The sequence below is a fragment of the Alcanivorax sp. genome, assembly GCF_040118815.1.
In the GTDB taxonomy this organism is placed as follows: Bacteria; Pseudomonadota; Gammaproteobacteria; order Pseudomonadales; family Alcanivoracaceae; genus Alcanivorax.
The window spans coordinates 508,510-565,425 of record NZ_JBEDTC010000015.1; the positions used below are offsets into that span (position 1 = coordinate 508,510).

At 58.1% G+C, this 56,916-nt stretch carries 53 protein-coding genes (2 of these 53 cut by a window edge); 29 read left to right on the plus strand and 24 right to left on the minus strand.

The window, feature by feature from the left end:
* Positions 1–38, plus strand: the 3' portion of a protein-coding gene (locus tag ABNH18_RS11675) for a dihydrofolate reductase (protein WP_349382977.1). 475 nt of this gene lie to the left of the window's left edge; only the last 38 of its 513 coding nucleotides appear in the window; the start codon falls outside the window, past its left edge; it ends in the stop codon at positions 36–38.
* Positions 39–206: 168 nt separating this feature from the next.
* On the opposite strand, the gene ABNH18_RS11680 is transcribed toward ABNH18_RS11675, so the two are convergent.
* The 3 genes from ABNH18_RS11680 to ABNH18_RS11690 all read right to left on the minus strand — a co-directional run bounded on the left by ABNH18_RS11680 (position 207) and on the right by ABNH18_RS11690 (position 2,035).
* A complete protein-coding gene (locus tag ABNH18_RS11680; protein WP_349382978.1) occupies positions 207–629 on the minus strand; it encodes an OsmC family protein in 423 nt (140 codons plus the stop codon).
* 115 nt (positions 630–744) lie between these two features.
* A complete protein-coding gene (locus ABNH18_RS11685; protein ID WP_349382979.1) occupies positions 745–1,437 on the minus strand; it encodes a hypothetical protein in 693 nt (230 codons plus the stop codon).
* A 79-nt stretch (positions 1,438–1,516) separates the two neighbouring features.
* The gene (locus tag ABNH18_RS11690) at positions 1,517–2,035 is read right to left on the minus strand and encodes a DUF6231 family protein (RefSeq protein ID WP_349382980.1); all 519 of its coding nucleotides are present in this window, start codon (positions 2,033–2,035) and stop codon (positions 1,517–1,519) included.
* Between the two features lie 235 nt (positions 2,036–2,270).
* Here ABNH18_RS11690 and hemP point away from each other — a divergent pair, with 235 nt between their 5' ends.
* Positions 2,271–2,447 (plus strand): hemin uptake protein HemP, encoded by a 177-nt coding sequence (hemP, locus tag ABNH18_RS11695; protein WP_007149677.1) that lies wholly within the window; start codon positions 2,271–2,273, stop codon positions 2,445–2,447.
* A 387-nt stretch (positions 2,448–2,834) separates the two neighbouring features.
* Entirely contained in the window at positions 2,835–3,815 is a 981-nt protein-coding gene (locus tag ABNH18_RS11700; protein ID WP_349382981.1) for a ChuX/HutX family heme-like substrate-binding protein, read from the plus strand.
* A gap of 125 nt (positions 3,816–3,940) precedes the next feature.
* Here ABNH18_RS11700 and ABNH18_RS11705 read toward each other — a convergent pair whose 3' ends face one another.
* From ABNH18_RS11705 to dapF, 5 genes are all read right to left on the minus strand, one after another.
* The gene (locus ABNH18_RS11705; protein WP_349382982.1) at positions 3,941–4,255 is read right to left on the minus strand and encodes a YqcC family protein; all 315 of its coding nucleotides are present in this window, start codon (positions 4,253–4,255) and stop codon (positions 3,941–3,943) included.
* Positions 4,256–4,273: 18 nt separating this feature from the next.
* Complete coding sequence (locus tag ABNH18_RS11710) at positions 4,274–4,981, minus strand: HAD family hydrolase (protein ID WP_349382983.1); 708 nt, start codon at positions 4,979–4,981, stop codon at positions 4,274–4,276.
* A gap of 87 nt (positions 4,982–5,068) precedes the next feature.
* Positions 5,069–6,007, minus strand: a complete 939-nt coding sequence (gene xerC, locus ABNH18_RS11715) for a tyrosine recombinase XerC (protein ID WP_349382984.1) — start codon at positions 6,005–6,007, stop codon at positions 5,069–5,071.
* A 12-nt stretch (positions 6,008–6,019) separates the two neighbouring features.
* Positions 6,020–6,748: a DUF484 family protein gene (locus ABNH18_RS11720; protein ID WP_349382985.1), complete on the minus strand. Its 729-nt coding sequence runs from the start codon at positions 6,746–6,748 to the stop codon at positions 6,020–6,022.
* Between the two features lie 47 nt (positions 6,749–6,795).
* Complete coding sequence (gene dapF / locus ABNH18_RS11725) at positions 6,796–7,644, minus strand: diaminopimelate epimerase (RefSeq protein ID WP_349382986.1); 849 nt, start codon at positions 7,642–7,644, stop codon at positions 6,796–6,798.
* A 217-nt stretch (positions 7,645–7,861) separates the two neighbouring features.
* On the opposite strand from dapF, the gene ABNH18_RS11730 reads away from it, so the two are divergent.
* Positions 7,862–8,713 (plus strand): 23S rRNA (adenine(2030)-N(6))-methyltransferase RlmJ, encoded by an 852-nt coding sequence (locus ABNH18_RS11730; RefSeq protein WP_349382987.1) that lies wholly within the window; start codon positions 7,862–7,864, stop codon positions 8,711–8,713.
* A gap of 18 nt (positions 8,714–8,731) precedes the next feature.
* Here the strand turns inward: ABNH18_RS11730 and ABNH18_RS11735 are convergent, their stop codons facing one another.
* From ABNH18_RS11735 to lptM, 3 genes are all read right to left on the minus strand, one after another.
* Positions 8,732–9,736, minus strand: a complete 1,005-nt coding sequence (locus ABNH18_RS11735) for a Solitary outer membrane autotransporter beta-barrel domain (RefSeq protein ID WP_349382988.1) — start codon at positions 9,734–9,736, stop codon at positions 8,732–8,734.
* Positions 9,737–9,835: 99 nt separating this feature from the next.
* Positions 9,836–11,077, minus strand: coding sequence for a diaminopimelate decarboxylase (lysA, locus tag ABNH18_RS11740; protein WP_349382989.1), 1,242 nt, complete (start codon positions 11,075–11,077; stop codon positions 9,836–9,838).
* A 2-nt stretch (positions 11,078–11,079) separates the two neighbouring features.
* On the minus strand, positions 11,080–11,265 hold the full coding sequence (gene lptM, locus ABNH18_RS11745) for an LPS translocon maturation chaperone LptM (protein WP_349382990.1): 186 nt from the start codon (positions 11,263–11,265) through the stop codon (positions 11,080–11,082).
* 269 nt (positions 11,266–11,534) lie between these two features.
* Here lptM and rnk point away from each other — a divergent pair, with 269 nt between their 5' ends.
* Positions 11,535–11,930: a nucleoside diphosphate kinase regulator gene (gene rnk, locus ABNH18_RS11750; RefSeq protein WP_349382991.1), complete on the plus strand. Its 396-nt coding sequence runs from the start codon at positions 11,535–11,537 to the stop codon at positions 11,928–11,930.
* Between the two features lie 77 nt (positions 11,931–12,007).
* Here the strand turns inward: rnk and argH are convergent, their stop codons facing one another.
* Positions 12,008–13,402: an argininosuccinate lyase gene (argH, locus tag ABNH18_RS11755; RefSeq protein ID WP_349382992.1), complete on the minus strand. Its 1,395-nt coding sequence runs from the start codon at positions 13,400–13,402 to the stop codon at positions 12,008–12,010.
* Positions 13,403–13,536: 134 nt separating this feature from the next.
* Between argH and ABNH18_RS11760 the strand changes: the two genes are divergently transcribed.
* From ABNH18_RS11760 to ABNH18_RS11790, 7 genes are all read left to right on the plus strand, one after another.
* The gene (locus ABNH18_RS11760) at positions 13,537–14,565 is read left to right on the plus strand and encodes a sensor histidine kinase (protein WP_349383263.1); all 1,029 of its coding nucleotides are present in this window, start codon (positions 13,537–13,539) and stop codon (positions 14,563–14,565) included.
* Positions 14,566–14,578: 13 nt separating this feature from the next.
* On the plus strand, positions 14,579–15,319 hold the full coding sequence (locus tag ABNH18_RS11765) for a LytR/AlgR family response regulator transcription factor (RefSeq protein WP_349382993.1): 741 nt from the start codon (positions 14,579–14,581) through the stop codon (positions 15,317–15,319).
* Between the two features lie 107 nt (positions 15,320–15,426).
* The gene (locus ABNH18_RS11770) at positions 15,427–15,738 is read left to right on the plus strand and encodes a TRL-like family protein (RefSeq protein WP_349382994.1); all 312 of its coding nucleotides are present in this window, start codon (positions 15,427–15,429) and stop codon (positions 15,736–15,738) included.
* Between the two features lie 168 nt (positions 15,739–15,906).
* Positions 15,907–16,839 (plus strand): hydroxymethylbilane synthase, encoded by a 933-nt coding sequence (gene hemC / locus ABNH18_RS11775; RefSeq protein ID WP_349382995.1) that lies wholly within the window; start codon positions 15,907–15,909, stop codon positions 16,837–16,839.
* Positions 16,836–17,567, plus strand: coding sequence for a uroporphyrinogen-III synthase (locus tag ABNH18_RS11780; RefSeq protein WP_349382996.1), 732 nt, complete (start codon positions 16,836–16,838; stop codon positions 17,565–17,567). The genes hemC and ABNH18_RS11780 overlap by 4 nt, the downstream gene beginning before the upstream one ends.
* 243 nt (positions 17,568–17,810) lie before the next feature.
* Positions 17,811–18,776 (plus strand): uroporphyrinogen-III C-methyltransferase, encoded by a 966-nt coding sequence (locus ABNH18_RS11785; RefSeq protein ID WP_349382997.1) that lies wholly within the window; start codon positions 17,811–17,813, stop codon positions 18,774–18,776.
* On the plus strand, positions 18,773–20,005 hold the full coding sequence (locus ABNH18_RS11790; RefSeq protein WP_349382998.1) for a heme biosynthesis HemY N-terminal domain-containing protein: 1,233 nt from the start codon (positions 18,773–18,775) through the stop codon (positions 20,003–20,005). Before ABNH18_RS11785 ends, ABNH18_RS11790 begins: the two co-directional genes overlap by 4 nt.
* Positions 20,006–20,138: 133 nt before the next feature.
* Here ABNH18_RS11790 and ABNH18_RS11795 read toward each other — a convergent pair whose 3' ends face one another.
* The 7 genes from ABNH18_RS11795 to ilvD all read right to left on the minus strand — a co-directional run bounded on the left by ABNH18_RS11795 (position 20,139) and on the right by ilvD (position 28,759).
* Entirely contained in the window at positions 20,139–20,648 is a 510-nt protein-coding gene (locus tag ABNH18_RS11795; RefSeq protein WP_349382999.1) for a PqiC family protein, read from the minus strand.
* Positions 20,645–22,264, minus strand: coding sequence for an intermembrane transport protein PqiB (gene pqiB / locus ABNH18_RS11800; RefSeq protein ID WP_349383000.1), 1,620 nt, complete (start codon positions 22,262–22,264; stop codon positions 20,645–20,647). Before pqiB ends, ABNH18_RS11795 begins: the two co-directional genes overlap by 4 nt.
* Positions 22,261–23,586, minus strand: coding sequence for a paraquat-inducible protein A (locus ABNH18_RS11805; RefSeq protein WP_349383001.1), 1,326 nt, complete (start codon positions 23,584–23,586; stop codon positions 22,261–22,263). Before ABNH18_RS11805 ends, pqiB begins: the two co-directional genes overlap by 4 nt.
* 194 nt (positions 23,587–23,780) lie before the next feature.
* Positions 23,781–24,776 (minus strand): 2Fe-2S iron-sulfur cluster-binding protein, encoded by a 996-nt coding sequence (locus tag ABNH18_RS11810; RefSeq protein WP_349383002.1) that lies wholly within the window; start codon positions 24,774–24,776, stop codon positions 23,781–23,783.
* A 97-nt stretch (positions 24,777–24,873) separates the two neighbouring features.
* Positions 24,874–25,260: an MAPEG family protein gene (locus tag ABNH18_RS11815; protein ID WP_349383003.1), complete on the minus strand. Its 387-nt coding sequence runs from the start codon at positions 25,258–25,260 to the stop codon at positions 24,874–24,876.
* A 253-nt stretch (positions 25,261–25,513) separates the two neighbouring features.
* Positions 25,514–26,830 (minus strand): DsbA family protein, encoded by a 1,317-nt coding sequence (locus ABNH18_RS11820; RefSeq protein ID WP_349383004.1) that lies wholly within the window; start codon positions 26,828–26,830, stop codon positions 25,514–25,516.
* An 81-nt stretch (positions 26,831–26,911) separates the two neighbouring features.
* Entirely contained in the window at positions 26,912–28,759 is a 1,848-nt protein-coding gene (gene ilvD, locus ABNH18_RS11825) for a dihydroxy-acid dehydratase (RefSeq protein WP_349383005.1), read from the minus strand.
* A gap of 694 nt (positions 28,760–29,453) precedes the next feature.
* Here ilvD and ABNH18_RS11830 point away from each other — a divergent pair.
* The 4 genes from ABNH18_RS11830 (at position 29,454) to ABNH18_RS11845 (ending at position 33,550) form a co-directional block, all read left to right on the plus strand.
* Positions 29,454–30,467: a helix-turn-helix transcriptional regulator gene (locus ABNH18_RS11830; protein ID WP_349383006.1), complete on the plus strand. Its 1,014-nt coding sequence runs from the start codon at positions 29,454–29,456 to the stop codon at positions 30,465–30,467.
* Between the two features lie 133 nt (positions 30,468–30,600).
* Positions 30,601–32,400, plus strand: a complete 1,800-nt coding sequence (locus ABNH18_RS11835) for a phytoene desaturase family protein (RefSeq protein WP_349383007.1) — start codon at positions 30,601–30,603, stop codon at positions 32,398–32,400.
* Positions 32,397–33,221 carry a metal-dependent hydrolase gene (locus ABNH18_RS11840; RefSeq protein WP_349383008.1) on the plus strand — a complete coding sequence of 275 codons (825 nt, stop codon included), beginning with the start codon at positions 32,397–32,399 and terminating at the stop codon, positions 33,219–33,221. The genes ABNH18_RS11835 and ABNH18_RS11840 overlap by 4 nt, the downstream gene beginning before the upstream one ends.
* Positions 33,222–33,397: 176 nt before the next feature.
* Positions 33,398–33,550, plus strand: a complete 153-nt coding sequence (locus ABNH18_RS11845; protein WP_349383009.1) for a hypothetical protein — start codon at positions 33,398–33,400, stop codon at positions 33,548–33,550.
* Positions 33,551–34,303: 753 nt separating this feature from the next.
* On the opposite strand, the gene ABNH18_RS11850 is transcribed toward ABNH18_RS11845, so the two are convergent.
* From ABNH18_RS11850 to ABNH18_RS11865, 4 genes are all read right to left on the minus strand, one after another.
* Positions 34,304–36,550 carry a putative bifunctional diguanylate cyclase/phosphodiesterase gene (locus ABNH18_RS11850; RefSeq protein WP_349383010.1) on the minus strand — a complete coding sequence of 749 codons (2,247 nt, stop codon included), beginning with the start codon at positions 36,548–36,550 and terminating at the stop codon, positions 34,304–34,306.
* Positions 36,551–36,707: 157 nt separating this feature from the next.
* Positions 36,708–38,036, minus strand: a complete 1,329-nt coding sequence (gene argA, locus ABNH18_RS11855) for an amino-acid N-acetyltransferase (RefSeq protein ID WP_349383011.1) — start codon at positions 38,034–38,036, stop codon at positions 36,708–36,710.
* A gap of 149 nt (positions 38,037–38,185) precedes the next feature.
* The gene (locus ABNH18_RS11860) at positions 38,186–39,454 is read right to left on the minus strand and encodes an inorganic phosphate transporter (RefSeq protein WP_349383012.1); all 1,269 of its coding nucleotides are present in this window, start codon (positions 39,452–39,454) and stop codon (positions 38,186–38,188) included.
* Between the two features lie 10 nt (positions 39,455–39,464).
* Entirely contained in the window at positions 39,465–40,145 is a 681-nt protein-coding gene (locus ABNH18_RS11865; protein ID WP_349383013.1) for a TIGR00153 family protein, read from the minus strand.
* A 309-nt stretch (positions 40,146–40,454) separates the two neighbouring features.
* Between ABNH18_RS11865 and tfpB the strand changes: the two genes are divergently transcribed.
* The 11 genes from tfpB (at position 40,455) to ABNH18_RS11920 (ending at position 54,847) form a co-directional block, all read left to right on the plus strand.
* Entirely contained in the window at positions 40,455–42,266 is a 1,812-nt protein-coding gene (gene tfpB, locus ABNH18_RS11870; RefSeq protein WP_349383014.1) for a type IV pilus assembly ATPase TfpB, read from the plus strand.
* A gap of 131 nt (positions 42,267–42,397) precedes the next feature.
* Positions 42,398–45,262, plus strand: coding sequence for a bifunctional [glutamate--ammonia ligase]-adenylyl-L-tyrosine phosphorylase/[glutamate--ammonia-ligase] adenylyltransferase (glnE, locus tag ABNH18_RS11875; RefSeq protein ID WP_349383015.1), 2,865 nt, complete (start codon positions 42,398–42,400; stop codon positions 45,260–45,262).
* Between the two features lie 42 nt (positions 45,263–45,304).
* A complete protein-coding gene (locus ABNH18_RS11880) occupies positions 45,305–46,231 on the plus strand; it encodes a branched-chain amino acid transaminase (RefSeq protein WP_349383016.1) in 927 nt (308 codons plus the stop codon).
* Between the two features lie 9 nt (positions 46,232–46,240).
* A complete protein-coding gene (gene waaF / locus ABNH18_RS11885) occupies positions 46,241–47,299 on the plus strand; it encodes a lipopolysaccharide heptosyltransferase II (RefSeq protein ID WP_349383017.1) in 1,059 nt (352 codons plus the stop codon).
* A 21-nt stretch (positions 47,300–47,320) separates the two neighbouring features.
* Positions 47,321–48,346 carry a lipopolysaccharide heptosyltransferase I gene (waaC, locus tag ABNH18_RS11890; protein ID WP_349383018.1) on the plus strand — a complete coding sequence of 342 codons (1,026 nt, stop codon included), beginning with the start codon at positions 47,321–47,323 and terminating at the stop codon, positions 48,344–48,346.
* The gene (locus ABNH18_RS11895) at positions 48,343–49,470 is read left to right on the plus strand and encodes a glycosyltransferase family 4 protein (RefSeq protein WP_155132112.1); all 1,128 of its coding nucleotides are present in this window, start codon (positions 48,343–48,345) and stop codon (positions 49,468–49,470) included. Before waaC ends, ABNH18_RS11895 begins: the two co-directional genes overlap by 4 nt.
* Entirely contained in the window at positions 49,467–50,285 is an 819-nt protein-coding gene (gene rfaP, locus ABNH18_RS11900) for a lipopolysaccharide core heptose(I) kinase RfaP (RefSeq protein ID WP_349383019.1), read from the plus strand. Before ABNH18_RS11895 ends, rfaP begins: the two co-directional genes overlap by 4 nt.
* Positions 50,276–51,064: a lipopolysaccharide kinase InaA family protein gene (locus ABNH18_RS11905; protein ID WP_155132116.1), complete on the plus strand. Its 789-nt coding sequence runs from the start codon at positions 50,276–50,278 to the stop codon at positions 51,062–51,064. Before rfaP ends, ABNH18_RS11905 begins: the two co-directional genes overlap by 10 nt.
* Positions 51,064–52,989, plus strand: coding sequence for a sulfatase-like hydrolase/transferase (locus ABNH18_RS11910; RefSeq protein ID WP_349383264.1), 1,926 nt, complete (start codon positions 51,064–51,066; stop codon positions 52,987–52,989). Before ABNH18_RS11905 ends, ABNH18_RS11910 begins: the two co-directional genes overlap by 1 nt.
* 2 nt (positions 52,990–52,991) lie before the next feature.
* A complete protein-coding gene (locus ABNH18_RS11915; protein ID WP_349383020.1) occupies positions 52,992–54,131 on the plus strand; it encodes a capsular polysaccharide export protein, LipB/KpsS family in 1,140 nt (379 codons plus the stop codon).
* Complete coding sequence (locus ABNH18_RS11920) at positions 54,128–54,847, plus strand: BUD32 family EKC/KEOPS complex subunit (RefSeq protein ID WP_155132121.1); 720 nt, start codon at positions 54,128–54,130, stop codon at positions 54,845–54,847. The genes ABNH18_RS11915 and ABNH18_RS11920 overlap by 4 nt, the downstream gene beginning before the upstream one ends.
* Here the strand turns inward: ABNH18_RS11920 and ABNH18_RS11925 are convergent.
* Positions 54,832–55,680 (minus strand): lipopolysaccharide kinase InaA family protein, encoded by an 849-nt coding sequence (locus ABNH18_RS11925; RefSeq protein ID WP_349383021.1) that lies wholly within the window; start codon positions 55,678–55,680, stop codon positions 54,832–54,834. The two genes, ABNH18_RS11920 and ABNH18_RS11925, sit on opposite strands and share 16 nt — an antisense overlap.
* A 115-nt stretch (positions 55,681–55,795) precedes the next feature.
* On the opposite strand from ABNH18_RS11925, the gene ABNH18_RS11930 reads away from it, so the two are divergent.
* Both ABNH18_RS11930 and ABNH18_RS11935 read left to right on the plus strand, forming a co-directional pair.
* Positions 55,796–56,701 (plus strand): glycosyltransferase family 2 protein, encoded by a 906-nt coding sequence (locus ABNH18_RS11930; RefSeq protein WP_349383022.1) that lies wholly within the window; start codon positions 55,796–55,798, stop codon positions 56,699–56,701.
* Between the two features lie 56 nt (positions 56,702–56,757).
* Positions 56,758–56,916, plus strand: the 5' end (the start) of a protein-coding gene (locus ABNH18_RS11935; protein ID WP_349383023.1) for an O-antigen ligase family protein. It continues 1,050 nt past the right edge of the window; the window shows 159 of its 1,209 coding nt (coding positions 1–159); it begins with the start codon at positions 56,758–56,760; its stop codon lies beyond the right edge, outside the window.

Consider the following 56,916-nt stretch of genomic DNA (forward strand, 5'->3'; position numbering starts at 1 on the left):
ACGATTATTCGTTTGTGGTGTACGAGCGGAAAGAATAGCTACAAGCTTGGATAGGGACGCGGGAAAAGTTCCCCCGATTTTCCTTTTCAACTTTTCAACTTTTTCACTTTGAACTTTCAACTGATGTTTCGCAGGCAGGGCGACTATCGTGTAGTACCAGCCTAAACCGCGTTGCAGCTTGAAGCTTGTAGCTTGCCGCTCGGTTTTTACTGCCGCGGTTCGATCCGAACCTCACTTCTTACCGACTGGGCGATAAAGCATTTTTCGTGGGCGCGCTGGTGCAGGGCCTGAATTGTTGCGGTGTCTGGTTGCGCATCATTAAAGGTGACCAGCGGTTGCAGCAGCATGGTCTGCATATAAATTTTTGCCTGATCGTTTTGCCCGAGTACGCCTTGGGGGTCGTCATCGTAGCTGGCCACCGACAGCCCTTCGCGGGCCGCTTCGGTGAGAAAGGACAGCAAGTGGCAACTGGCCAGTGCGGCTAGGAAGGCTTCTTCCGGTTCCATGAATTCCTGATGGCCGTGTTGGCCATCGACCACGCGCACTTCATTGCCATCTGGAAGGTGCCAGAGATAATGCTCCTGGTCGCCGTGGGCGGTCCAGCTTAGATGCATGGTGTGTTGTGACACGAAATTTCCCCGGTTGATAGGTTATTAGCGGCTTGTTTCCGCACCTTTCAGGGCAGTATGCCATCAAAATAGCCACTTGCCATGACGACTTGGGTCAGACCTCGCTATCTCGTTGTCAGGCGGCGTCTGAGGGGGCGGCGGGCTGGCTTAACGACCAGTAGCGGAACACGGCAATATTCACCAGCGCGCTCATTAGCGATACCGGCAGGGCGGCCAGCAACGAGGCGGCTATGGTATGGCTAACCACTCCTAGGATGGCGCTGGCGACCAGGCTGCTCATCATCAGGTAGGCCAAGAATACTAACACCAGAATCAGCAACAGCGGCCACTGCTGAGATTGTGTCATCTGGAACGACTGGCGCAGGGCCTCGATGGGGTTTTGCTGCTTGAGGATTACCAGCAGGGGCGCGTAACACAGGCGGGTGTAGACCCAGACCGCCGGAAAAAACAATGCCATCCAGCCCAGCGATACGCCAATGGCCATCAGTGCATAGGTGAGCAGGAGTGGCGGGTAGACCAGTAGTGCCGGTGCGGTGCAAGCCAATAGGCCGCGTGGTTTGCTGTTGCTGCTGGCGGACAGCTGCACATAGAGCGCGCCTTCGGCCAGTGGCCGTACCAGCAGAATAATGGCCAGGCTGATGCCGCTGAATTGCAGGGCTGCCCCTTCGGTTTCCGGCAGCACGAACGATGGGCCGAAGACCCACTGGGTAGCTTCAGTAATCAGGGCAAAGGGGGCGGTGACCAGAAACAGCGGGCCAAGGTGCCGCCACCAGAAGATAAAAATTTCGCGAAAACGGTGTCCGATCATGGTGTGCCATCAATTCAGTCGACGGCGCAACCATACGACAGCGCCGCGCTCATTTCCACAATGCCACGCGGCGCAAAGGTTACCACCAGTATTTTCCCCAGTTTTCCGGGTTGGCCCAAAAGCGCGGGTTATTCCATTTGCGCTCGAAATTGTAGTTATCCAGGTCGTAGCTATAGATGTTCAGCTCGCGCCCGTCTTCAGCAAAGTGCCCTTGCTCCCGGCAACCCAGTGCCAGAAACCCGTTGGTGGGCCAGCGCAATTTCTGCGGGGCCAAAGTGGGCTGATACACCGCCACCATGGAATTGGTGTGCAGATTGCGTAGCAAGCCCATCAGTGCTTCACCGTCGTGCTGGGGCATGTATTCCAGCTGATCCGCCACGATGGCGATATCCACCCGGTTGATGTCGTCCAGTGCGGGGAAGGGGTTCTGCTCCTGAATTTCCACCAAGGTGCAGTTGTGATCTTTGCACCACTGGGCAACGACAGGGATGGGGTTGAGGCTGACAGTCAAAATGGAGGAGGGCTGGTGGCTATCGAGAATAGCGGCCAGACGTTCCTGCGGAGATTCGGTCATGGAGTGTGCCGTCGCAATATTCATGATTTCAGTCTAACGCCATTACAGGTGGCTTTCGATAGGGGGCTGGGTAGCGTTTTGCAGTTTTTGATGCACTGCAGTAATCGTTCCCTTGGCGGTCTTTGGGCGGCAGAGGAGAGAGCGGTGTAAGGGGGCGGGCGCCACTGAAATGAGATCTTCATCAGAAAATGGATAACAGGCGTTGACGACCGTCCAATCAATAATGATAATGATTCTCATATACGAAAAGGAGGTCAGCATGTCACAGGTAAAGAAAAACGTTGCCACTACCACGCGCCAGGTTGCCATTAATGCGGAAAGCAGCGTGGCCAGTGGTTTGCTGCTTAACCACCAGGGCAAGTTGTGGATAGAGCATGCCGGTGAGCGTTACCAGCTGCGTCGCACATCCAACAACAAGTTGATACTTACCAAGTGACGCGGCATGCAACACGCTCCACGCAACAACACGCAGAAAGCGCTTCTGGTTTTCAAGGTCCCAATCCCGCGTAAAAACGTGAGCGCGGGGCAAGGCGTTTAAAAACCGACAATCAACGAATCGCGTTGTTGCGTGGAGCGTGTTGCGTGCCGCGTCTCATCTTTCTCCCTGACGTGGATCGCCAGCCGCAGCCAGCTTTCCACACCTAATTTAAGGCTCTCCGGCATGCAGCATTCCGCCGGCCGCAACGCTCAGGATCTGTTGTCATTGTCTTGTCTGCCTGTCGAGCCCACTCTTTCGGCGCGGCAGCAGGCGGCAATAGTTATGACCCTGTCACCGCGTTGTGGCGTGAAGCATGTTGCCTGCTGCGCTATTTCTGGAGGCAGTATGTCTGTCATGACATGGCCCTCGGCCCCGGCAACATCCCCTCTGTTGAGGCAGTGTGGTGCCGCGCTCGGTGACCGGGTGTTGCGGTTGCAGGATGAGCCGTTGGCAATTCTCAAGGCGCTGTACCGGCTGGGCTCTCTGGTGGTGACCACCTTTTCCAGTGGGTCGCGCATTTCCCAGAACATGCATTACCCGACCCTGCAGGACGGCGAGTCCGGTGTAGCCGGCGAATGGTGGCTGGAATCAGTGGGCGATCGTTGCCGGCTGCGCCAGAGCTTGCAGGTCGGGCAGTGGCATTCGGTGCTGGCGGTGTTGGAACCCACCGGCGCCTTGCCGGCGCGAAGTCTGGTGTTTTTCGACCGCCACGGGCAGCCGCTACAGCAGATGGCGGTGGCGCCGGACAGTGGCGGCCTGGCGTTCGAGGAGCTGGTGTGCGCCATGCTTCACCCGGATCAGCAAACGCTTAGCATGCCGGCGGTGCTGCCACGCGGGGAAGCCGGTGACCTGGGGTCGCTCAGTCAGTTGGAGCGGGACTGGACCAGCAGCACGGATGAGGAAGACTTTGCCGGCTTGCTGCAGCGCTGCGATCAACAGCGCGACGTTTTGTACCGCTCGGTGCGTGACAGCTTTGCTTGTCAGGTGCGGCCGGAAACGTTGCCGGCGGTGCTGGCGGAAGCCGCTGTCCGAGACACGGTCACGACATTGTGCGTAGGGAATCAGGGGGTGCGGTTGTGCATGACCGCGCCCTGGTCGTCACCGCGCTGGCAGGGCAGCCATTGCCATCTGGCCCATAACGGCGCGCTGGTGTCACTGGATATGGCGCAGATGGATAGCCTGTGGCGGCTGCGCAAGCCTGGTGACGGGCAGGTGGTTACCGCCCTGGAAGCGCTGGATAGTCGTGGCCAGTGGCTATGGACCCTGTCCGCTGGCGACGAGGAAAATCTGTGGCGGGCGCTGTTGCGCGATAGCATTGTTCGTTGACGGGCGACAGGAACAGATTGTCTCTATTGCGGGAGTGATGGTTGGATCACGACGTCCGATCGCTTGTCAGCGTCTATTTGCGGTGGAGCCATCACGCCCACAGGTGATGTAAGCGTGCGGCGTTTTCAGAAATGCGCGTCGAATTGCTTCAGAATTTGCACGATTTGGCTCGTTTCCTGCTCCATACCTTTCAGGGCTTCTTCGGCCATGGGGGCGATATCGCACTGTCCGGGCAGGGGGTGATCCGCTTCCAGTATGGCCCGGAAACGGGCGATGAATACCCACTGCAGCCACTCGCTGAAATTCATGGTGTCCGCAAAAAACGGTGTGCTGCTGTCGAAGGCTGACGGGGCTGGCGGTTGTGGAGACCACAGACCTTGCTGAGCAAGCTCTGTTTGCAGGTCATCGAGCAGCGAGGCGAGTTGTGTGCGTTGGGTCATGGGGGGAATCATCCGCAGTCAGTCATCGAAGAGCGGCACCAGATCCGGTAGCTCATGCAGGTTGTGGATATGGTGACGGGGGCGGTCCAGTTCAACCGGCCAGGTCAGATCGATGAGGTTGGCCCAGACAGTGTGCATGCCGTGCTCGCGGGCGGCGTGCACATCTTCCAGCGGGTGATCACCCACGTGGACGGCTTGGTGGGCCTGAACCCCGGCAGAGTGCAGCGCGGCATGAAACATGTCCGGGGCCGGTTTGCGCTTGCCGATGGTTTCCGCAGAGTGATGAAACGCGAACAGGTCGGCGATGCCTATCATTTTCAGGTCGGCATTGCCGTTGGTCAGCGCGCCTAGCGTGTAGCTGTCAGCGAGTTGTTCCAGCACCTCCCTGGCTCCCGGGAAGAAGCTGACCTGGTTGCGTGCTTCATGGAACACGGTAAAGGCGTTCAAGGCGATGCGCTGGGCTTCAGCATGCGCAAAGCCGTGATCGGTGAAGGCTCGGCTCATGGCGTCCTGACGCAAGGCGGTCAGGTTATCCAGATACTCGGGCTTTTCCTTGAGCAGGGCCGTGCGCACTGTCCGCACTCGCTCGGCGCTGAGTGCAGCGGCGGCATCTGGGTGGTTGGCGGCGATCCAGTCACTGCACGCTTTCTCGGCCTTGCGGATCACTTCATCCACGGGCCAGAGCGTGTTGTCCAGGTCGAAGGTAATCAGCTTGAGTGTGCTCATGGGCGCTAGTTTATCGCAAAACTGCTAACGGCAGCACATCGCTTTATTCGCGCCGGGCATTGGGCGTTCAGCGTCAGGCGCCAAGCATTACTCGTCTTCGTCTTTTTTACGCTGCGCCCTTGGGTGGGCGCCATCGTAGACTTGGGCCAGGTGCTGGAAATCCAGGTGGGTGTAAACCTGGGTAGTGGCCAGGTCGGCATGGCCGAGCAGTTCCTGTACCGCACGCAGATCGCCGGAGGATTCCAGCAGGTGGGTAGCGAATGAGTGACGTAACTTGTGCGGGTGCAGATGGTCGTCGAGCCCGCGTTCCAGGGCGTGCCGTTTAAGCCGTTGTTGCACACTGGAAGGGGACAATCTGCGACCGTTTTTACTGATGAACAGGGCGTTCTGGTCGCTGCTTTTTATCAACAAGGTGCGCACTTTTAACCAGCGGCGCACGGCGGTAAGGGCGGGTTTGCCCACGGGTAGCTGGCGGGTTTTATTGCCTTTACCGGTAACCAGTAATTGGCCATCGCGCAGGTCGATACTGTCCAGATTCAGGCTCAGTAATTCTGCCAGCCGCAGGCCGCAGGCATAGAGCAATTCCATCATGGCCTGATCGCGCAGGGCCAGCGGTTCGCTACTGTGGGTGCCGGCATCCAGCAGATGGCTGACTTGATCCGCATCCAGCGCCTTGGGTAGGCGTTTGCCGCTTTTCGGGGCGCGAATGTCCATGGCCGGGTTGTCGCGGGCAAGCCCCTCACGCATCAGATAACGGAAAAACGTGCGCAGGGTGGATAGCATGCGCTGGATGGTTTTGCCGCTTTTCCCCTTGCGGTGGAGCGCGGCGGCCAGGCTGCGAATGTCATGGACGGTGAGGCTATCCCAGGGTTGGACGCCGAGGATCCTGCGGGCTTCGATCAGGTCTCGTTGATAATTGCTGACGGTGTGGGGGGAGAGGCGGCGTTCGCTGGCCAGATGGGTCAGGAACGCGGAAATCGTTGAGCCAGAATCGTTGGCCGCGTCTTGTGGGGTGTTGCTATCCACGATAACCGGCCACTATGAATTGATGTCACTGGTTTTTTTAGCGGCCTGATGGGGATATTGGCGCACGACCTCGTGCAGGCGACGGCTTAATACCTGGCCGATATGGGTAATGAACAAAGTGCCCAGGGAGCTGCGGAAGTGCATGGCGCTTTTGCTGCCGATGGCCAGCAGCCCCAGGCGACCCTGATATTCCAGGGGCACCATGGCGGCGGAGCGAATGTCGGTGGCGTTGTCCTGGAACAGGGCTTCCATTTCTTCCGTGCGCATGGCACCACAGACCGCCTTGCCACTGCGCAGTAGATGGTTCAGGGCACTGGGCAGAGCGTCGCTGTCTACGCAGCGAATCTGGTTGCGCAGGTCGCCGAGGATCGGTACTTCCCGGTCGTACAACATCAACGCCACCTGGTCACAGCGGAAATCCGTGCTCAGGCTGGTGAGCAGATTACGGAACAGCTTTTCGGCGCCCCGGGCTTCCAGCAACGCCAGCGTCAGGCGGCGGGTCTTGTCGAACAGGTGATCGTTTTCGCGGGCCACATCCAGCAGGCCGTTGAGGCGGTCGCGCAGCTCGGTGTTGCGCTCGCGAAGAATCGACGCCTGGCGTTCCAGCAGGGATACGGCCTCGCCTTTGGAGTCAGGCAGGCGCAGCAGTTCCAGCAGCTCCGGGCGATGCTGAAAGAAATCGGCATGTTCACGCAGGTAGGCGGCGACCTGGTCGGCGCTGGCTGGAGTTTGGTCCGTCATCAATCCTGTCCTTTGTCATCATTCGGGTCAGTGGGCACTGACGTCGCCTAGAGAGTGATATCAATAGCGCCATCATAGACATGGCTGGCGGGGCCTGTCATCTGGATGCCGCCCTGGCCATCGTAGCAGACTTGCAGCGTACCGCCCGGCAGATGCACGGTGACGGCGGTATCCAGCCAGCCCCGGCGCTGGCCGATGACCACGGCAGCACAGGCGCCGGATCCGCAGGCCAGGGTTTCGCCGGCGCCCCGTTCATAGACGCGCAGGCGGATCTCGTTACGGCTGACGATCTGCATAAAGCCCACGTTCACCCGTTCCGGGAATTGCTCGTGGCTTTCCAATAGCGGGCCGTCGCTTTCTACTGGCGCGCTATCCACGTTCTCGACCAACAGGGTGCAATGCGGATTGCCCAGCCCCACGGCGCCTACTTCCCAGGCGTGTGAGCCGGATACCAGGAAATAGCTATCTGCTTCGCTTTTGGCAGTCATGGGGATGGCATTCAGGGCCCAGCGGGGCGCACCCATATCCACGGTGACCTGCTCATCATCGGTGACGGTGAGTGTCATCTGGCCGGCGGCGGTTTCCACCCGGATTTCACGCTTGTCGGTGAGCCCCTGTTCGCGCACAAAACGGGCAAAGCAGCGGGCGCCGTTACCGCACTGGCTTACTTCGGAGCCGTCGGCGTTGAGAATGCGGTAGCGGAAATCGGCGTCAGCGGCACGGGCGGGCTGCACGATCAGCATCTGGTCGAAGCCAATGCCAAAGTGGCGATCTGCCAGGCGACGGATTTCGTCCGCAGGCACAGGCAGGCCGGTTTCCGGCAATGACTGGCGAATGCCATCGATGACGATGAAATCGTTGCCCAGGCCGTGCATTTTGGTAAAGCGCAGGTTCATGCCGCTGTCCGCTTGAGTGGTTATTAAAACGGTATTGTACGGCCTCACGGGGCTGAAATCAGTGCCCGTGGTGGTGCAAAATGCCTATGGCCATGATTCTTCACGGCGATGAGTCAAAAAACAGACCTTACGCGAGCCGGGCAAGGTACAATCGCCCATTAGTCGCGACGAATCTGCCGCCGCGAAGCGTTTTCCATTCCCTGTTCAGGTGTCCGTCATGCTTTCCTACCGTCACAGTTACCACGCCGGCAATTTCGCGGATGTGCTCAAGCACATTGTGCAGGTGGCAATCATTGAATACCTGAAGAAGAAGGACAAACCCTTCACCGTGCACGATACCCATGCCGGCGCGGGTAGCTATGCCATCGCCAGTGAACATATGCAGAAGACCGGTGAGTACCAGGACGGTATTGCCAAATTGTTTGGCAAGCGCACCGGGGTCGGGGTGATCGATCAGTACGTATCGCTGGTGGAAAAGCTGAACCCGGTGGGGCGGCTGATGGACTACCCCGGCTCGCCGCTGATCAGCGCCCGTTTGCTGCGTGAGCAAGACGTGCTGCAATGCACCGAGCTGCACACCACCGACTTTGCCCTGCTCAAGCGTGAGTTTGCCGACGACAAGCGGGTGCAGGTACTCAAGGAAGATGCTTGGCAGGGGCTCAAGGCATTGCTGCCCCCGCAGCACCGTCGCGGTCTGGTATTGATTGATCCGTCCTATGAGATGGAAGCGGATTACAATGGTGTGCTGCCTGCCGTGCAGATGGCCATGGAAAAATTCGCCACCGCCGCTTATGCGATCTGGTACCCGGTATTGGACCGCAACCGCACAGAAAGCTTTATTCGCCGTTTCGTGAAAGCCGGTATTCCCAACTTGCTGAGGGTGGAATGCTGTGTGCGCCCGGATGCTTCCGGCCGTGGCATGACCGGCACCGGCATGTTGATTATCAACCCGCCTTATACCTTGGCCCAGCACATGGCCCAGGCCATGCCCCTGTTAAAAGACGCGCTTTGCGATGCCAATGGCCACACGCTGGTGAAAATGCTCACCGGGGAGCAGGGCCAGTCCTGAGGGGCGGCTCCCGGCGATTTACCCCTCGTTGAATAACAGCACCAGGGTGCCGCCGCGTAGCAGGCTGCCGTAGTTCAGGTTGATGCCGATGCCAATGTTGTCCACGAAGGGAATGCGCTCGCGGATATCCAGCAGCCAGCCTACGCCTGCTTCGTAGTAATAATGATTCCCCAGAGACCCTTCCAGATCGCCGCCCAGGTCGTAACGAGATGCCTGCATCCACACGTTCTGGCCGGGCAGGATGCGGGTGACGAAGGGGTGTTTCCAGCGCGCGCCATGGGACCAGTACCAGGCTTCCGGCGCCACGTCGTGGGCGGCGCGGTCGGTATGGAAGGTGTGCCCGGCCACATAATGAATGTCGCTAAACAGCTCCACCTCCGCCTGCTCACCGCCGATGAAATAGGTCAGCCGGGCGCTGGGTTCCAGTAGCCAGGCATCCGCATCGAAGTTGGTAATGAGCCCGTTGACGGCGGGGGCGATGGCCTGGGAATCGGCGGTATTGAACTCGGTGTCGTTGCGATAGCGCATCCAGTGCGCGTGGGTAGAAAAGGCAAGGTCCCAGTGGGTGGATAATCGGCGGCTGAATGTCCCGCCGGCACTCAGGGAACTGACCGAGCTGCTGATTTCGTCCTTGGCCCGGTTGGTGCTGCTGATGATCTGGGTTTCCTGTTTGTTTTCCACGTAGGCGGCTTTAACGCCCAGCGTCAGCGCATTTCCGGTTTCGGCTAGCGGCGTCTGCCACGCGTAGGGCAGGCTGAAGGTGGTGATGCGTTGGCGTAGTTCCTGGGATTCCAGCGAGCCAAAGTTGTCGTCGTCCAGATCCAGCAGCGAGTTGGGGTCGAAGTCCCAGAAGCCGAAACGAACGGCGCCACCGCTGGTTAGCAGGTTGGCGGTGACAAAGCTTTCCGCAAGGCTTAACCGCACTGCCCGGTTAACGGCGTCGTTGCTTGACGTTTTGCCGGGGGCGCCTGTCAGTAACAGCACTGGCAGGATGAGCGATGTCAGAGCGGGGCGAAAATTCATGATGCGCAGGGGTAAGGTCCAGGGGGCTAGCCGCGTCAGCCAAAGCGTAAAACAAAAAACGGGCCGAAGCCCGTTTTCTGTGCCTTGTTGGGGTGCGCTTCAGGGAAGCAGGGATTCCTGCTTCAGTTGGTCGTCATAGGTTTCCCGCTGGCGCACCACAAAAGCCTGGTCACCATCCACCATGATTTCGGCGGGACGATTGCGGCTGTTGTAGTTGCTGGCCATGGCAAAGCCGTAGGCGCCGGCACTGCGGACCGCCAGCAGGTCGCCGGTTTCCAGGGACAGGGTGCGGTCCTTGCCGAGGAAATCACCGGTTTCGCATACCGGGCCAACGATGTCCCATTCACGGCAATCGGCGTCGTGGGGTTTCACTGGAATGATGTTTTGCCAAGCGGAGTACAGGCTGGGGCGAATCAGATCGTTCATGGCCCCATCGACGATGGCAAAGTTCTTGTGCTCGGTGGGCTTGAGGAACAGCACTTGGGTGATGAATACGCCAGCGTTGGCGGCAATGGAGCGCCCCGGTTCGATGTGCACGGGAAGGTCGCCGGGAATGTGCTTGAGCAGCGCTTGCACATAATCTGCCCGCTCCGGTGGCGTCTCGTCGTCGTACGTCACGCCCAGCCCGCCACCCAGGTCCAGATGGTGGATTTCGATACCCTGTTCCTGCAGCTGCGCGAGCAGTTTCAGTACGCGCTCCAGGGCATCTTCGAACGGGTCCAGCTTGGTGAGCTGGCTGCCGATGTGGCAGTCGATTCCCAGAATCTTGATGTGCGGCAATTCGGCGGCGCGCTGATACAGGGCAGGGGCCTTGGTGATATCCACGCCGAACTTGTTGTCTTTCAGGCCGGTGGAAATATAAGGGTGGGTCTGGGCGTCCACATCCGGGTTCACGCGAATGGCGATGCGGGCTTCACGATCCAGTTCGCCGGCCACCAGATTCAGCAGTTCCAGTTCGGCGGCGGATTCCACATTGAAACAGTGGATGTTGGCTTTCAGGGCCGCGGCCATTTCGTCGGCCGTTTTGCCCACGCCGGAAAAGACAATTTTGTCCGGGTCGCCGCCGGCACGCAGTACCCGTTCCAGTTCACCACCGGAGACGATATCGAAGCCGGCACCGCAGCGGGCCAGCACGTTCAGTACCGCCAGGTTGGAGTTGGCTTTGACTGCGTAGCACACCTGATGAGGGTGGTCACCGAAAGCCTCATCGAACGCCAGGTAGTGGCGCTCCAGGGCGGCCCGGGAATACAGGTAGAGCGGCGTGCCGAAGCGGTCCGCCAGTTGCTCCACCGGCAGCTCTTCGGCAAAAAGCTCACCATCGCGGTACTGAAAATGATCCATGATTAATCCTGTGCAGACGTGTTGGCGTCGTCTTCGTCTTGTGTGTCGTCACTGTCTTTAGCGTCGGAATTTTCAGGCTCGGCTTGGCTGACCAGTGCGGGCGCATCGCGATCCTGATCAAAATACAGCGGGCCTTTTTGGCCGCAGCCGGCCAATAGCAGAAACAGTAACAGGCTAAATGGGCGCATGGGGTACTCCGTTTGCTGGGGGCAGTATAACGGTTCGCGATCTTTGGGGTAATGCGAAGACGGTGCGAAATCCGGTTGTTGGTGGTGTCCGATAACGCCGCTTGAGAAAAAACGGGTCCGGTCTACTATCGGTTCATAGTCTGCGTAATGTGGACCCATTTCTGTTGATCTTTTCGCCCCTTCCGCATGCGTGTCCCATCTTTGCCTGAATGATTGCGGCATTACGGACCCGTGCTTGCGTGGGGCGTTTTACTTTAAGGAGAAAAATCATGGCGCTTCCCGTCATTACTGTGTCTCGCCTGGATGTTGCTCGTTTGGAGGCGCTGCTGTCCGATGTGGATGGCGAAGTGGCTGATGGCCTGGAAGAAGAGTTGCTGCGGGCCACGGTGGTGGAGCCGAAGGATATGCCGACGGATGTGGTGACCATGAATTCGCGGATTCGCTGCCGGGAGCAGGGGCGAGGCCGAGAGATGTGCCTGACATTGGTATACCCACAGGATAGCGGGCCGGAACGGGTATCTATCCTGGCCCCGGTGGGTGCAGCCTTGTTAGGTATGTCGGTGGGGCAAAGCATTGACTGGCCGGCCCCTAACGGTAAGACGTTGAAGCTGGAGATTCTTGCCGTTGAGTACCAGCCGGAAGCCAATGGCGAGGACTTGGGGTAGGGCGGTCGAGGCGCTTTGCCAAGCTGGCAGGACAGAGATGCGATGCATCCTGCCCTGCGGACGCCGGGGGAAGGCCGTTACGTGTTGTCCAGCGCCTCGCGGGCACGGCTGACGGCAGCGCGCACCTGGTCCGGGGCGGTGCCGCCGATATGGTTCCGGGCACTCACTGAGCCTTCCAGAGTCAGCACGTCGAACACGTTGTCTTCAATCTGGTCGCTGAATTGTTTCAGTTCAGACAGGGACATGTCGCTCAGGTCTTTCTTCTTCTCTACGCCGTAGGCCACGGCCTTGCCCACAATCTCGTGGGAGTCGCGGAAAGCGATGCCCTTGCGGACCAGGTAGTCGGCCAGGTCGGTGGCGGTGGCAAAACCACGGCGGGCGGCTTCACGCATGACTTCGCGGTTGGGCTCCAGGGACGGGATCATGTCGCCGAAGGCGCGCAGGCTGCCCTTGAGGGTGTCCACGGCGTCGTACAGCGGCTCTTTGTCTTCCTGGTTGTCCTTGTTGTAGGCCAGCGGCTGGCTCTTCATCAGGGTCAGCAGGCTGATCAGGTGGCCGTTAACGCGGCCGGTCTTGCCGCGCACCAGCTCGGGTACGTCCGGGTTCTTCTTCTGCGGCATGATGGAGCTGCCGGTGCAGAAGCGGTCGGGCAGGTTGATGAAGTTGAACTGGGCGCTGGTCCACAGCACCAGCTCTTCGCTGATCCGTGACAGGTGGGTCATGGTCAGGGCGGCCAGGGCGCAGAATTCGATGGCGAAGTCCCGGTCGCTCACCGCGTCCAGGGAGTTTTCGCAGACGCCATCAAAACCGAGCAGTTCGCAGGTGCGTTCGCGGTTGATCGGGTAGGTGGTGCCGGCCAGGGCGGCAGCGCCCAGCGGCATGCGGTTCACCCGTTTCTTACAGTCCAGCAGGCGCTCGCGGTCGCGCTTGAGCATTTCGAACCAGGCCAGCAGGTGATGCCCGAAGGTCACTGGCTGGGCGGTCTGCAGGTGGGTGAAGCCGGGCATGATGGTGGCGGCTTCGCGCTCAGCCAGATTGAGCAGACCCTGCATCAGGTGCAGGTACTGTTCTTCCAGAATCAGCAGTTCGTCGCGCAGCCATAGGCGAATATCCGTCGCTACCTGGTCGTTACGTGAACGGCCGGTGTGCAGCTTCTTGCCGGTAATGCCGATCTTGTCGGTGAGCCGGGCTTCGATGTTCATGTGCACATCTTCCAGCGCCACGGACCACTCAAACTCGCCGTTCTCGATTTCCAGCTGGATTTCACGCAGCCCCTGGATGATGGCGTCGCGTTCCTCATCGGTGAGCACGCCCACTTCGGCCAGCATGGTGGCATGGGCCTGGGAGCCGTAGATGTCCTGACGGTACATGCGGCGGTCGAAGTTCACACTGGCAGTGAATTCCTGCACGAACTGGTCGGTGGACTCGCTGAAGCGGCCGCCCCAGAGTTTGTTCTGCTGCTTGTCAGTCATCGTACTTGCTCAACGCTTGGTTTGCGGGGGCGCAAGTATAGCAGGGGGAGAGTATTCCTTGGGAGTGGGGGTTGGTTCAGGTATAACATATTCATAACTAGGCTTTTTTCCGTATAAGGGGTGTGCCCGTGGCCATGGATGTTCCGGCCAATAATAGTTTCCTGCCCGATCTGTGCAGTACCCGTGCTGTGCTGGTAGTAGTGGTGGTCGCAGAGTTGATGGCGCTGGTGGTGACGTTGGTGGCCACTTACTACGATGATTTCAGCGTTGGCCGTTTGGCGATTACCTCTCTTTTCGTGCAGTGGGTGGGGCTTACCTCAGCGGCGCTGGTGTGCCAGTTGCGCAATCGACTGAACCGTCTGCCGCCAGCGTGGGCGTCGATCGCGGTGGTGTTACTGGTGGTTGTCGATACCTTGCTGTTCAGTTTGCTGGCGCGGATGGTGATGGCCTGGGCTTCCGGCGCGGTGATGGATATGGGGCTGTGGTCTGCGGAGATTCCGGTTAACGGCTTAATTGCCGCGATTATTGCCGGCCTGGTCATGCGCTACTTTTATGTGCAGGAACAGTTACGGCAAAAGGGGCAGGCAGAACTGCAGGCCCGGATTCAGGCGCTGCAGTCACGGATTCGTCCACACTTCCTGTTTAACTCCATGAATATCATTGCCAGTCTTATTGCGGTGGATCCGGATGGGGCAGAACAGGTGGTGGAAGATCTGTCGGTGCTGTTCCGTGCCAGCCTCAAAAACAGCGGAAACGAGGCGTCGCTGGAAGAAGAGCTGGAGCTGTGTCGGCGCTATATTCACATTGAACAGCTACGCATGGGCGAGCGGTTGCAGGTGGAGTGGGATATCCAGGTAGACGCGAAATCTCTGAAGATTCCGTTATTAACCTTGCAACCCTTGCTTGAAAATGCCATTTATCATGGCATACAGCCATTATCGGCGGGGGGGATGGTGACCATCCGTGCCCTCGCGCACAATGGCAACCTGGTGCTGTCGGTGAGCAATCCGAAGCCGGAAGGCGACGGGCATCACAAAGGCAATCGTATGGCACTGGAAAATATACGTCACCGGCTGGAAGCCCTGTACGGTGACGAAGTGGCGGTGGAATCACGCCCGGAACAAAAAGAATACGAGATCGAAATTCGATATCCGCTGCAATAAAAGGATGGGACTTATGCGGGTACTTGTCTGCGACGACGAGCAACTGGCTCGGGACCGGCTCAAACGGCTGGTCGATAAAATCGAGAATGCCGAGGTGGTGGCAGAGGCGGCCAATGGCCGTGAGGCCATCATTGAAGCCCAGTCCTGCAAGCCGGACGTGGTGCTGATGGATATTCGCATGCCGGAAATGGATGGCATGGAGGCGGCGGAGCATCTGGGCAAGATGGACAACCCGCCGGCGGTGATTTTCTGTACCGCTTATGACGAGCATGCCTTGCAGGCGTTCCGGGTACACGCGGTGGATTACCTGCTCAAGCCGGTCAATGCGGCTGATTTGACCACAGCGCTGACCAAGGCGAAAACGCTGAATCGCGTGCAGTTGGCGGAAATCAGTGGTGAAGTGAGCGAGGAAAAGCCCCGCCGTCGCGGCCATATCAGCGCCCGTACCCATCGGGGGCTGGAGTTGGTGCCGGTGGATGACGTGCGCTACTTCCTGGCCGATCAGAAGTACGTGACGGTGTGCTTCAGCGAAGGCGAAGTGCTGATCGACGAAACCCTGAAAGAGCTGGAAACTGAATTTGGCGACCAGTTTGTGCGTATTCACCGCAATGCGCTGGTGGCGCTGCGGTATATTGAAGGCATGGAAATGGCCACTGCCGGGCACCACCAGGTGCGCTTGCGCGGCGTGGAGGAACGGCTGACCGTGAGCCGGCGCCATGTGGCGGGGCTGCGGCGGGTGCTGCAAAGCTTGTAACGGGCATGTGGGGTAATTAACACGGTCCGGGCCGCGTGCTAGCCTTGGGCCTGCTTCAGTGAATGAAGCATTGAACGACAACGAATAACAAAAACAGGAACCCTGTGATGAAAAAGATACTCCTTCTTCTGGTTGGCGCGGTTGTGCTCAGCGGTTGTGCCAGTGCCACCATGCCGGTTACCGGTTTTCTTTACGGCAATGTGAAAGCGCCCATGGCGGCCACGGCGTCCTCGGAAAAGCCCACCCGTGTAGGTCGCGCCAGCGCCCGTTCCATCCTCGGTGTGATTGCCTCCGGCGATGCCAGCATCCAGACCGCTGCCCGTAACGGCGGGATCACCGAAATTCACCACGTGGATTATGAATCCCAGAACTTCTTTGGGGTGCTGGCGGAATTTACCGTGGTTGTTTACGGCAATTGATCCAGTGGCGAGAAGCGAGTAACGAGTTGCGAAACCCTTTTAGCCTTCCCGGTTTTGCCTTTCGAAACTCGCTTCTCGTGACTCGTTCCTTTCCGCGTCCTGCGTCTCTCCTAATCGCTCCTTAAACTGATAGACTGACGGCCTAATTCACTGCCCTCAGGATGCCCCATGTCCCGCGAAATCTTGCGTATTGCTACCCGTTCCAGCCCGCTTGCTATCTGGCAGGCGGAAGATGTTCAGCAGCGTCTGGAAGCGTTGCATCCCGGGTTGGCGGTGGAGTTGGTGCGGATCAAGACTCAGGGCGACAAGATTCTTGATACCCCGTTGGCCAAGATTGGCGGTAAGGGCCTGTTCGTCAAGGAGCTGGAAGAGGCAATTATGGATGGGCGCGCGGATATCGCTGTGCACTCAATGAAAGATGTGCCCATGGTGTTGCCCGACGGCTTTGCTCTGCCGGTGATCTGTGAGCGCGATGACCCCCGTGATGCCTTTGTATCCAATACTTTCGACAGCCTAACATCGTTGCCTCATGGCGCTTGCGTGGGCACCTCCAGCCTGCGCCGTCAGGCTCAGGTAAAAGCCAATCGCCCGGACCTGGTGGTAACAAGCCTGCGAGGCAATGTGCAGACCCGCTTGGGTAAGTTGGATGCCGGTAATTTTGACGCCATTATCCTTGCGGCGGCGGGCCTAAAGCGCTTGGAGATGCACGACCGGATTCGCTATGAAATGCCCCCGGAGGAATCGCTGCCGGCGGTGGGGCAGGGCGCTGTTGGTATCGAGTGCCGTGAGGGGGATGAGCACACCATCGCGTTGCTGTCGCCGCTCAACGATAAAGATACTTGGGATCGCGTGGTGGCCGAACGTGCCATGAATCGCCGCCTGGAAGGGGGTTGCCAGGTGCCGATTGCCGGTTTTGCGCTGCTCGAGGATGGGCAGTTGTGGCTGCGTGGCTTGGTGGCAGAGGAAGACGGTAGCCAGGTATTGCGCGCAGAAGGCTCGGCCCCGCGGGCCCAGGCTGCCGAGCTGGGCGTGGATATTGCTGAGCAGCTGCTGGCCCAGGGCGCAGGGGCGATTTTACAGGCGCTGTACGCGCGCCAATGATCGATCCGGGACGGCAGCAACAGGTCGTCGTGACCCGCCCTGCGGGCCAACAGCAGCGCCTGATGGCTCTGCTCACGGAGGCCGGGTATCAGCCCCTTCACCAGCCGGCGCTGGAAATAGAGCCGGTGCCGGTGGATGGCGCGATGCAACGCACCCTTATGGAGCTGGACCGTTACCACGCGGTGTTTTTTGCCAGCGTGAATGCCGCCCGGCTGGCGCTGTCAGCCATGGCGGACCTGTGGCCCCAGTGGCCGGTAGGTGTGCATTGGCTGGCGGTGGGGCGGGCTACGGCGGCGGAGTTGGAATCCTGGCATCTGCCCGCCACGGTGCCGGAGGACGGTTTCAATTCCGAAGCGGTGCTGGCCCTGTCCTGCCTGCAACAATTGCCTGAAAAACAGGTCTTGATCTGTCGGGGCGACAGCGGCCGTGAGTTGCTGACGCAGACCCTGGAGGGTCGCGGTGCCCGTGTTGATGCGCTGGCCTTTTACCGGCGCCATGGGGTTAGCGGCATCACCCTTTCGGAACAGACGGGCTGGGTGATGGTTACCAGCGTGCAGAGTTGGCAGGCGCTACAGCCGGGAATGCCCGAAAATTGCGGTGTGGTAGCGGCTGGGGAGCGAGTGGCCGCGGCGGTGCAGGTCAGTCACAGTGGCCCTGTGCGAGTGGCGGCCAGCGCCCATGACGATGACATGCTGACGGCCTTGATTACTGGCGGTGTCGGCGGTTAAGGCGAGCGCCTTTCTTTTGGGTTTATTCGCTGTTACTGATCCTGTTGCTGGCTTGGCTCGTCCCGGATGTGTGATTTGCGGGCAGGCCCCGAAAACCCTTTTTTACCGGATCTAACCGTTAATGATTGGACAGCAATGGGCGCTCACTTTAAGGTTTTTGCAATGATATCGGGTATCGCCACACCGAGGGCGCAGGGGGTTTGAGACTCGCGCACGCCTCGCTATGACAACAACGGAGCTGACATGACGCAGGATCGTCCTTTTTCCCGCCAGGGCGGGGTAAGCCTTTTGACTGTGCTGCTGGTACTGGTGGTGCTGGCTGCACTTGGGGCGGCTGGCTGGTGGGGGTGGCAGGAGTTCACCCGGCTGAAGAGCGAAAAAAGCAGCCTGGCGGATCAGGTGACGACGGTGAAAGGCGAGTTGGCCAGTCAGCGCTCCCAGGTCCAGGCTGCTCTGTCCGGCCTGGAAAAAGAGCAGGCCAAGCTGGCGGCGCAGATGACCAAGGACCGCGCCGCCCTGACCGATTTGAAAAGCGGTGGACAGCGACTGTGGCTGATCAACGAAGCGCGTGCCCTGGCCAGCCTGGCCAGCCAGCGCCTGTTGCTCACCCAGGATGCGCTGGCCGCGCGCCGTTTGCTGAAAGCCGCTGACCAGACTCTGGCGCGCCTGGATGACCCTGCTGTCCTGCCTGCCCGCAAAGCACTGGCCCTGGACATGGAAACCCTCAGCGGTGCCAGTCAGGTGGACGTGCAGGGCATGGTGCTGCGTCTGGGCGCCTTGCGTGAGCTGGTCGTCGAGTTGGCAGTACCCGCAGAGGCGTCTCCCCCGGAGCGCGCGACCCCTGACGTGGATCAACCCTGGTGGCAGGACGTGCTGGACCGGATGCCGGTGACCGTACGTCGTCACGAGGGAGCGGTGCCGCTGCCGTTGTCGGGCGAGCAGGCCTCGCTGGTGCGCCTGACGCTGGATGGCAGCCTGCAGCAGGCGCAGCTGGCGCTAATGCAGGGGCGCGCTGAGGCCTATGGTCAGGCCGTTGAGAATGCCCGCAGCACCCTGAAGCAATGGTTCCGGGACGATGATCCCCGTGCCGCACAAATGCAGGCGACGCTGAAAGAATTGGGCGGCGCCAGTGTGGCCCAGGCCCTGCCGCAGATCGGTAATGGTCTGGCGGCCATCGAAGCCCTGAAGCGCAAGGAGGGCGGCGCATGAAGAAAGTTGTCCTGCTGATTATTATCGCCCTGGTTGCTGCTCTGGCACTGGGGCGCTGGATGGCAGCGGATTCCGGTTATGTGCTGATCATCCGGGATTCCGTGTCGGTGGATACCACCCTGGGGTTTGTGGTGCTGATGGGCCTGCTTGGTGCGGTGGCGCTGGTGGTGCTGACCTTGCTGGGCAACGCGGCCTGGAATGCCATGGAGCCGGTACGCGCTACCCGTCGCTGGAAAAAAGCGGTGGCGGAGCGTCGTTTGCGCAGTGGTTTCTTGCAGCTGGTGGATGGCGAGCAGGAAAAGGCCGAGCGCTTGCTGGTGGCCGCCGGTGAAGACGGTGACTGGCCGCTGGTGGCCTGGTTGCTGGCGGCGGAAGCGGCCCAGGAACAGGATAAAGTGGACGCATCGCAGCGCTATCTTGAACAGGCCAGCACAGACCGACGGGGCCGCTTGGTCGCTGGCCTGATGAAAGCCCGTTTTGCCCTGGATGATGGCTACCCGGAGCAGGCGCGCAGCGAATTGAAGGTGCTGGCGGACATGGCACCGCGCAACAAGCGTATTCTCAACACCTATGCTGACGTGCTGGAAAGCCAGAAAGACTGGCAGACCTTGTGCGCCCTTATGCCGCGCTTGAAGCGAGCCTTCGGCGAAACCAACCAGATTCGCCGTGAGCGCCGGGCCTGGTTGGCCTGGTTGCAGGAAACCGCGCGCAAGCCCGGGTTTAATGATGCGGATAGCCGCCGGGATGAACTGCGTAAACTCTGGAAAGATGTGCCGGTTCACCTGAAAAACGATCCGGCCATGGTAGCCCGCTATGCCGGCTTTCTGGCCCAGCTGGGCGGTGGCCGCGGTGCTCTGAATTTGGTCCGCGAGCAATTGGGTGGCCAATGGGATGACCGCCTGCCGCCGGTGCTGGAAGCCATCGATGATATTCCCCCGGACGACCTGCTGCAGGTATTGGAAAAGTGGCTGGCGGAACGCCCGGGCAATGCGGCCGTGTTGATCACTGCCGGTCGTGTTGCCTTGAAAGCGCGTTTGTGGGGCAAGGCCCAGGGCTTCTTTGAAGCGGCGGCAAACTCCAGCCAGAGCGCGACAGCCCTGGCAGAACTGGCGCGCTTGTACCGGGCGTTGGGGGATTCCAGCAAGGCCATGTCTGCCTTTGATCGCCGTATGGCGCAACTGGAAGGTGATCTGCCGGCCCTGCCGTTGCCCGATAAAAGCGTGCCGTAGTGTTGAATGTCGTTTTGTCGGGTTACGCCGCTACGCGGCTAACACGACCTACAAAACCTGCAGCACCTTGTAGGTCGTATTAGGCCGAAGGCCGTAATCCGACAACGCATTAGGGGATGCAGGCAAGTCCCCTTCAATCCATGGCGGTGGCAATCTCGGCCGCCACTGCCTGCCAACCCTGATCCAGCGTTCTCACCAGATTGGCATAGCCGCCGTTGTCCAGCGCGGCTTCCCATTGAATGCGTCCTTGTGTTGCTTCCCCATTATTTCCCGTCAGTGCCCAGCGGCCGGTGATGACGGCGGAATCCCTGTCTTTGTCTTGTAGGCCCTGAAAACGGCTCAGCTCCACGGTGAGCGTCTTTTCGTCTCCGCTGGACATGCGGGCTTCCAGGGCGCGCTGTAATTGTGTTGCCAACGGTTCTGCCCAGCGATGATGGCGGGCCACCTGTATTTCGCTGTCGCTGAGTTGCATAACAATGCCGCCCCGGTTCAGGTAGTTAGCCAGGTGTACCTTGATGGTCAGTGGTGAATGCGCGGCCTGGGTGGCGGAGGGCAGCAGGTAGCCCGGCGGCGATGCCTCGGGGGCGTGGCTGCAGCCCCACAGTCCGGCAAGAATAGCGGTGATGGCGAGCAGACGGATCATTGTGCACCTCGGGGTTGGGTATCGGCGGCCGGGTGGCGCTGGAAGATCAGGGCGTTGGGTTGCTCGTTCAAGGTGTCGAGCAACGGTTCGGCGTCATCCAGCAGACGATTGAGCTTCTGCAGAGTGCCTTGCAGCTCCCGGTAGCCATCGCCGCCAGCCTGCCAACCTTGCAGGGTGTGTTCCAGGGCGTTCAGGTTGTTGGAAATCTGCTGGGGAAGGGCATTGAGGGCGGGATCATCCAGCAGGTTTTCGATACGGCCGGTTACGCCGGACAGGTGTTTCAGGTTGCTGTTGAGGTTGTTGGCCATGTCCTGCATGGGAAGACCATTCAGGGTTTTCAGCAGGGCGTGAAGTTGGTCTTCCAGTTTGCTTAGGCCGCCGCTTTCCACGGAGGGTAGAACGGGGACAGAGCGGTACGTCACCGTGGTGTCCGCAGCGGGGGCGTGCTGGTGGAATTCCAGATCCACAAACAGGGAACCGGTCAGCAGGTTGCCGGCTTTCAGGCTGGCGCGCAGGCCGTTTTCCACCATCTGGCGGATTTCACTTTCCCACGAGGGTAATGCAATCGCAGATTGATGGGTGACCCGTTGTGGTTCCAGGCGGATCAGTACCGGAATCGGGCTGTCGGTCATGGCGTTGGGGCCTTCGGCGCCAAAGGCCCAGGGGACCTGCTCCACCGTGCCGATACGGATGCCGCGGTATTCGACGGGGGCCCCGGCTTGCAGGCCGCGCACGCTGCGTTCAACCAGCAGCACATAATCCAGGGTCTGGGTGTAGAGTGCCCGTCTGGCGCTTTCCTGGTTGTCATGCAGCACGAACTGGTGGTCGTCTTCCACGGGGGCACCCGTGCTCATGTTGGGGTCGGGTACGGAGAAGGAAATGCCACCGCCGAGCAGGGCTTCCAGTGAGCTGAGTTGTGCCTGGAAGCCGCGTGCATCCAGCTGGAAGCCGATGCCGGAGACCTTCCAGAAGCGGCTGCTGTCGCTGACCAGCACATCGTAGGGTTTTTCAATGAACAGGCGGTGGCGAAACAGCTCGGCATCAGGGTCGAATGTGGTGTCTACCACGCGCCCCACTTTCAGGCTGCGGAAACTCACCGGGTCGCCGTTGTTGATGTTGGTGCCCGGCTCGCTGATCAGTTTCAGAAACAGGCCGTCGCCGGTTTTCTCCGGCGGTGGTGAATTTTCTACAGTAAAGGTTTTGGCTTTCTTGCTACTGTTGCCGGGCAGCAATTCGATATAGGCACCGGACAGGACGGTGCTCAAGCCGCTGACGCCCTCGCGACCAACTCGGGGTTTGACCACCCAGAATTGCGTGTCGTTGTTGAGCATGCGTTCGGTGTCGGCTTGCATCTGCACGCTGAGCAGGGTGTGGCTCAGGTCTTCGGAGAGGCTGACGTTTTCTACCACGCCCACTTGTACGTTGCGCATCTTGACGGCGGTCTTGCCGGCGTTGATCCCTTCCGCATCTTCCAGTTCCAGGGTAATGACCGGGCCCTGGCTGGAAAGGTAACTGAACACCAGCCACAGGCCGATCAGTGCGGCCACCAATGGAATTAGCCAGACGGCAGATAGCCGCGGGCGGCGATGTGACGGTGGCGAATCGGCGTGGTTCAAGATTGTTTCTCCGGTTCAAGGGTGGGCGGCAGAGAATGTTCCAAGCATTGTTTTGAGCGTTGCTGTAGCTGCTGTTGCCGATCCCAGATCAGGCGTGGATCGAATTGATGAGCGGCTAGCATGGTGAAAATCACCACGGCAGAAAACGCCAGCCCACCGACACCGGGGGTGACAGTAAGAATATTGCCCATCTGGAACAGGGCGACAATGATGGCCACCACAAAGACGTCAATCATGGACCAGCGCCCCACCCATTCGGTGAGGCGATAGAGCTTCATCTGGCTGGTCATGTCCAGTGTTTGCCGCTGGCGGGCAGCGATGCAGAGCCAGCCAAGGGCGAGGATCTTGCCGAAGGGCACCAGCACGCTGGCGGTGAAGATGATCAGGGCGATGGGCCAGTCGCCGTGGCGCAGAAACAGCATGACCCCGGCAATGATGGTGGAGGGCTCGGTTTTGCCCAAGCTGGTGGTGATCATGATGGGGAACAGGTGCGCGGGAAAACAGCACAGAATGGCGGTGACCAGCAGCGCCCAGACCCGTTGTAGGCTGAAGGGGTGGCGCTCATGAAGAAAACTGTGGCAGTGATGACAGCGGTGAGATTGTTTCAGCGGTTGAAGTTGTCCGCACCATTGGCAGCCAATTAGCCCCTGGGCCTGGGCGGTTTCTCCCGCCCGGGTGTTAGGAGGTTGCTGCAGGTCGCCGAGTAGCCGTTGCCACAGGCCGATGGTGTTCATGCGGGTTACCGTGATCAGCAGAATCAGTGCAAAGCCGGAAAAGGTCCAGAAGGCAGACAGTAACTGGATATGGGCCATGGCGACGATCTTCACCAGGCTGACCAAGGCGGCGATGGCAAACACGTCGGCCATCATCCAGGGCTGCATGCGCGGCAGCCAGCGGGCCAGGAAAAGGCTGCCGGGCAGGGGCCCGGGGCTGGCCAGGCTCATATGAATCCAGCATACCGACAACAGATACAGCGCAGGAATCACAATGATGGTGGCAATAACGATCACGGCCAGGGCCGGGTGGTGATAGACCGCCAGCTCGCAGGCTGCATCGGTGACGGTCATGGCCCGTTCAATGCCGTTCTTCTCGAAGCCCAGGTAGGGAAACAGTAAAGACAGCGTCAGCAGCAACAGGGCGGTGAACGCCAGGGCAGGGGTGAGCTGGTCGCTTTGCGCCGGGCGCATCAGCGGATGTTGGCAGCGTGGGCACTGCAACCACTGGCCGTCCCGGTGGATCACTACCTCGGAAACCAGGTCGCACTCGTGGCAAGGCAGCAGTAGCACCTGACCGTCGTGAGTCGAGGAGGGGGAGTCTGCCATCGTATCCTTTCCCTGGGAGGTAGCTTCAAGCCGCAAGCTACAAGCTACAACGCGAGCCGGCTTGTTGCCAGCCCAGCAGCATTTTGGCCGCGGGACGTGGTGGGTGATGCTCAATGCCGAATTGGACTCGCAGCGCGGGGCCCAGATCGTCCTGGTTAGCAAGGGCCTAACCCGTGTTGCAGCTTGAAGCTTGTTTATTCCCTGGGCGCGTAATCGAACACGTCACAGTGGATGTTGCTGGCGGGAACACCCTCGGCGACCAGGGCATCGAATACCGCCCAGCCCATGGGTGGAGAGCCGCCCAGAAAGAACAGGGGCAGGTCCGGCTCGCTGAGCGCCTCCAGGGCGGCTTCATGGACCAGCCCTTCGGCGTGGTCCGGGTGGCGGATGTCCGACAAGGAGGTGACGAAATCGAAGTCGGCCAAGGCACGCTGCCATTGGGCCGGCAGGTGGGGCAGGTACAGGTCCGCGTCGGTGCGGGCGCCCCAGAACAGCCGCACGGGCTGTTTGAAATTCAGGGTGATCAGGCGTTCGATCATGGCTTTCACCGGGGCAAAGCCGGTGGAACCGCAGATAAACCACACCGGCTGGTCGGGCGCGCTGTCGATAAAACGCACGCCGGCGGGCAACGTGGTGCTTACGGTGCTGTTTGCCTGCAGGCTGGCCATGATGTCCTGCGCGGCGCTGTTGTCATCGCCATGGCGGATGTGCAGTTCGATATCGCGGCCATCGCAATGGTTAGCGATGGAAAACGGATAACTTTCGCCATGCAGGTTCAGCATCAGATACTGGCCGGCATGCCACTGGATTTTCTTGCCGGCGGGTAGGCGCAACCAGGCCCGACTGACGTCATGGTTGAGCGCGTCGATCTGCTGGATTTGGCAATGGATCTGGTGGACCGGCAATTCACCGGGCGCGGTTACCTCGGGCACATCTATCTCGCAATCGCTGAGTGGCAGGGCGATGCAGTATAACACTTGAGAGCTACCGGCATCGTCCGCGTGAATGGTGCGGTTTTTTTGCTGGACCTGTCCATGACTGAGACGACCGATGCAGCGTTCACATACCCCATTGCGGCAGGCAACGGGGAAACCGAAACCAGCCTGATGGCCGGCGTCGACGATGGTCTGGTCGGTGCGGCAGGGAAAATGGCCCATGCCGCTGACGGTAATCGTGAAGGTCTGGGGCATGGAGACGTCGCGAGTATCGAGTTTCGAAAGGTAAAACCGCAACAGGTAGCCGCGATTTCAGATCTTCGCTTCTCGATACTCGTAACTCGCCAAGGCCTTAGCCACTTACGCCAACAAACAGGGCCACGATACAGCCCATGCCGAAGGCCCAGACCAGAGTGCGGGCGCTGGCCCAGTCTGCCAGGTAGCAGAGGGTGAAAAGGAGGCGGCTGGCGACGAAGGCCAGGGCGATGCCGTCAATGGTTCCTTGCGGCGAGGTGGCAGCGAGGTGGGCGATGATCACTGCTGCGGCAAACGCCGGAGCAATTTCGAAACCGTTTAACTGGGCCCAGTGAGCGCGTTTGCGGCTGCCTTCCAGGGTTTCCAGAAATTCGCGCGGGTTGTGGTTCTGTTTCGGCCCGAAGCCGCCCTGGAACTTGGCAAAAAAGGTGCTGAAATAAGGCAGGGCAATGGCGGCAAGCACGCACCAATAGGCAATGGTCATAGTGATTCTCCTTGGTTATTTATAGGATCCTGGGGCTGGAGGGCAGCAGCAGAGTCAGTTGAAAGTTTAAAGTTCAAAAGCGCGGCAGGGCTCGGGTGTTAGCTCTGATGCTTTGCCCGCGAGTCGTGTCATGCAGCGCGGAACACGAGAGCAGGAAATCGCCAGGCGCTTTCTTCGCGTTTCAACTTTACACTTTGAACTTTCAACTTATCTCAGCCGGATCGTCATCGATCCCCTTCTGCGGCAAGCTAGCTCAATCGTCGTCGTTTTGACGTGAGGCTAGCAGGCTGTTCTCGATGATCGCAAAACGGTCCTGCCCCCAAGTCATGTCATGTTCGCTCTGGAAACTGGGGACGCCCCAGCTGCCGGCGGCCATCATGGCGTCGCGGTTGGCTTCCGCCCGTTCGCGCCAGCCGTCGTCGTCTAGCCAGCGTCGGGCGCGATTCCAGTCCAGACCGGCGTTTTCCACCAGAAATTTCAGGCCATTATCGCTGGCAGCGTTGATGCCTTGGCTCCAGATGCCGGTGCCAGCAGCCCGCAACCATTCGCGCAGGCGACCTTCTTTTTCGGCGAACGGCCAAATGGCCATGCAGCGCTCCACGCCAGCACCCACCGGGTCGCAGACCTTGCCGAATGGCACCGCATGCAAGCGGGCCTCCCGTGCAGCGTCCTTGAGAATATAGAAACGCTTGGCTTTGGGGACAGTGAGCCCGCGCATCACCATGGGCAACACCGGTCGGATCTTCAGGTCCAGCCCATAGTGCTCGGCCAGCGCATAGGTGCGCGACAGGGCGATGTAGGAATAGGGGCTACGGAAGGAAAAGTAAAGCACCAGCGGCGCGCCCTTGAGCGTTGCCGGGGTGTCTTTCAGGCGTGCCCGTTTGGCGCGGCCGTAGGGCAGTGGCCAGTCGGCGCCACCCAGACCCAGCTCGTTAAGGCGATGGCCCAGGTGATCCAGCCGTTCTACGCTCCAGTACCACTCACCGGCGTAGTGCAGGGTGCCGGTGAGGTAGTGGCCGTCGTTAAGGAATTGATCGCGGCGGGCTTCCAGTGCCAGCTGGGCCCGGTCTGCGGCCTGCTGGCCGTATTCACTGAGCAGGGCTTCCAGTTTGTCGTGGTCGTTGCGCCACAGCGCATCGGCGAGGGCAGCGGCCAGGCTCCAGAAGCGTTCGTCGCCTTCGTGTTTCAGCAGGCAGCGGGTCGCCGCCAGGCTGACTTCGCGGGGCGGCAGTTGCCAGTCTTTTGGGAAATCCAGCCCGTGCAGGTCGGCCAGTTTGACCGCATCGCGAGGGGCGAGCTCTGCGAGCATATCGGCGGCAGGGTACATCTGCTGGTCAATATACAGCATGACTCGGGGTGTGATGGTGATGCCGAAATGTCGGGCAAAACGTGGCATGACCTGGGCCATCAATACCGAGTACGGGTCGTCGATACGGAAGTAAAAGGTGGCTTGATGGGGCTGGCGCTTTAGCTTCCGGCGCCATTCCAGCAGGCGGCGGCGACATTGCTGCAGGCCTTCGCCGGTCATTAGGCTGGCGACCAGGGGCATTAATTTATGCTTCAGGCTCATTCGCGAAGGCTCTCCTGCTGTTTCTGTTCCATATCTGCTGACAAGAAAAAGGCGACCCGGTGGCCGCCTTGATCTTTCAGCTTATTCGCCGATTTGGCTTAAGTCACGCACTGCACCGCGGTCGGCGCTGGTGGTTAGTGCGGCGTAGGCTTTCAGTGCGGTGGAGACCCGGCGCGGGCGGATTTCCTTGGGCTTGAAGGCCAGTTTGCCACGGTTTTCCATGTGGGTGCGGCGGTGGGCCAGTTCTTCGTCGCTGATATCCAGTCGAATGGTGCGGTTGGGGATGTCGATATCGATGGTGTCGCCTTCATTCACCAAGGCAATGGCGCCGCCTTCCGCGGCTTCCGGAGAGGCGTGGCCAATGGAGAGTCCGGAGGTACCGCCGGAGAAACGGCCATCAGTCAGTAATGCGCATTCCTTGCCCAGTCCTTTGGATTTCAGGTAGCTGGTGGGGTAAAGCATTTCCTGCATGCCCGGGCCGCCTTTCGGCCCTTCATAGCGAATTACCACCACGTCGCCGGCAACGATCTGATCGCCGAGGATGGCGCGCACGGCGGAATCCTGGGATTCAAAGACACGGGCGCGGCCGGTGAACTTGAGAATGGAGTCATCCACACCGGCGGTTTTCACGATGCAGCCGCGCTCGGCGATGTTGCCGTACAGCACGGCCAGGCCGCCGTCTTTGCTGTAGGCGTGTTCGATATTGCGGATGCAGCCGTTTTCGCGGTCATCGTCCAGGCTGTCCCAGCGGGTGTCCTGGCTGAAGGCCGTCTGGGTGGGGATGCCGGCGGGGCCGGCGGTGAACATTTTTTTCACCCCTTCGTCCTGGGTACGGATGATGTCGTAATGTTCCAGGGCTTCGGCCACGCTGGCCGAGTGGATCATGGGGATATCCCGGTTCAGCAGGCCAGCCCGATCGAGTTCGCCGAGCAGGCCCATAACGCCGCCGGCCCGGTGCACGTCTTCCATATGGTATTTCGGTGTGGCTGGGGCGACTTTCGACAGGCACGGTACCTTGCGGCTCAGGCGGTCGATGTCTTTCATGGTGAAATCCACCTCGCCTTCCAGTGCGGCGGCCAACAGGTGCAGCACGGTGTTGGTGGAGCCGCCCATGGTGATGTCCAGGCTCATGGCGTTTTCAAACGCTTTCACCGAGGCGATGTTGCGCGGCAGCAAGGCTTCTTCGTCCTGCTCGTAGTAGCGGCGGGTGATATCCACGATGCGGCGGCCGGCTTCCAGGAACAGTTCGCGGCGATCCGCGTGGGTGGCCAGCAGTGAGCCGTTACCGGGCAGGGACAAGCCCAGGGCTTCGGTCAGGCAGTTCATGGAGTTGGCGGTGAACATGCCGGAACAGGAACCGCAGGTGGGGCAGGCGGAGCGTTCGACTTCGTTGAGGGTCTCTTCGTCCACGCTGTCATCAACGGCCATGACCATGGCGTCCACCAGGTCCAGCTTGCCGTCGGCCAGTTTGGTTTTGCCGGCTTCCATGGGGCCGCCAGAAACGAAGATCACCGGAATGTTCAGGCGCATGGCAGCCATCAGCATGCCGGGGGTGATCTTGTCGCAGTTAGAGATACAGACAATGGCGTCGGCGCAGTGGGCGTTGACCATGTATTCCACAGAGTCGGCGATAATGTCGCGGCTGGGTAGGGAGTAGAGCATCCCGTCGTGGCCCATGGCGATGCCGTCGTCCACTGCGATGGTGTTGAACTCTTTGGCGATGCCGCCGGCTTTCTCGACTTCCCCTGCCACCAGCTGGCCCATGTCCTTCAGGTGTACGTGCCCAGGCACAAACTGGGTAAAGGAGTTGGCGATGGCAATAATCGGTTTACCGAAGTCCCCGTCCTTCATGCCCGTGGCGCGCCAAAGGGCACGGGCGCCCGCCATATTGCGGCCATGGGTGGTGGTACGGGAGCGATACTGCGGCATGGGAACCTCGTGATTTCAGCAAACAAAGGGCATAAGGAAAGGCATTGTAACCTACACCGGGGTTGGGCTGTAGGCGCTATGCACTTGGGTGGTGGCGCGTCTTGTGGGCTAAGTGACAGAACGGTACAGCGCCTTGAGCATGGGCATAGCGCGGGGTTGGAATTTCTCAAATGTATGGGGGCGGCTCTCGAGGTGGGTGTTTCTGCGCTGAGCAGTGAAGACGATGCTAAGGGCGAGCTGTTCCTGGGTACCAATCCAATCTTGCCAGTACTGAGTGAGGTTTAGGCGGCGGCATTTTATGAGGCGACGCTGGGATTTGAGATTGAAGTTCTCTGGCAGGATCCCTCTTACGGCGTGGCCGCAAGTGGACTAACCATCAGTTTAGTGAAGGTTGAAAGGCGTATGCCGGTTCAGGGGGGCGGGTGATCTTTGTTAGTGACGTGGATGAGGTCCATCGGGAATTCTTGATCCAGAGTCTCGAGTTCGTCGGGAATTTGGCGAGTCGGAATTATGGAAGCCGTGATTTTCAGTAGTCCGCTGATAGATCAGGAAAAATTAATATAGCCAGTGAGTGCAATTATTTGAATCATGATCTGTGGATGGTGCTTGTCGGGCGGTGTGCGGCGCTATAGTCAATGGTGTTGCCAAGTCGCTAGGCTACTCTGAGTTAGCCCTTTTCAGAAGATACTATGCCATGAATCAAGCTTCCCAAACGGTCAGGTTATCAGCGCCCATAGTTGATGCTCTGGATACCTTTATCGAGAACGCGCTTGGCCAAGTGGCACCCGATCGGCTTGAAGAAGAGGGCTATTGTCGGTTGCGTCTGGATGAGCTGCGCGGTTTGATCGAAACGGCGTCCTCCTCCTTGCCCTTGAAAGAACCCTTGTCTATCCAGTTGCTCAGACATATCCCTGTGACAGCTGCTGGCGATGTGGGCATTGCCGGTATGACCGCACAGACATTGGGAGAGGCTCTAGATACCGGGGTGCGCTTTCTCCCATTGGTTGCTGAGTTATTTGATTGTCATAAGCGAGTTGTCGGTAATGAAGTGAGAGTGGAAATATTGCCTCGCTATGATCTTGGAGAAACGGCGAACGCGGTGTTGATAGAGCTGTTTGCCGGACTGTTCGGCAATATGGCGTTTTTTGCCAAGCATGCGCCCAATGCTGATAGCGAGATGCATTACGTCATGAGGCTGTTCTTCAGTCATGGGCCGCAGGGCAATGTAGATGCGTATGTCGATCTGTTTGGTGCAGTGCCAGAGTTTGGTCAGTCATCCAACTACTTTGTCATTGGCCGACGAGTCCTGGGGCAGGCGCTGCTGACTTCAAATCGCGCCACCCATACCGCCATGGTTGCCATGCTGGAAGAGCGTCTGCATCGCCATGTGGTGACGCAGACAATGACAGATCGATTGCGCCAGTTGATCTGGCAATCGCTGATGGATGGGGTGGTGCTGACGACGCCGGAGCTGGCCTCTCGTCTGTGCATGTCACCACGAACCTTAAGTCGGCGACTGGAAGAAGAGGGGACTAATGCCCGTCAATTGCTGGACCAGACGCGGCTGGAATATGCACGGCGTCTGGCTCAGACCTCCACGCTTTCGGTGCTTCAGATCGCACACAGGGCGGGTTACAGCAATGCCTCTTCCTTTTCCCGTGCTTTCCGTCGCCATTTTGGCGTGTCTCCTGGCGAGAGCCGCTGCTGATTCCTCCTCTGCATTTTGTCGTTAACGGCATACTTCTGGCGGCCTGTGCACAGCGCACCGTGCTTACACTGCTGGGCAATCGACCATCGGTGGCTGATCGCTCAGCCTGCCGGAACAGAATTGCGAGGCCGGAATGACAGACAAGAATCATGCTGACACTCAATGGGATGCCATTGTAATTGGTGCCGGACTGGGCGGAATGACCAGTGCGGCTTGCCTGGCCGCAGCGGGCAAGAAAACACTGCTGTTGGAGCGTTACGCCGTGATGGGCGGCTGCTCCCATGTATTTCGTCGCAATAAGCAGTGGGAATTTGATGTCGGTGTGCACTACATGGGGCTGTGTGGTCCGGGTGGGGCACTGCCGGCGCTGATGAAGGGCCTGGCGCTGGATGACCGGATTGAATGGTTGCCGTTGGATCCCACCGGGTTTGATACCATTCGAGGGCCTGACTTGGAATTGAAAGTGCCGGCCGGTTGGGATCCGTACCTGGAATCATTGATTCGCACTTTCCCCAAGGACGAAAAGAAGCTGCGCTTCTACATCAAGGTCATGCGTCGTCTTGGCGAGAGTCTGGATCGAGAGTCTGTCATGGCTGGGCAGGGCTCTACGCTATCCAGGATGACATCGACCATGAAGCGGGCTGGCTGGGCGGCACCTTTCTTCATGATGCCCCATGCCGCTTTCCTTGCCAGTTGTGGCTTTGATCCGAAAACGCTGCTTGCCTTGTCGGTTCAGGATGGCGCGCTTGCATCGACGCCACTGGAGCTTCCGGTGGGTATGGCCGCTGCGCTTTTGCAGGATTTTGTCGGTGGTGGCGCATGGTATCCACGCGGCGGTGGTCAGATGTTCTCTGCCGGCTTTGCTGAAGTGGTAGAAAGTCATGGCGGTGCTATTCGGACCAATGCTGAGGTGGAGAGAATTCTCGTTAGTGGTGGCGCCGTGCAAGGTTTGCAGATGAAGGGTGGAGAAAAACTGCTTGCCCCTATTGTTGTGTCTGCCGGTGATATCAAAAAGACCTATGAAGACCTGGTGGGTTTTGAAAACCTGTCAGCAGCGATGGTGAAAAAAGTTCAGAAGATGAAAATGTCCACGCCGCTGATCAATGCGTTTTTCTGCGTGGAACAGGATCTTCGCCAGTCGGACAACAGCAACTACTTCATTATTCCTAGTTGGGATGATGCAAGCTCCCTGATGAGCCTGCAGCGCATGTCCAAGCGGTTGCTGAAGCCTTCCGGTCGAACTCCGGTGGAGTGGGCGATGGATTACGCGGCCAATCAGCCGGGTTATGTTCAGTGCTCCACACGTCGTGATCCCGCAAACTTGCGCAGCGCCCCACTGGGACATGGTGCCGTCGAAGTGCAGTCTTTGGCGCCATACGATCTAGAGTTATGGGGAATCAGCGGTATGGATATTGCCAGCGGGGAATACCGTGAGAGCAAGCAATACCAGCAGGTCAAAGAGATTATTCTGGAAGGGTTTTCACATCGCATGGAAAAGGCCTATCCGGGATCGTCGACCCGCGTTGTCGATGCTGAGCTTGGCTCCCCTGCGGCACAGGAACGCTTTACCTTCAGTAGCGGCGGCGCAGCCTTTGGTCTGCGGGCCGACTGGCGACAAAGTGGACCGTTCCGCCCTGGCACCAAAACAGAAATCAAGGGTTTGCTGTTGGCTGGTGCCAGCACCTACTGGGGGCCGGGAACCGTGGGGTCGACGCTCAGTGGTGTTCATGCAGCCAGCGTGGCGACAGGGCGCGATCTTCTCCATGAGATGCAGTCTGGGAGCGTCATTGCAGATAAGACCCGGATGAGTTGCTGGGGTAGTGATTTTGATCCTCTTCTGGCTAGCAGGGGTACTGCTGCGCGCCTCAAACAGGAGAATAAAAGAAACCGGAAAAAACGGGCCGAAGAGAAGAATAAAGGCGGGGCGGAATGAATTATTATCAAAGTGCCAAATGCCCGGAAATTCCCGTCAGGAACGCCGATTTCGGATTCGATGAGATACCGAAATACTGGATGGCGAACGACCCTCTGATGACTCACTATTTTACTGGGTTATCCACGCTATTTCCTGAAGGCGAAGCGTTCTTTGTTCGTGCGGTTCGCTCCTTACGTGGAAAAGTGAAATCGAACCAGGATATGGATGTCAAAATAGGCGCCTTTATTGGTCAAGAAGCCATGCACTCCCGGGAGCATCATGCGTTTCATTTGAGTGCCAAGAAACACGGTTTGGATCCGGAGTCTCTGGAGGACTTTACCGGGAAAATACTTGGCTTTATCGAGCGCAACACCAGCCCTAAGACACGGTTGTTGATTACCACCGCGCTTGAGCACTATACCGCGGTGCTGGTGGTAGAGATGATGAGAAGCGTCAACGAATTTATGACGGATGATAATATTCGTGACCTTTGGCTTTGGCATAGCGTAGAAGAAACTGAGCACAAGGCGGTTGCCTTTGATATGTATGAGTACCTTTATGGCAAAGGTTTGTCTGCGTACATACCGAGAGTTACTGTATATGGTGCCAGTCTCGCATTGATCTCAGTGGCGTCTGTGGGTTACCAATTTGTTCTGATGAAGCGCGATGGTCAGTGGCCGAGCATGAAGTCGCTGGGTCAGTTTTCCCTGTTTGCTGTCAAAAGTTATCGCCGGTTCATTCCCAAGTTTCTGGATTATCTGCGGCCGAACTTTCACCCGGACGATGATGATGCCAGCGAACTGGTGATGCAGACGAAAAAGACGTTGGGTATGTCCTGATAGCCGAAAATTGATGCGATCCTGGTTAGGCTAGGAATGCTCCATTGAAAGCGAGGGTTGCCGGTTTTGGTGAAAGTGTATGCACTTGAAAGCTGAAACCAAGAGGCGGCCCTCATGTGCTATGAATGTTGTTGTGACAATGAAGCGGTAAGGCTAATTCAGCGTTGAGGCTAGTTATGAATGACGGAAAGGTCGCCTCTTGCGTAGAGATACTTCTTAAATCATCTGCCCAGGATCTGGTTAAATTTTTTGAAGAGCTGGATGCTCTTCTTCTGGAAGAAATGCACGGAGAGAGAGTATTCGGCCAGCTTGCTTGCGCAGCCAAATAGGCTTTCTGACATGGTCGGGGCGGTGATGCTTAGTAACCCTCTGCAGACTTGGCAATGCAAGGCATTTCGCCCCATTGACGATAGCACTGGGCGTGGGTACAACACGTTTCGCCGCGGCAGACGTACTGTGCAACGCTATGCCATGAAGACCCTGATCGCCCCTTCGCGCTTTGATGGCCGCCCGGCTTATCAACTCGTGTACCGTCACTTTCACTCTGTCTGCGGTTCGGTCCGCATGGTCGATGAGGTGAGGCGTGTGGAGCCGGGAGTATACCTTGGCATTGGTACCTATGGGTTCACTTCTGCACAGCGCCGCATTTCTTACCCCTTTCTCTTGCAGGGCCCTGTGGCTGCTTATCGCGGGGATATCGGGCGACAGCGAAAGGGGTTTGTCATTGGGCCACAGGAAATTCCGGCCCTGTTTCGCTGAATTTCCTGCTCTACTTCAGCTCTCGGTTAGGCCATGAAGGGAGCGAGCTCCTCCATGGCCTGGCCTTCCCCTTGGTCGAGGAAACTCTGGGGTCAGGTCTTGCACCGTGCATTCGAGTGCACGATGCAAGACCTGACCCTAAATGGCGGCGCGGGGCTGGAATCTCTCAAGTGTATCGCGGCGACCCTTAAGGTAGAGCGGCGCTTTTTCAGTTTCCATTTTCACGATTGGAGACGAGCCACAGCTGAAGGACTTTCTGGTCCGGCCCGCTTATCCGCTTGGTCTCAGTGTAGATGTTGTACTGAAACTTGATTTTGTGGTGACTAGTCCAGGTAGTCCATCAAGGCAGCGCTGTGCATTGGGCGGGCATACAGGAACCCTTGCAGACCACTCAAAGACTTTTCTTGTAGTATGCGAGCATGGTTCTCAGTTTCTACTCCCTCGGCAATAACTTCCAAGTTGAGGCTTTTTGATAGTGCAGTCACGGAGTCCACAATGGCTTCTCCGGCGGCTGTTTCTCCCAGTTCGCGAATAAAGCTTTTGTCGATTTTCAACTGGTCCACGTCCAAACGATGCAGATATGCTAGAGACGAATAACCGGTGCCAAAATCATCGATTGCGAACCGAAATCCCCGCTGCCGTAATGCTTGCATCTGCTGATAGGTTTCCTGGTGTTGGCCCATCAAAAGATTTTCGGTGATTTCCAGGGTAAATCGGTCTGCAGTCAGGTCATACTTTGCCAAGAAGAAATCGAGACTTTCAGTGAGCTCGGAGTTTTGAAGCTGTAGCGGGCTGATATTGATGGCAAGCCGGAAGGTTGGCGGTAAGCGGTCTTTATTGCGTAATTCTGCGAGTATCTGGCAGCTCTGTTCAAGCACGATATCGTGGAGCTGATAAATCAATCCTGTCCGTTCCGCCACTGGGATAAACTCATCCGGGGGAATGGCGCCTTCGTCCGGATCAAACCATCGCAGCAACGCTTCTGCTCCAAAGACCGCCCCGTCCGGTGTCAACTGAGGCTGGAAATAGGTCAGAAAATGCGTTTCCCGAATGGCTTGGGCCATCCGGCGCTCCAGATCCAAACGCCGGTCAGCCGCCCGTTGCAGAGATTCTTCAAAGAACGCGAAGCCATTCCCGCCGCGACGCTTGGCCTGATACATTGCTGCATCTGCGTTGCGCAGTAGATCTTCAGTTTTCAGTCCGGGCTTATCGGCCAGGGCTATGCCGGCGCTGGCGCTGACGCTGTAGGTATGGCCCTGGTTTTCCAGCGGTGCATCGAAGCATTCAAGTAACCTGCGCGCAGCTGCTGCAGTGGATTCGACCAGTGCATTGTCGCCAGTTAAAGGCTCCCGCAACAACACAATGAATTCATCCCCACCCAGGCGCGCGACTATTTCCGAGCGGCGCGTCTGATCCTCAAGCCGCCGTGCGACCTGCTGGAGCAGCAGGTCCCCCTGTTGGTGTCCCAAACTGTCGTTGATACGTTTAAAATCATTAAGGTCGAGGAATATCACTGCGCCGCTGGCGTAGCCGCGATTCACATCTTGCAGTATATGCTCCAGCTGTTCCTCAGCATGGCGGCGATTGGGTAAGCCAGTAAGTGCATCGAACAACGCCAGGCGGGCGGCCTTTTCTTCGGCGTACTTACGGGTCGTGACTTCGCGGGCCATCCACAAGACGTAGGAGTCATCACGGCCATCGCGATAGAAATCATCGACGATAGCCGTTCTGCCTTCAAAAATGCAGCGTTCCCCCTCAGTCACAACTTCGTACTCGAAGATCTGCATCTCACCGGTAGCGAGTGTCTCGTGCGCTACCATCATCATCTGTTTTGCGAGTTCCGGTTCGAATAGGTTTTCTATTGACTGGCTCCATGGTGTCTCTGGCGGTGTAATCAGCCCGAAGGTGTCACCGGAAAAATCAATATAGTGACCTGATTGATCGAGCACGATAGCCACATCCGGGATTACCTGCATGACAGCAGTTAGTCTGGCGTTTATCGCTCCCAAAGCTGCAGTAAGTCGGGCCTGTTTTTCAGCCAGTCTATAATGATCAATGACTAGCAATGCCAGGGCTGAAAAAGCCTCGATTAGGTACAAATGCAGTCGTGAGGGGGAGCGCTGGGCGGGATAGTAAATGGCAAAACTGGCGAGAACCGTGCCGTCGGAAGCAATGATAGGATTTGACCAGCAGGCGCCCAGTCCGTTTGACATGGCCAGGTCCCTAAAGTCCTGCCACAGCGGATCGGTAGCAATATCGGTAACCACCACCTGCTCTCGACGAAAGAGCGCTGTGCCGCAAGAGCCTACCCCCTCACCTATCATCACTCCATCGATGGCCTCGCAGTAGGCCTTAGGCAGGCTGGGGGCTGCACAATGTTTGAGTCGTTGGCCATCAAGTAACAAAACGGAGCAATGAGCGCGATCCTCCGTCAAAGTGTGTTCTATCTCGCGGCAAAGCAATGCCATGCTGGAGACCAGACCATCGCCGCGAATAGCTCTCTCCAGAACCTTTCTCTGAATCTGGTATATGGCCAGCCTCTGGGATTCGTTTAATGCGCTCTCGCCCATGGTTGGGGCCTCTATGTTGTCATTTTTGACTTTACCTTCAATCTAAATTCTATTGCCAGCATGTAGGGTGCAGGACATTCGTAAACTATTGCCCCTTAACAGGGCCCATCAGTGACTTTACAGGCTAATATGCCACTAGGGTTCTGCCTCGTTGCTACTAAAGCACCTTCACGAACACCTTGGAATTCCGTTGCCAGTTATACAGCGACTGCCGGGCGCCGGGCAGTGCGTCGATACCCGCCGCTTCAAACCCCTGCTGCTGAAACCAGTGCGCGGTGAGCGTGGTGAGCACGAACAAGCTGAGCAGACCCTGTTCCCGTGCCCGCCGTTCCAGGTAGGCGAGAACCTGCGCGCCCCTTTCACCTTTGCGGTAGCTGGAGTGAACGGCCACGCAGGCCAGTTCGCCGGTCTTGTCTTCCGGGAAGGGATAGAGGGCGGCGCAGGCGATGACCATGCCGTCGCGTTCGATGATGGCGAAGCGCTGGATTTCGTTTTCCAGTAGCTCTCTTGACCGGCGCACCAGGGTGCCATCTTCTTCCAATGGCTCGATCAATTCGAGAATGCCGCCCACATCTTCAATGCGCGCGCCACGGAGGGTTTCGTAGGTTTCCCTCGTCACCAGGGTGCCGCAGCCGTCGCGGGTGAACAGCTCCTTGATCAGGGCGCCGTCCACCTGGGCGTCGAGCAGGTGGGCCCGGGCCACGCCATTGCTGGCGGCGTGGCAGGCGGCGGTGAGTTGCCGGTCCACGCCGTTATCTTCGTACTGATCGCCGGCCAGCAGTTTACCGGCTTGCTGGGGGCTGAGTTCGCGCACCAGGTTGCCTTGTGTATCGGCCAGGCGCAGGTGCTCGCCCATGATGATGAGCTTGTCGGCGCCTAGGGCGATGGCGGCAGTGGAGGCCACTTCTTCCGCGTTCACGTTGAACAGTTCGCCGGTGGGCGAGCCGCCAACCGGCGAGAGGAGCACCACGTTGCCGTTGCCTAGTTGCTGGCGAATGGCGTCCACGTCGATGCGCCGCACTTCGCCGGTGTGTTGGTAATCGAAGCCGCCACGCACGCCTACCGGTTTGGCGACCACGAAGTTGCCGCTTATCAGCCGGATGCTGGCGTTATGCATGGGCGAGTTGGCCAGTCCCATGGAGAACAGCCCTTCCAGCTTCAGGCGTAAGGCGCCCACCGCGGCCATGACGCTGTCCAGCGCGGCGCTGTCAGTGATACGCATGTGCTGCTTGAAGGTGGATTCAATATCGGATTCTGCCAGCCGGGCCGATATTTGTGGCCTGGCGCCATGCACGAGCACCAGTTTGATGCCCAGGCTATTCAGCAGTGCCAGGTCGTGAATCAGGGTGGGCAGGCGCGGCCCGTCCAGCAGTTCCCCGGACAGCATGACCACAAAGGTTCGGCCCCGGTGCGCATTGATGTACGGGGACGAATTGCGGAACCAGTGAACCTGGCTGTCGGTGTTCGGGGTTGTGCTAGTGGACACGGGCGTCTCGGCTCTAAGTGACTGACAGGCCAGTATAGCCAGCAGATCGCGCCGGATGCCAGATGCCGTACGCATGAGGCGAAACAAAAACGCCGCCCCGAAGGGCGGCGTTAGCGTGTTGCCTGCTGCGTGAAGCGTGCAGCGTCTCTTTAAGCCCCAAACAATCCTTTGAAGAAATAGAAGAACAGGATTGAGAGCAGAGCGCCGGCGGGCAGAGTAACGACCCAGGAGGTGAAGATGGTGCTGACCACTCGCAAATTGAGAGAGCCAATGCCCCGGGCCATGCCTACCCCCAGTACCGCCCCGACCAGGGTGTGAGTGGTGGAGATGGGCAGGCCGGTGCCGGAGGCCAGAATCACCGTGCCGGCAGCCCCGAGCTCGGCGGCGAAGCCCCGGCTGGGGGTAAGCTCGGTGATGTTTTTGCCCACCGTGGCCATGACTCGGGCGCCGAGAATGGCTAGCCCGAAGACGATGCCCATGGCGCCGACCAGCAGAATCCAGCCTGGCATGGCGGCTTCCCCGCCGATCATGCCTTCGTTGACGATCACGCTGTTGATGGCGGCCAGCGGCCCCACGGCGTTGGCTACATCATTGGAGCCGTGGGCGAACGCCATGGCGCAGGCGGTGAAAATCATCAGCACTGCAAAGATGCGCTCCACGGAGTGAAAGCGGAAATCCTTATCGGCTTCCGGGTCCGGTTGAATGCGGCTGAGAAAGGCGCCGCCGATCAGGGCGACGATCAGGCCACCAATGACAGACCAGCCAAGACTGGCGGCATAGCTGATTTCCATGCCGATATGTTTGAGGCCTTTCAGCATGGTGACGGCGCTAATCGCGAAGCCCACCAGGAACATATAGAACGGCACGACTCGTTTGGCGCGTTCAAAGGGGTCGTCTTGGCTCAGTACCAGTTTTTGCACGCTTTTGATTAACGCGAAGGAGATGAAACCGGCCAATAGTGGAGAGGTGACCCAGCTAGCAACAATGTTGCCTACCTTGTCCCAGTGTACGGCATCCACGCCTACGCCTACGGCGGCAAAGCCGACAATGGCGCCGACGATGGAGTGGGTGGTGGATACCGGCCAGCCAAACCAGGAGGCCACAATCAGCCAGATGCCGGCGGCCAGTAGCGCGGACATCATGCCGTAGACCAGATAGTGGGGGAATTCGGAAAAGACGCCAGCATCCACGATTCCCTTGCGGACCGTGGCGGTCACTTCGCCACCGGCCAGATAGGCCCCGCAAAATTCAAAGATGATGGCGATGATGACGGCTTGTTTAACGGTTAACGCGCCGGAGCCCACCGAGGTACCCATGGCATTGGCCACATCGTTGGCACCCACCCCCCAAGCCATCAGAAAGCCGAAAGCCCCGGCCAGCAGCAGCATCAGGTAGCTATGCTCTAACATCCACTCCATAAGAACTCTCCTAGCGTGCGACCAACATCTGCAGGCGGCCGCCCACTTTCTGGGCACGATCAGCGAGATCGCCTACCCATTCGATGATTTTGTAGAGAAAAATAACATCCACCGGAGGGAGTTCGCTTTCCAGCTTGAACAGGGTGGAACGAATGGTGATCTGCTGCTCGTCGTTGTTGCGCTCCAGTCGATCGAGTTCTTCGATGAGCTCTTCTACGATCTGGACTTCACGGCCGCTGAAGCCGGTTTCCACCAGTTCATCCAGCTCGTTGATGGCTTTCTGGGCCTGGGCAGAGGTGTCGATGGCGCCTTGTACGTAGGCGCACATTACCTCGGCCAGTACCGCAGGAATGGTCATCTGCCGACCCAGCATCAGCCCGGAAATATCCTTGGCCTTGTTGGCGACCTTGTCCTGCACGCTGATCAAGTCGAGCAGGTCGGTGCGGGGCATGGGCAGGAACAGGCTTTTTGGCAGATTCAGGCGGAACTCTTTCTTCAGTTCGTCGGCCTGATTTTCCAAATCCGCGATGCGCTTGCGGGCGGCGCGGGCCTTGTCCCAGTCGCTCTCAGTCACGGCGGCGAAGAAGTCCGCGAGCGTGCGGGCACAGTCGTGAACGGTGTCGTAATGTTGTTGCAGGGGTTTGATTGGCGAGCGGCCGAACAGGCCGGCAATGGAGCTTCCAAAGGACATAGGCGCCTCGGGTCCAAGTTTAGGGTTGGAAACAGCTTCCCATCATGCCGCTATTCGCTGCTGGCGGGTAGCGGCGGCGGGACGGTGACGACAATGTCACAGTTCCGTCATGAATTGGGTGGCGAGTATAGAGAAAGCGGGCGGGGCTGTCAGGGTTTCAATGTTAGGGTTACAGTAAAGCGGCTGATGGGCCGTCTCGGTCTACGCCATAATAATGAGGCGGCCCCGGTTTCACCGGGCCCGTAGGCGTAGTTGTCCCGTTGCGATGCGGGCACTGCGCGAAGCACATAAAGAGGGAGAGTAGAGAGAGTGACGAAAGTGAGCGTTAGCGCCCCCGCTGATCCCGCCAAGCTGGACGGGCTGTTGATCGATGTGCGCTGGTTGATGCGTGAGCTGCTGGATGAGGGCCGTGTCAGCCAGGAAGACTTCAACGTCATCTCTACCACGCCCCGGGAAAAGAAGGAGCTGAACTGGCACGCCATTCAGGTGCTGGCCAAATATCGCCTCACGGACCGGACCGATACCCATCAGCTGCTGGATGTGGATTTTCTGACCCAGTGGCTGTCGGCCAAGTGTGGTTTGCCGGTGTACAACATCGATCCGCTCAAGGTGCACGTGGATCAGGTCACCAATGTAATGAGCTACGCTTTTGCCGAGCGACACGGCATCGTGGCGGTGGAGGTGCATCGCGACAAGGTGGTGGTGGCTTGTGACCAGCCCTTCGTGCGTGATTGGCAGCCCCATTTGCGGCAGGTGCTTCGCGATCGCGAGCTGGAAGTGGTGCTGGTTAATCCGGAGCAAATGCGCCGCTACCGGATCGAGTTCTATAACTTGAGCCGCTCCATCGCTGGCGCCGCCGGCAATACCGGCCAGGAAATGTCGGGGATTACTAACTTCGAGCAGCTGCTGGAGGTGGGCAAGGGCCACCACGACGCGGACGACCAGCATATCGTCAATATCGTTGACTGGATTCTGCAGTACGCGTTTTCCCAGCGGGCCAGTGATATCCACCTGGAGCCGCGCCGGGAAACCGGCAAGATGCGCTTTCGTATTGATGGTGTGCTGCACGATGTGTACGAATTGCCGGCCGCGATCATGGCGGCGGTGACCAGCCGCCTGAAGATTCTCAGCCGCTTGAATGTGGCAGAAAAGCGTAAACCCCAAGATGGCCGTTTGAAGACCAAGTCACCGGACGGTGCTGAGATCGAGCTGCGTATTTCCACGTTGCCCACCGCGTTTGGGGAAAAGATGGTGATGCGGGTGTTCGATCCGGACGTGCTGGTGCGCAGCTTTGAGCAGCTGGGTTTTACCAAAGAGGATCACAGCATCTGGCATCAGATGACTGGCCATGCCCATGGCATCATCTTTGTGACCGGCCCCACCGGTTCGGGGAAAACCACCACGCTGTATTCCACGCTCAAGCAGTTGGCCACCAGCGAAGTGAATGTCTGCACCATTGAAGATCCCATCGAAATGGTGGAGTCCAGCTTTAATCAAATGCAGATTCAGGCCAATATCGACGTGAACTTTGCCCAAGGGGTGAAGGCCATGCTGCGCCAGGATCCTGACATCATCATGATTGGTGAGATCCGCGACCTGCAGACGGCTGACATGGCCATTCAAGCCGCGCTCACTGGCCACTTAGTGTTGTCGACCCTGCATACCAATGACGCCCCGTCGTCGGTAACCCGTTTGATTGATCTGGGCGTGGCCCCTTATATGATCAGTGCCACGGTACTGGGCGTGATGGCTCAGCGGTTGGTGCGGACCCTGTGCCCGAACTGCAAGGCTGCCGGCGAAACGGACCCGCAGGCTTGGGATGAGCTGGTGCGCCCTTTCAAGATGAAAATGCCGGAGACGCTGTATCAGCCGGTGGGCTGCCTGGAATGCCGGGGTACGGGGTACCGGGGCCGCATGGGGGTGTATGAAACCATGCCGCTGCGCACCGCGCTGAAGAACCACATCACCCGTGGCGCGGATCTGGAAACTCTGACCCGTGCGGCTCTGAAGGGGGGCATGAAGCCCTTGCGGATTAGCGGTGCCATGAAGGTGGCCAAGGGGCAGACCACCATCGAAGAGGTGATGCGGGTGACGCCGTCGCAGGACATTTTGTTGGGCTGAGTGAACGCCGGCCGCCTGAAGCCAGTGGCTGGACGCTTCAGCCCGCAAACGGAATCCTTGTCAGGCGTCAGGCGTCAGGCGTCAGGCGTTATGCTTGTAGCTTTCCTCCCGCCGTACGACAATAGCCGCCCATGAATGAACCCCAATATCACTCCCTGCCGGATGAACTCTCGGTGCTGGTTAGCCAGCACTGGCAGCACTTTGTCGAATCTGGCCACCGTATCCCCGACGGCCTCTTGGCTGACCTGCCCCGTGTATGGGCGGGGTCAGACTATGCGGCGGCCCAGTTTCAGCGCGATCCGGGGCTGGGGGAGTGGCTGCTGGCCAGTGACCTGAGCCGTGCTCTGGCGGCCCCCTCCTTGAAAGAGGAAATTCGTACCTTGTTGGCGCAGTGCGACAGCGAGGATGACCTCAAGCGTGTTCTGCGCCGCCTGCGCCATCGCCATATGGTGCGCATTATCTGGCGAGACCTGGCTCGCATTGGCGATTATCACAGCGCCGTGGCGGACCTATCGTTGCTGGCCGATACCCTTATTGATGAGGCGCTAGACGTGCTCTACGGCTGGGCCTGTGAGCGTAGCGGTACGCCGCTGGATCCGGACGGCAACCCCGTCAGGCTGGTGATTCTGGCCATGGGCAAGTTGGGTGCCCACGAGCTGAACCTGTCTTCCGATATCGACCTGATTTTTGCCTATGAACACGAGGGTGAAATTGAAGGCGAACGCCGTGCGTTGACTCACCATCAGTTCTTTGTGCGCTTGGGGCAGCAGCTGATCAAGGCCCTGGACCAAACTACCGCTGACGGTTTTGTCTTCCGCGTGGATATGCGTCTGCGCCCTTGGGGCAAAAGTGGTGTGCTGGCTATCGGTTTCGATGCCATGGAGGGCTACTACGAAACCCAGGGCCGCGAATGGGAGCGCTACGCGCTGATCAAGATGCGCCCCATGGCTGGCGATCTTCAGGCCGGTGGCCGTCTGATTAAGCGTCTGAACCCCTTTGTGTACCGCCGCTACATTGATTACGGCGCTTTCCAGTCCCTGCGGGAAATGAAATCCCTGATTGAGCGGGAAGTGAACCGCAAGGGCATGCAGGCGGATGTGAAGCTGGGTGCCGGCGGTATTCGGGAGGTCGAGTTTATTGTTCAGGCGTTTCAGTTGATCCGTGGCGGCCAGTTGCCCGCCTTGCGTGAGCCGAACCTGATCAAGGTCTTGCCGCAACTAGTCGAGCTGGAGCTGCTGCCTGAGGATGTGGCTGACGAGCTGACCGAAGCCTACCTGTTCCTGCGGGATGTGGAGCATCGCCTGCAGGCGGTGGCGGATAAACAGACGCAGCGCCTGCCGGATGACGAATTGGGCTGGCAGCGGCTCACCTTTGCCATGGGCTTTTCTGCCCGGGCCGCCTTTGAGCGCAAGCTGCGCCGTTACCGGGAAAGTGTTCGCCACCATTTCAGCCAGGTGATTGCCGACCCGGAGCAGGAAACCGATGCGGCCCAGGGCGCCGACCAGGAGTTGCTCGATCTGTGGCTGGGCGAGCTGGACGACGATGCTGCCGTGGCCCAGCTCAGCGCTATCGGTGTGCAGGACGCCGATACCGTTTATGCCAAGCTGGATGTGTTCCGCAATAGTCGGTCGGTAGAAAACATGCAAACCATCAGCCGTGAACGGCTGGATCGGTTGATGCCGCTGATGCTTGAAGCCCTGGGGTACCAGGGGCATGGCGAAACCACCGCCATGCGGTTGATTGCCTTTGTGGAAGCGGTGCTGCGCCGCAGTGCCTACATTGCGCTGCTGGTGGAAAACCCCAGTGCACTGACTCAGCTGGTGAAACTGTCCGGTGCCAGCCCCTGGATTGCCGAGCGGCTCACCCGCCACCCGGTATTGCTCGATGAGCTTCTTGACGTGCGAACACTTTACTCGCCGCCGGAACGGGCAGAGCTGGATGACGAACTGCGTCAGCAGTTATTGCGGGTAGCGGAAGACGACCTGGAACAGCAGATGGAAGTGCTGCGTAACTTCAAGCAGGCACATCTGCTGCGGGTGGCGGCGTCGGAAGTCACCGAAGTGCTGCCATTGATGAAGGTGAGCGATTACCTGACCTGGCTCGCCGAGAGCGTTCTCAATCAGGTGGTAATGCTGGCCTGGGAGCCCATGGTGGAGCGTCATGGGCGTCCGTCGCGGGACGACGGCCAACCCTGCAGCCCGGATTTTGTGGTGGTGGGCTATGGCAAGCTGGGTGGTATTGAGTTGGGGCACAACTCCGATCTGGATCTGGTGTTTCTACACGATGCGGCCAGTGGCGGTATGACCGACGGGGAAAAATCCGTTTCCAACGAACAGTTTTATGCCCGCCTGGGGCAGCGCATCGTGCATATCATCGGCACGCGCACCATGAGCGGCCAGCTCTATGAGGTGGATACGCGCCTGCGCCCGTCCGGCAGTGCTGGCCTGTTGGTGAGTTCCATGGATGCGTTTGAAAAGTACCAGCGCAACGATGCCTGGACTTGGGAGCATCAGGCGCTGGTGCGCGCCCGGGTAGTGGCCGGTTGCAGTCGGGCCCGTACTCGCTTTAACGATATTCGCCATCAAGTGCTGTGCGATTCGCGCCCGCAGGACAAACTCCGTGAGGAGGTGCTGGCCATGCGCACCAAGATGGTGGATCACCTGGCCGACAAAAGCCCGGACACTTTTCACCTCAAGCAGGATCCGGGAGGTATCGTTGATATCGAATTTATGGTGCAATACGGGGTTCTGAGATGGGCCTCCTCCCACGGTGAACTCACCCGCTTCACCGATAATGTGCGCTTGCTGGAAACACTGGCTGCATTGGACATTATGTCGGCACAGGATGCCGGCCTGCTGCGGGAAGCCTACCTGGCTTACCGGTCCGCGGCTCATCGCGCCTCGTTGCGCAAAGAGAAATCCATTGTCGACGACACTCAATTCCGCGATTTGCGTGAAGGCGTGCGAGCGATCTGGAAGCATTGGTTCGACCTGTAGGGCGTTCGCTCAAGGGTCCTTAGTTCTGGGAGTATCACTGCCATGTCGATGGCTGTAAGAGACGGTTTTATCTGGTTGGATGGCGAGCTGGTTCCCTGGCAGGACGCCAAGGTGCATGTGCTCACGCACACGCTGCACTACGGCATGGGTGTTTTCGAAGGTGTGCGCGCCTATGAAACGGCAAAAGGTCCGGCCATTTTCCGCCTGCAGGATCACACCGACCGACTTTTCAATAGTGCGCATATCCTCAATATGAAGCTGCCCTTTACCAAGGAGCAGATCAACGAGGCGCATTTGTCGGCGATTCGCGAGAACAAGTTGCCCCACGCCTACCTGCGCCCGATGGCGTTCTACGGTAGTGAAGGCATGGGTCTGCGTGCCCACAATCTGAAAGTGCACGTGATGGTGGCGGCCTGGGAATGGCCGTCCTATATGTCACCGGAGGCGCTGGAGCTGGGCATCAAGGTGCGCACCTCAAGCTATACGCGTCACCATGTGAATATCACCATGTGCAAGGCGAAAGCCAACGGCAACTACATGAACTCCATGCTGGCGCTGAACGAGGCGCTGTCCGGCGGCGCAGATGAAGCCTTGCTGTTGGATAACGAAGGTTATGTGGCGGAAGGCTCCGGTGAGAATGTGTTCCTGGTTCGCGACGGTATCATCTACACCCCGGAGCTGACTTCTTGCCTGGACGGGATTACCCGTAAAACCATCATTCAGCTGGCCGAGGAACGCGGCTACCCGGTGCGCGAGAAGCGCATTACCCGTGACGAGCTTTACATTGCTGACGAAGCTTTCTTCACCGGCACCGCCGCTGAAGTCATGCCGATTCGTGAGCTGGATGGCCGCATTATCGGTGCCGGCAAGCGTGGCCCGGTGACAGAGCAGCTACAGGCAGTGTATTTCGACCTGGTGCGCGGCAAACTGGATGACGACTACGGAGACTGGCTCACTTACGTGAGCTGAAGCAGGCGTATGCCGGCAACCGCTATCGACTCGCCCTCCGCCATCCTTGTCGTCGGCCCATCTTGGGTCGGCGACATGGTGATGGCGCAGACGCTGTTCTCTGAACTGCGCCGCCAATACCCCGATTGTGCTATTGATGTGCTGGCGCCGGCCTGGTGTCGGCCGTTGTTGTCGCGCATGCCGGAAGTGCGCGAGGCGCTGGCGCTACCGTTTGATCATGGCGACTTGCGTCTGTGGGAGCGGCACGCACTGGGGAAATCTCTGCGCGGCCATTATCAGCAAAGTTATGTGCTGCCTAACTCGCTCAAGTCTGCACTGGTGCCGTGTTCGGCAAAGATCCCGGTGCGCACCGGCTGGCGTGGCGAAATGCGCTATGGGCTGCTCAACGATGTGCGCAAGCTGGACAAGGAACGCTTGCCCCTGATGGTGCAGCGTTTTGTGGCGCTGGCGTTGCCGGAAGACGCGCCGGTTCCGGGGCTTGAGGAGATCACTGCGCCGCATTTGCAGGTCAGTGACGATTCCCGCAATGCGGCCATGGCCGCGCATAATCTGAATCTGGACCGCCCGGTGCTGGGGCTGTGTCCCGGGGCGGAATTCGGCCCGGCGAAACGCTGGCCCGAACATCATTATGCGGCGGTAGCCCAGCACTGGATCGAGCGTGGCGGACAGGTGTGGATCTTTGGTTCCGGCAAGGACCAGCCGGTGGCGGCCAGCATCATTGATACACTGCAGAACGGTGCGGATGAGCATGCGGTGGTGCTGGCGGGGAACACGTCTTTGGAGCAAGCTGTGGATCTGCTGTCAGCGACCATGGCGGTGGTGAGTAATGATTCCGGCCTGATGCATATTGCAGCCGCACTGAAACGGCCATTGGTGGCTGTCTACGGCTCCACCTCTCCCGGCTTTACTCCGCCCTTGGGTGATCGAGTCGCAGTGGTACGATTGGGGCTGGAGTGTAGCCCCTGCTTCGAGCGTGAATGCCCGCTGGGCCACCTGAACTGTCTGCGCCAGTTGCCGCCTTCGCAGGTTATTGAGGCGTTGCAGCAACTGGAAACAGCGGATGCCTGAACCGAATTTGCAGGTCCTGACATGCGCGTGCTGCTAATAAAGACCTCTTCCATGGGGGATGTGATCCACACCCTGCCGGCGCTCACGGATGCGCGGGCTGTCATTCCGGATCTGCAAGTGGACTGGGTGGTGGAAGACAGTTTTGCAGACTTGGCCCGCCGTCACCCTGCAGTGAACACCGTGATCCCTTGCTCCCTGCGCCGCTGGCGCAAACATCCTATCAAGGCGCGCCGCTCAGGGGAGTGGACTGCTTTCAAGTCCGCCGTTCAATTAAGTTCCTATGATGCGGTTATTGATGCCCAGGGCTTGCTGAAAAGCGCGTTCATTACGCGCCTTTCCCGTGGCCCCAAATTCGGTCTGGATAAGTCTTCTGCGCGAGAGGCGCTGTCGGCCAGAGTGTTGGATCATCCGCTGCCCGTGGCACGTGGTCAGCACGCCATTAAGCGTGTTCGCCAATTGTTTTCCCTGGCGCTGGGTTACGCCCTTCCCGATACTGCGCCAGACTATGGGTTGCCCCGTGAGCATGTGCCAGCGTCCTTGAGTGGGCCGGCAGAATTGGTGTTCTGTCATGGCACCACCTGGCCCACCAAACATTATCCGGAAGCGTTCTGGCGTGAGCTCCTCGAGTTGGCCAGCACCGACGGCCACCGTGTCTATCTGCCCTGGGGCAATGATGAAGAAAAGGCCCGTGCTGAACGGCTGGCAGCAGATTTTGATCAGGCTTCGGTGTTGCCGAAGATGGGCCTCGACGTGTTGACCGATAAGCTTCTGTCCTGGGATGCCTTTGTGGCGGTGGATACCGGACTTGCCCATTTGGCTGCTGCTGCTGGGCTGCCGGGAATTGCCCTCTATGGGCCGACGGATCCTGTGTTGACCGGGGTGCTTGGGCCGCGTGCGAAGTCTCTAGCGGCTGACTTTCCTTGTGCCCCTTGCGTGCAGGAGAAGTGCACCTATCGGGGAGAGCTGGGTAAGGGGGTGGAACCGCCCTGTTTCAGTACTTTAAAGCCTCATTTCGTCTGGCAGCGGTTACGGGAGTTAAGCATATGACGCAGCAAGGAAATACAGTGGCTTTTGCGTTGTTCCGCTACTTTCCCTATGGCGGGCTGCAGCGGGATTTTCTGCGTGTGGCGGAGCTGTGCCAGCAGGCCGGGCATCAGGTGAAAGTGCTGACTACGGAGTGGGATGGTGACCGACCGGATTGGCTTGATGTGACAATCGAGAAAGTGGCTCCGCGCACCAATCACGCTGCCATGGTGGAGTTTGGTAAAAGAGCACTGCAATTCAAGCAGCAGGTTTCTGCCAGAGTACTTGTGGTGTTCAATCGTTTGCCGGGGGGCGATCTGTATTTTGCTGCAGATGACTGTTTCGCCATGCGAGTAAAGGAGAAAAATGCCTTAGTGCGTTTGCTTCCCCGCTACCGAACGTACCTCAAACTTGAACAACAGCTGTTTTCGGGCGCTAGCCATACCCGGATTCTCTTTCTCAATGACAGCCAGCGGGATGATTATCTGGGCGAATATGGCCTGGATCAGGCGCGTTATCGGGTGCTGCCTCCGGGGGTGCGCAATGATCGTCGCCCCGGTGATAATGCGGATGCGTTAAGAGCGGTGGTGCGCAAGGAATTTTCTGTTGAAGATAATGAGTTTTTACTGTTGTTTCTTGGCTCAGATTTCCGGCGCAAGGGATTAGAACGGGCATTGTTGGCCATGTCACATCTTCCTCCCTCGCTGAGCGCGGTGAAGATTCTGGTTGTCGGTGAAGATGACAGAGCTCCTCTGCAAGCCGAAATCAGTCGTCTGGAACTGTCGGAGAAGGTGGTTTTTGCCGGGGCACGGGACGATGTGCCGGCCCTGCTGCAGGGCGCCGATCTTCTGATTCATCCCGCTTTTCATGAAGCGGCGGGTATGGTGTTGGTGGAGTCTCTGGTGGCCGGTTTGCCGATTCTGACCACTGCGGCATGCGGTTACGCAAGCTACGTGCGTGAGTCTGGTGCCGGGGTGGTCGTGGCATCCCCTTTTCAGCAGGCGACGCTGGATCAGGCTTTGGCGGAGATGCTTGCGGGGGACCGGTCGGTTTATCGGCGCTCTGCATTAGAATACGCAAATCGTGTGGATCTGTTTGGCATGCATCAGCAGGTTCTGTCTGAAGTCGAGGCGTTGGTTAACTCATGAGCGAACTTTTTCTCAGAGACGAATTTGCAGCCGCCTGGCATGGTCAGGACCCCTTTGCGTGCGTCGAGGCGCTGCAGGGGAAGGTGTTTCGGGCCCGGGAAGGCCGGCGCACCTTACGTTTCGTGCTGGGTGAAAAAAGCTACTTCCTCAAGCATCACCGGGGTGTAGGCTGGGGGGAAGTACTGAAGAATCTTGGTCAGTTACGTTTCCCCATTGTCAGCGCGCTGGCAGAAGTCCGGGCCATTGAGGCGGTTACCAAGGCCGGCCTGCACACCATGACTATCGCGGCTTATGGTGAGCAAGGCACCAACCCGGCCAGTATTCACTCCTTTCTAATTACCGATGATCTATCCAATACCCTGAGTTTGGAAGATGTCGGATTGGTGTGGGAGAAAGAGCCACCCGGCTCGGTCTTCAAACGAAGTCTGCTTGCGAATGTGGTCAGGGTTGCCCGGGGTATGCATAGATCGGGCATCAATCATCGTGACTTTTACCTGTGTCATTTTTTGATGGATCGCGCTCGATGGGAAGCCGGGGATGGTGACGCTCCCTTGTACCTTATCGATCTCCATCGTGCCCAGATCCGCAGTGCCGTGCCCCGGCGCTGGTTGGTGAAAGATGTCAGTGGTTTGTTTTACTCTGCCATGGATATCGGTCTGACCAGCCGTGATCTGTTGCGGGCCATGGCGATATACAGCGGAAAACACTGGCGCGAGACCCTGAGTGAGGATCGACATTTATGGCTTGCTGTGCGTGAGCGGGCCGAGAAACTGTACCGGAAAGACAAGAGCAGGGAGGCTCCGCGGTGGATGTGAATGTCCATGAAGGCGATAGCTTTCAGCTACTGTACCAGGATGTCGAGTCGGTTGCGCCTTTGCTAAACGGAATGCCTGTGCAGCAATGGTTTGATGGCGATCACCGGGTGCTGAAGCGAGGTGGGAAAGTTGAGGCCCGCCTGCTGCAGTCAGCGGCGAGCGCGATTTTTGTCAAACACTACATGGCCACCGGCTTGCTCAGGCGTGTGATTGCGTTGTTTGGTGTGTTTAGGGCAAAACGAATTTTTTATCTTTCCCTGACCTTGTCGCGGATAGGGGTGCGTGTTCCACGGCCGCTGGCCTATCTGGCTGAGCGGCGCCGGGATTGTTCTTCTTCCTTCTTTGTCTGTGAAGCGCTTGATGCGGAAGACCTCAAATCCGTGGCGGTCAGTCGCGGCCTAGATGAGATTGGTGGCGCAGAGAAAGTCTTTACAGAGGTTGGGGATGTTCTGGTGCGTTTGCATCAGGCTGGTTATGCCCATGGTGACACCAAGTGGGCTAACTGGATGGTGCGGCGTACGGACTCGCAACTGGTGCTGATTGATCTGGACGGAGTAAAAAAACCGTTCTGGTTCCGCAATAAGCGCTTTGGTCGTGACTTGGCTCGCTTCTTGATTAATGCTCGTGAGCTGAAGATCAGCGAGTATGTGGTTGAAGCCATGCTGAAAAGTTATGCTCGCCAGCGCGGTCGGACGGTCACCCAGGTGTGCCGCGATCTTGGGCCCGCTTATGACAAGCTGGCCAAACGTCATCGCAACAAATATGGGTCGCAATTGTGATGTACCAATGGCCGCACCTCGGCATATCGCTGACGCTGCTTTTCTGGGGGGCGCTGGCAATAATTTATATGCAGCGCAAGATCTATGCGTTGCGCAACTATGTAGATGCTCGCCCCCGGCTGGATGATGTCTGGGTGTTGTGCCTTTCTGCTGTTGTAGTGGCATTGGCTCAGCCATGGCCGTTCCTGTATGGCTTTTTGATCGCGCTGGCAGGGGTGTCCTTGTTCATCATGTGGCTGGATGTGGTGCTGATCCACCTGTTCGGTTTCGAGGTGAATTTTAGTAACGTGAAGATCTTCCTTCAGGGGGCCGAAAGCTTTTCCGGAGATTCCCGGGAGATTATCGAGGCCATAGTCAAGCGTTCCTGGTTTTTGGCGACACCACTGGCCATCGTTGCCTTTATGGTGGTGCTGTATGCCCAGATGGCTGGCAGTGGTCGTGTCAGGGATGTGGCGCTTGCGGCAGTTCTGGTCCTATTCCTCATGGGAATTACCAAGAGCCGTTTTCGGCTGATTGGGGCGCCTGTCTGGCTGGGGCTACTGGCAGGGGTTGCCGTTTTGTTCGATTATCTAGCGACAGTCGGCGTGGACTGGCCCTGGTGGCATTTGGTGATGGCAATGATATTGCTGCTTGGGGTGGCGGTACTGAAGTTGCTGGCGCAGTTTTCAGATGCCCCGTTTTTTACCGTTCGGTCTCCCGCGAGAGATTTTATTCGTGGTGCACGGTTAAGTCCGAATTCCGGGGTCCACCTGAAAGAGGGCGATGTCCAGCGTCACGTGACGCTGCCCCAGGAGGCTCCACAGCCCAGTGAAAGCTTCGGGCTGTGTCGGAATGCGAATGTGATTCTTGTCACCATGGAGTCCCTAGCACGGGATTATATTCAGCCGTTCAATGCTGACGGGGCTAACCTTGAATTCATGAGCCAGTTTGCAAAGAAAGCGCTGGTTTCAAGGATGCATTACGCCTGCTGTCCGAATACAAATCGAGCGATACAGCACATCTATCAGGGTAACTATCCGGTGAATGGCGACTATCCTTTTCTGCCTTTGCTGAAAGAGAAGGGATACCGCACGGCTTATATGATGATATCCCGCACCCGCTTTTTTAATCTTTGCGATATTCTGGATGAGGCCGGGTTTGATGCAGTCCTTGACCGCGATTCGCTTGGTCTGGATCCTGAGCGGGGTGATTACGCCTTACTTGATAGTGTTGATACCGTTAATGAAGCGCTGGGGCAGGAGGGGCCGTTCTTCCTGCATCTAAAAAATGAGCAGACTCATTCGCCCTACCAGGTAGTCAACAAGGAACGCTTCTGTCGCCACCAGGGCGAAGGGCGGGAAATCAATTTTCGCAATGCTGCTGAAGAAGCGGATAGTGTGTTGTCTGACTTTCTCGTCGCCTTGGGAAAGCGTCGTGATTTAAGTAATACCCTGATTATCTATACCGGGGATCATGGCCAGAGTTTTGGCGAATTTGGCTATGTGTCCCACTCTAGTTCGAGTGTCAACGGGCAGGTACGTACCCCGCTGGTGATGAGCCATCCGGACTTGCCGGCGGGGGAGATTGCAAGGTCCACGCACTTTGACGTTATGCCGACGGTACTGGATCTGCTGGGGGTTCCCTGTGAGGCCAGGATTTTTGGACGGTCGCTGATGCATGGAGCTAATCAACGCCCTCTGCTTCTTTACTCGCAGACTCGAAAAGGTAATGCGCCCTCCAATGCAAGCCTGTTGGACGATGACGGTAAGGTCATGGTTGATCTGATCTACGGTTATCGCTATCGCCTGGACGCAGAAGATCAAATTATTGAGAAGCTGGCGCCTGCCGAGGCGGGCTACCAGGAAGCGTTACTCTATACGGCATTGGAAGAACGCGGGCTGATTAGCGGCAGCGCGTTTTCTCCTCGGCCGAAAACCGGAGGCTGATAATGAGCAAGACATTGCCCTATGTGTTGTTTCTTGCGATGAGTCGTAATCAGGAAAAGCATTTTCGTGCGTTGAAAGCAGAAATGCCGGTGGATGGGGCTGTGATCAACGCCAAGCATCCCGGTTGGGGAAAGACCCTGCGCGCGCTCTGTTGGGTCTGGAGAAACCGGGCGTCACTGCCGGGTTGGCTGAGTTTTCGGGTGGACAAGGGGCGGCTTAACAATGGCGCGCATGGCCGCTGGTTCCAGTTTGGTCTGGCTCTGCGCATCGCGCACCTGATGGCGGGGATCTTCCGTGAGGCCGATCAGCGCCGCCCTGATATAATTTTTGTTCTCAATGGTGAACATTATAAACAGAAGGCGGTTATCTCCTGGGCGGAAAATCAGGGTATCAAGCAGGCTTACCTGGAGCTTGGGTATTTGCCGAATACCATGGTGCTTGACGGTAGGGGGATCAACTATGCCAATGGCATGCCACGTGATCCTGATTTCTACCGGGCCTACAAACCACAAGGTATGAAAGTGGACAGTAACCTGGTTAGGCGCCCGCCCCGTACCCCGGTAGGGGCACCGATTACCTTGCCGGAGCGCTACATATTTGTGCCTTTCCAGGTCTATGACGACACCCAGATATTGATTCATTCGCCATGGATCAAGTCCATGGAGCGGCTGCATGAAGTGCTCGAAGCGACGGTAGACAGTCTGCCCTCGGACACCGTTTTTGTCGTCAAGGAGCATCCCACCTCCAAGCGTAGCTATCCGCAGCTTCATGGGCGCCACGAGCGAATCCTGTATGCCAACGCCAATGACACCCAGCAGTTGATTGAGCAGTCCCTGGCCGTCATCACCATCAACTCCACGGTGGGTATCGAGAGTCTGCTGCTGGGCAGGCCGGTGATTACCCTGGGTAATGCCTGCTACAACATTGACGGGCTAGTTTCCCATGCTGACAGTGAAGAGGCGCTAAAAGCGCTTCTCAATGATCCGGCTGCGCTCCCCTTTGATGGAGCTCTTATTAAGCATTTCGTTGCATGGCTTGGCGAGGCGTACCTGGTGCCCGGGCGATGGCCCGACTATTCGCCGGAATATCCGGCAAGGATGCGGCTGCGTCTGGATGAAATTTTGGGTGGGGGCAGGTTTTGAGCTGGGTGATACGGGGCGGGGCTTCTGCGGACCTGGAAGAGCTTCAGGCATTGTTTGATGCGGAGCCAGAACTGGTTTCTGGTGAGGGGACCACGTCCCAAGTGTATCGAGGTCAATATCAGCAGCGTAGTGTGTTCCTCAAGATCAGTCGCAAGGAGCGCTGGAAAGTGCTGCTGCCCCGCTTGCTGGTGGCTCGGTGTTGGTGTTCGTCCGTGGATCTGGAAGCACGCAATCTTTTGCGATTGCAGGATGCAGGTATCCCTGTGATTCCCATTCTTGGCCACGGTAGCCGGTATGTTCTTGGTGTGCCGGTATCCGGAGTGATGTTGTCGGCGGCGGTGGCGGGTGTCAGCCTTGAAGATGCCCTGATGGAGGGCAGGTCGGCGCGGCTGGAATTGGCACAAGGCTATGGTCGAGTGGCAGCAAGGCTTCACCTGATGGGCGGCTATGAGCCGCTCAGGGCCAAGGATTTCATGGTCGAAAACGGCCAGCTGATGTTGCTGGACCGTGAAAAACCCTTGGGCGCTCCGGGATGGAGACAAAAGCGGGCGATGACCTCTCTGGAAAGAGCCTGGTTCAGAAATCGTCGCAGCGGGTTACGGCTGGATCAGCGCCAATGTGACGCCTGGCTGGAGAGTTATTGCAGTGAAGCTGGTTTGGCTGGCAAGGTCGCTGACAGGGTTAAAGTTGTTGTCCGCCGTTACTGTGGTGATTGAGAACTGAGCTCAAAAGGCGACAGCTTTTCTAGGGTCGGCCAGTAATTGACGGATTCCAGCGGTGTTCCCTGGACGATCCCCTTGCGTTGGAAGTGCTTCTCGACCTCTGCAAAGGTTTGCTCTTTGAGCAGAGATGCATGCCGCTTGGGGTGAGGGAATGCTTGAAAATAGTAATCGAAAAACAGCTCTCTTTCGGCTGGTGTGATGTAGTACGGGCCGAACAGCATGATCTGCTTCAGGTTTCGTTGCTGCTCGCGATTGAAGCGAAGGGCCTTGCGGGTCCTTTCGTTATCAATCATTGCGAGGCGGTAGCGCTGATGATCGGGTACAATTACCACGTTGTTGCCCCGCAGATCTCCATGGATGATGCCGTTGGCATGCATTTTTCCGATCGTCAGTCCGAGTTCACAGAACAGGCCTTTTCGCCACTGACTGTCAGGGGTGTCGCGTAGGTAGCTTTCGATAGCATTGAGAAGAGGGGCGCCTTCGAGGGCTTCCATGATGATGAAGTCGTGGCCCGGATAGTATCCGGTTGCCAGAATTTTCGGGGCCATGCAGCCGGCCTCCTGGAGAAGCTGAGTGCCCGCGAGGGTTCGCTTGGCCCTGCCGCCAGTAAAGGTGCTTTTTAACCTTTCTGTAACCGAAGTGCGGTTAAAACTCTTGAAGTAAACGCTCATGTCCGGGTGGAAGGCAATGGTGTTGCGTGAGTTTTGTTTAACCTGTTTCCACGCAGAGTCACCAGAAAAAAACTGTTGAAGAGCCTGGGTGTAAGCCTCTTTCAGGCTGTTGTCCTGGTTCGGGATATGCTCCAGTGTGAAATGTGGTTGAGACATATTTATGCAGTTAGCTCATTGTTTGACAGATTTTTGATTGTATCGGAATACCGAATTTGGCGGAAGTGAGCTGCTACAGCAAGTCTGTTATCAGTTGATTTTTCAGGAGATGTTTGTGCAGATTAGTGTCGTTATACCATCGTTTAATGCTGCTTCTTATTTGCAGCAAACTCTGTCTTCTGTCGAGAAAGCCATCGGCGATGCGAAGGTTGAGGCTATTGTGGTGGATGATGGTTCTACGGACAGCAGTCTGGCGCTGTTGAATGAGTGTGCAGAGCGTTATCCATGGTTAACAGTGATTAGCCAGAGTAATTCAGGTCCTGCCGTTGCCCGCAACAAAGGGGCGGCCGCTGCCAAGGGTGACTTTCTTGTTTTCCTTGATGCGGATGATGAATTGGAGCGGGGTTCGCTTGAAGAGGCTGCAACCTACATCGCTGAGAATCCAGGGAAGGATCTGTTAATTGGTCATTATCAAATTGTGGACGAAAGTGGGCTTTTGCAGGGCATGCCGGTTATCGCAAAGTATAAGGGTACGGTCCCGCATGTGGCAGACTACATTCGTAGTGATCTCGCGATGCAACAGGGCGGATATTTGATCCGACGGGCCCGCTTTCTGGAGTTATGTTTCCCCACCACGCTGCGTACTCAGGAAGACATTCCTTTCTTTCTGGCCGCTTTGGCACACTGCCCGGCTATGATCATTGATGTGAAAATGGTTCGATATCATCGCTATAGGGGGGTCGTGAGCAAGGAAAGGGCTGCGGCGCTCAGAGAGGGGTTCGCGAATATGGATGTCCTGTTCGAGAGCCCTTATGTCTGCCCCGTTTTGCAAGAGTTCAGAGGGGAGATTTATCGCAGGAAAGCTCGTGGTTTGGTGCGCTATGCGGTAAAAAATGGTTCAGCTGATGATCTTGTCAGGGTGTACCGGGAATATATAAGGCGAAGAGGGGGCGGCGTGTTTCTGGATGTTCGTTATCAGTTCAAATTCCTGAAAGCGCTAATCAAGTTATGGTTTTTCTAGTCTTCCCCTCTCAATGTAGATGATTGTTGCTGATAAATGGCTGATTGATGGTTTCTGTGCAATCTTTTCGTGGTTTTTGGCTTGGCATGCTTTTCTGGGGAATGGTTTTATGGGTGTTCTCCTTTTTTGTAAGTGCTAGCGTTGGGGCGCAGGATAAAATATTTTATTATGCAGTGGCGTTGCCTGTTCTGCTTGTGATGGTGTCAGGCGGAGGA

Bases quoted from the DNA above. Each gene is read 5' to 3' on its own strand.
- hemC (WP_349382995.1), top strand. From the start codon at position 15,907: ATGTCCCGCGAAATCTTGCGTATTGCTACCCGTTCCAGCCCGCTTGCT.
- ABNH18_RS11770 (WP_349382994.1), top strand. From the start codon at position 15,427: ATGAAAAAGATACTCCTTCTTCTGGTTGGCGCGGTTGTGCTCAGCGGT.
- ABNH18_RS11690 (WP_349382980.1), bottom strand. From the start codon at position 2,035: ATGAATATTGCGACGGCACACTCCATGACCGAATCTCCGCAGGAACGT.
- argH (WP_349382992.1), bottom strand. From the start codon at position 13,402: ATGACTGACAAGCAGCAGAACAAACTCTGGGGCGGCCGCTTCAGCGAG.
- ABNH18_RS11910 (WP_349383264.1), top strand. From the start codon at position 51,064: ATGTACCAATGGCCGCACCTCGGCATATCGCTGACGCTGCTTTTCTGG.
- ABNH18_RS11880 (WP_349383016.1), top strand. From the start codon at position 45,305: ATGTCGATGGCTGTAAGAGACGGTTTTATCTGGTTGGATGGCGAGCTG.
- ABNH18_RS11850 (WP_349383010.1), bottom strand. From the start codon at position 36,550: ATGGGCGAGAGCGCATTAAACGAATCCCAGAGGCTGGCCATATACCAG.
- ABNH18_RS11685 (WP_349382979.1), bottom strand. From the start codon at position 1,437: ATGATCGGACACCGTTTTCGCGAAATTTTTATCTTCTGGTGGCGGCAC.
- ABNH18_RS11865 (WP_349383013.1), bottom strand. From the start codon at position 40,145: ATGTCCTTTGGAAGCTCCATTGCCGGCCTGTTCGGCCGCTCGCCAATC.
- ABNH18_RS11705 (WP_349382982.1), bottom strand. From the start codon at position 4,255: ATGACCCAACGCACACAACTCGCCTCGCTGCTCGATGACCTGCAAACA.
- ABNH18_RS11815 (WP_349383003.1), bottom strand. From the start codon at position 25,260: ATGACCATTGCCTATTGGTGCGTGCTTGCCGCCATTGCCCTGCCTTAT.
- ABNH18_RS11805 (WP_349383001.1), bottom strand. From the start codon at position 23,586: ATGGCAGACTCCCCCTCCTCGACTCACGACGGTCAGGTGCTACTGCTG.
- lptM (WP_349382990.1), bottom strand. From the start codon at position 11,265: ATGCGCCCATTTAGCCTGTTACTGTTTCTGCTATTGGCCGGCTGCGGC.
- ABNH18_RS11820 (WP_349383004.1), bottom strand. From the start codon at position 26,830: ATGAGCCTGAAGCATAAATTAATGCCCCTGGTCGCCAGCCTAATGACC.
- ABNH18_RS11895 (WP_155132112.1), top strand. From the start codon at position 48,343: ATGACGCAGCAAGGAAATACAGTGGCTTTTGCGTTGTTCCGCTACTTT.
- ABNH18_RS11845 (WP_349383009.1), top strand. From the start codon at position 33,398: ATGAATGACGGAAAGGTCGCCTCTTGCGTAGAGATACTTCTTAAATCA.
- ABNH18_RS11785 (WP_349382997.1), top strand. From the start codon at position 17,811: ATGACGCAGGATCGTCCTTTTTCCCGCCAGGGCGGGGTAAGCCTTTTG.
- ABNH18_RS11860 (WP_349383012.1), bottom strand. From the start codon at position 39,454: ATGGAGTGGATGTTAGAGCATAGCTACCTGATGCTGCTGCTGGCCGGG.
- ABNH18_RS11925 (WP_349383021.1), bottom strand. From the start codon at position 55,680: ATGTCTCAACCACATTTCACACTGGAGCATATCCCGAACCAGGACAAC.
- ABNH18_RS11700 (WP_349382981.1), top strand. From the start codon at position 2,835: ATGTCTGTCATGACATGGCCCTCGGCCCCGGCAACATCCCCTCTGTTG.
- ABNH18_RS11730 (WP_349382987.1), top strand. From the start codon at position 7,862: ATGCTTTCCTACCGTCACAGTTACCACGCCGGCAATTTCGCGGATGTG.
- rfaP (WP_349383019.1), top strand. From the start codon at position 49,467: ATGAGCGAACTTTTTCTCAGAGACGAATTTGCAGCCGCCTGGCATGGT.
- ABNH18_RS11795 (WP_349382999.1), bottom strand. From the start codon at position 20,648: ATGATCCGTCTGCTCGCCATCACCGCTATTCTTGCCGGACTGTGGGGC.
- ilvD (WP_349383005.1), bottom strand. From the start codon at position 28,759: ATGCCGCAGTATCGCTCCCGTACCACCACCCATGGCCGCAATATGGCG.
- ABNH18_RS11810 (WP_349383002.1), bottom strand. From the start codon at position 24,776: ATGCCCCAGACCTTCACGATTACCGTCAGCGGCATGGGCCATTTTCCC.
- ABNH18_RS11710 (WP_349382983.1), bottom strand. From the start codon at position 4,981: ATGAGCACACTCAAGCTGATTACCTTCGACCTGGACAACACGCTCTGG.
- glnE (WP_349383015.1), top strand. From the start codon at position 42,398: ATGAATGAACCCCAATATCACTCCCTGCCGGATGAACTCTCGGTGCTG.
- lysA (WP_349382989.1), bottom strand. From the start codon at position 11,077: ATGGATCATTTTCAGTACCGCGATGGTGAGCTTTTTGCCGAAGAGCTG.
- waaF (WP_349383017.1), top strand. From the start codon at position 46,241: ATGCCGGCAACCGCTATCGACTCGCCCTCCGCCATCCTTGTCGTCGGC.
- ABNH18_RS11760 (WP_349383263.1), top strand. From the start codon at position 13,537: ATGGATGTTCCGGCCAATAATAGTTTCCTGCCCGATCTGTGCAGTACC.
- ABNH18_RS11720 (WP_349382985.1), bottom strand. From the start codon at position 6,748: ATGACGGACCAAACTCCAGCCAGCGCCGACCAGGTCGCCGCCTACCTG.
- hemP (WP_007149677.1), top strand. From the start codon at position 2,271: ATGTCACAGGTAAAGAAAAACGTTGCCACTACCACGCGCCAGGTTGCC.
- ABNH18_RS11840 (WP_349383008.1), top strand. From the start codon at position 32,397: ATGAATTATTATCAAAGTGCCAAATGCCCGGAAATTCCCGTCAGGAAC.
- ABNH18_RS11835 (WP_349383007.1), top strand. From the start codon at position 30,601: ATGACAGACAAGAATCATGCTGACACTCAATGGGATGCCATTGTAATT.
- ABNH18_RS11915 (WP_349383020.1), top strand. From the start codon at position 52,992: ATGAGCAAGACATTGCCCTATGTGTTGTTTCTTGCGATGAGTCGTAAT.
- ABNH18_RS11765 (WP_349382993.1), top strand. From the start codon at position 14,579: ATGCGGGTACTTGTCTGCGACGACGAGCAACTGGCTCGGGACCGGCTC.
- waaC (WP_349383018.1), top strand. From the start codon at position 47,321: ATGCGCGTGCTGCTAATAAAGACCTCTTCCATGGGGGATGTGATCCAC.
- ABNH18_RS11790 (WP_349382998.1), top strand. From the start codon at position 18,773: ATGAAGAAAGTTGTCCTGCTGATTATTATCGCCCTGGTTGCTGCTCTG.
- rnk (WP_349382991.1), top strand. From the start codon at position 11,535: ATGGCGCTTCCCGTCATTACTGTGTCTCGCCTGGATGTTGCTCGTTTG.
- ABNH18_RS11735 (WP_349382988.1), bottom strand. From the start codon at position 9,736: ATGAATTTTCGCCCCGCTCTGACATCGCTCATCCTGCCAGTGCTGTTA.
- ABNH18_RS11830 (WP_349383006.1), top strand. From the start codon at position 29,454: ATGAATCAAGCTTCCCAAACGGTCAGGTTATCAGCGCCCATAGTTGAT.
- ABNH18_RS11780 (WP_349382996.1), top strand. From the start codon at position 16,836: ATGATCGATCCGGGACGGCAGCAACAGGTCGTCGTGACCCGCCCTGCG.
- dapF (WP_349382986.1), bottom strand. From the start codon at position 7,644: ATGAACCTGCGCTTTACCAAAATGCACGGCCTGGGCAACGATTTCATC.